This is a genomic window from Uliginosibacterium paludis, assembly GCF_039631355.1.
Classification (GTDB): domain Bacteria; phylum Pseudomonadota; class Gammaproteobacteria; order Burkholderiales; family Rhodocyclaceae; genus Uliginosibacterium; species Uliginosibacterium paludis.
Map to the genome: position 1 here is coordinate 56,046 of NZ_JBDIVF010000003.1, position 56,018 is coordinate 112,063.

The 56,018-nt window shown below is 59.9% G+C and carries 54 protein-coding genes, 1 tRNA gene and 1 pseudogene (2 of these 56 cut by a window edge); 23 read left to right on the plus strand and 33 right to left on the minus strand.

Annotated features, from left to right (window positions below):
- The 22 genes and pseudogenes from ABDB87_RS09070 to bioB form a co-directional block, all read right to left on the minus strand.
- On the minus strand, positions 1-37 hold the beginning of the coding sequence (locus ABDB87_RS09070; protein ID WP_345926170.1) for a DUF1841 family protein. 395 nt of this gene lie to the left of the window's left edge; the window shows 37 of its 432 coding nt (coding positions 1-37); the start codon lies at positions 35-37; its stop codon lies beyond the left edge, outside the window.
- A gap of 5 nt (positions 38-42) precedes the next feature.
- On the minus strand, positions 43-711 hold the full coding sequence (gene nth, locus ABDB87_RS09075) for an endonuclease III (protein WP_345926171.1): 669 nt from the start codon (positions 709-711) through the stop codon (positions 43-45).
- Positions 712-732: 21 nt separating this feature from the next.
- Positions 733-1,419, minus strand: coding sequence for an electron transport complex subunit RsxE (gene rsxE / locus ABDB87_RS09080; RefSeq protein ID WP_345926172.1), 687 nt, complete (start codon positions 1,417-1,419; stop codon positions 733-735).
- Positions 1,416-2,084, minus strand: a complete 669-nt coding sequence (gene rsxG / locus ABDB87_RS09085; protein ID WP_345926174.1) for an electron transport complex subunit RsxG — start codon at positions 2,082-2,084, stop codon at positions 1,416-1,418. Before rsxG ends, rsxE begins: the two co-directional genes overlap by 4 nt.
- Positions 2,081-2,797 (minus strand): riboflavin synthase subunit alpha, encoded by a 717-nt coding sequence (locus tag ABDB87_RS09090; RefSeq protein ID WP_345926176.1) that lies wholly within the window; start codon positions 2,795-2,797, stop codon positions 2,081-2,083. The genes rsxG and ABDB87_RS09090 overlap by 4 nt, the downstream gene beginning before the upstream one ends.
- Positions 2,798-2,808: 11 nt before the next feature.
- On the minus strand, positions 2,809-3,759 hold the full coding sequence (locus tag ABDB87_RS09095) for an RnfABCDGE type electron transport complex subunit D (RefSeq protein WP_345926178.1): 951 nt from the start codon (positions 3,757-3,759) through the stop codon (positions 2,809-2,811).
- A complete protein-coding gene (locus ABDB87_RS09100) occupies positions 3,759-4,730 on the minus strand; it encodes a Gfo/Idh/MocA family protein (protein ID WP_345926180.1) in 972 nt (323 codons plus the stop codon). Before ABDB87_RS09100 ends, ABDB87_RS09095 begins: the two co-directional genes overlap by 1 nt.
- A gap of 332 nt (positions 4,731-5,062) precedes the next feature.
- A pseudogene (gene rsxC, locus ABDB87_RS09105) lies at positions 5,063-6,808 on the minus strand (electron transport complex subunit RsxC); the annotation flags it as partial.
- Positions 6,805-7,371 carry an electron transport complex subunit RsxB gene (gene rsxB, locus ABDB87_RS09110; RefSeq protein ID WP_345926182.1) on the minus strand — a complete coding sequence of 189 codons (567 nt, stop codon included), beginning with the start codon at positions 7,369-7,371 and terminating at the stop codon, positions 6,805-6,807. The gene rsxB and the pseudogene rsxC, both read right to left, overlap by 4 nt.
- Positions 7,368-7,952: an electron transport complex subunit RsxA gene (gene rsxA, locus ABDB87_RS09115; protein WP_345926184.1), complete on the minus strand. Its 585-nt coding sequence runs from the start codon at positions 7,950-7,952 to the stop codon at positions 7,368-7,370. Before rsxA ends, rsxB begins: the two co-directional genes overlap by 4 nt.
- Before the next feature lie 213 nt (positions 7,953-8,165).
- Positions 8,166-9,200: a quinone-dependent dihydroorotate dehydrogenase gene (locus ABDB87_RS09120; protein ID WP_345926186.1), complete on the minus strand. Its 1,035-nt coding sequence runs from the start codon at positions 9,198-9,200 to the stop codon at positions 8,166-8,168.
- 3 nt (positions 9,201-9,203) lie between these two features.
- A complete protein-coding gene (locus ABDB87_RS09125; RefSeq protein WP_345926188.1) occupies positions 9,204-10,130 on the minus strand; it encodes a cation diffusion facilitator family transporter in 927 nt (308 codons plus the stop codon).
- A gap of 11 nt (positions 10,131-10,141) precedes the next feature.
- Positions 10,142-10,903, minus strand: coding sequence for a flagellar brake protein (locus tag ABDB87_RS09130; RefSeq protein ID WP_345926191.1), 762 nt, complete (start codon positions 10,901-10,903; stop codon positions 10,142-10,144).
- 30 nt (positions 10,904-10,933) lie between these two features.
- The gene (locus ABDB87_RS09135; protein WP_345926193.1) at positions 10,934-11,266 is read right to left on the minus strand and encodes an EscU/YscU/HrcU family type III secretion system export apparatus switch protein; all 333 of its coding nucleotides are present in this window, start codon (positions 11,264-11,266) and stop codon (positions 10,934-10,936) included.
- Positions 11,253-12,395, minus strand: coding sequence for a flagellar hook-length control protein FliK (gene fliK / locus ABDB87_RS09140; RefSeq protein WP_345926195.1), 1,143 nt, complete (start codon positions 12,393-12,395; stop codon positions 11,253-11,255). Before fliK ends, ABDB87_RS09135 begins: the two co-directional genes overlap by 14 nt.
- Before the next feature lie 25 nt (positions 12,396-12,420).
- Positions 12,421-12,759, minus strand: coding sequence for a flagellar protein FliT (locus tag ABDB87_RS09145; RefSeq protein ID WP_345926197.1), 339 nt, complete (start codon positions 12,757-12,759; stop codon positions 12,421-12,423).
- Positions 12,756-13,172 carry a flagellar export chaperone FliS gene (gene fliS / locus ABDB87_RS09150; protein ID WP_345926199.1) on the minus strand — a complete coding sequence of 139 codons (417 nt, stop codon included), beginning with the start codon at positions 13,170-13,172 and terminating at the stop codon, positions 12,756-12,758. Before fliS ends, ABDB87_RS09145 begins: the two co-directional genes overlap by 4 nt.
- Before the next feature lie 30 nt (positions 13,173-13,202).
- Positions 13,203-14,585 carry a flagellar filament capping protein FliD gene (fliD, locus tag ABDB87_RS09155; protein ID WP_345926202.1) on the minus strand — a complete coding sequence of 461 codons (1,383 nt, stop codon included), beginning with the start codon at positions 14,583-14,585 and terminating at the stop codon, positions 13,203-13,205.
- 43 nt (positions 14,586-14,628) lie between these two features.
- Positions 14,629-15,021 carry a flagellar protein FlaG gene (locus ABDB87_RS09160; protein ID WP_345926204.1) on the minus strand — a complete coding sequence of 131 codons (393 nt, stop codon included), beginning with the start codon at positions 15,019-15,021 and terminating at the stop codon, positions 14,629-14,631.
- 349 nt (positions 15,022-15,370) lie between these two features.
- Entirely contained in the window at positions 15,371-16,699 is a 1,329-nt protein-coding gene (locus ABDB87_RS09165) for a citrate transporter (protein ID WP_345926206.1), read from the minus strand.
- A gap of 232 nt (positions 16,700-16,931) precedes the next feature.
- Complete coding sequence (locus ABDB87_RS09170) at positions 16,932-18,242, minus strand: citrate transporter (RefSeq protein ID WP_345926208.1); 1,311 nt, start codon at positions 18,240-18,242, stop codon at positions 16,932-16,934.
- Positions 18,243-18,350: 108 nt separating this feature from the next.
- Positions 18,351-19,343 carry a biotin synthase BioB gene (gene bioB, locus ABDB87_RS09175; RefSeq protein WP_345926210.1) on the minus strand — a complete coding sequence of 331 codons (993 nt, stop codon included), beginning with the start codon at positions 19,341-19,343 and terminating at the stop codon, positions 18,351-18,353.
- 232 nt (positions 19,344-19,575) lie between these two features.
- Here bioB and ABDB87_RS09180 point away from each other — a divergent pair, with 232 nt between their 5' ends.
- The 3 genes from ABDB87_RS09180 to ABDB87_RS09190 all read left to right on the plus strand — a co-directional run bounded on the left by ABDB87_RS09180 (position 19,576) and on the right by ABDB87_RS09190 (position 21,748).
- The gene (locus tag ABDB87_RS09180) at positions 19,576-20,121 is read left to right on the plus strand and encodes a ComF family protein (protein ID WP_345926212.1); all 546 of its coding nucleotides are present in this window, start codon (positions 19,576-19,578) and stop codon (positions 20,119-20,121) included.
- 43 nt (positions 20,122-20,164) lie between these two features.
- Positions 20,165-20,629: a tRNA (cytidine(34)-2'-O)-methyltransferase gene (locus ABDB87_RS09185; RefSeq protein ID WP_345926214.1), complete on the plus strand. Its 465-nt coding sequence runs from the start codon at positions 20,165-20,167 to the stop codon at positions 20,627-20,629.
- A 174-nt stretch (positions 20,630-20,803) separates the two neighbouring features.
- Positions 20,804-21,748: a sugar kinase gene (locus ABDB87_RS09190; RefSeq protein WP_345926216.1), complete on the plus strand. Its 945-nt coding sequence runs from the start codon at positions 20,804-20,806 to the stop codon at positions 21,746-21,748.
- A gap of 180 nt (positions 21,749-21,928) precedes the next feature.
- Here ABDB87_RS09190 and ABDB87_RS09195 read toward each other — a convergent pair whose 3' ends face one another.
- Positions 21,929-22,054: a hypothetical protein gene (locus tag ABDB87_RS09195; protein WP_345926218.1), complete on the minus strand. Its 126-nt coding sequence runs from the start codon at positions 22,052-22,054 to the stop codon at positions 21,929-21,931.
- On the opposite strand from ABDB87_RS09195, the gene ABDB87_RS09200 reads away from it, so the two are divergent.
- From ABDB87_RS09200 to ABDB87_RS09210, 3 genes are all read left to right on the plus strand, one after another.
- A complete protein-coding gene (locus ABDB87_RS09200) occupies positions 22,053-23,564 on the plus strand; it encodes a tagaturonate reductase (protein WP_345926220.1) in 1,512 nt (503 codons plus the stop codon). The two genes, ABDB87_RS09195 and ABDB87_RS09200, sit on opposite strands and share 2 nt — an antisense overlap.
- Before the next feature lie 10 nt (positions 23,565-23,574).
- Positions 23,575-25,089 carry a UxaA family hydrolase gene (locus tag ABDB87_RS09205; protein WP_345926222.1) on the plus strand — a complete coding sequence of 505 codons (1,515 nt, stop codon included), beginning with the start codon at positions 23,575-23,577 and terminating at the stop codon, positions 25,087-25,089.
- A 168-nt stretch (positions 25,090-25,257) separates the two neighbouring features.
- Positions 25,258-27,501 (plus strand): UvrD-helicase domain-containing protein, encoded by a 2,244-nt coding sequence (locus ABDB87_RS09210; RefSeq protein ID WP_345926224.1) that lies wholly within the window; start codon positions 25,258-25,260, stop codon positions 27,499-27,501.
- 84 nt (positions 27,502-27,585) lie between these two features.
- Here ABDB87_RS09210 and aceB read toward each other — a convergent pair whose 3' ends face one another.
- The 7 genes from aceB to ABDB87_RS20555 all read right to left on the minus strand — a co-directional run bounded on the left by aceB (position 27,586) and on the right by ABDB87_RS20555 (position 36,625).
- Complete coding sequence (gene aceB, locus ABDB87_RS09215) at positions 27,586-29,187, minus strand: malate synthase A (RefSeq protein WP_345926226.1); 1,602 nt, start codon at positions 29,185-29,187, stop codon at positions 27,586-27,588.
- A 132-nt stretch (positions 29,188-29,319) separates the two neighbouring features.
- On the minus strand, positions 29,320-29,760 hold the full coding sequence (locus ABDB87_RS09220; protein WP_345926228.1) for a type IV pilin protein: 441 nt from the start codon (positions 29,758-29,760) through the stop codon (positions 29,320-29,322).
- Positions 29,757-34,076, minus strand: a complete 4,320-nt coding sequence (locus tag ABDB87_RS09225; protein ID WP_345926230.1) for a pilus assembly protein — start codon at positions 34,074-34,076, stop codon at positions 29,757-29,759. The genes ABDB87_RS09220 and ABDB87_RS09225 overlap by 4 nt, the downstream gene beginning before the upstream one ends.
- Positions 34,077-34,079: 3 nt before the next feature.
- Positions 34,080-34,628 carry a pilus assembly PilX family protein gene (locus ABDB87_RS09230; RefSeq protein ID WP_345926232.1) on the minus strand — a complete coding sequence of 183 codons (549 nt, stop codon included), beginning with the start codon at positions 34,626-34,628 and terminating at the stop codon, positions 34,080-34,082.
- A 1-nt stretch (position 34,629) separates the two neighbouring features.
- Positions 34,630-35,628, minus strand: coding sequence for a PilW family protein (locus ABDB87_RS09235; protein WP_345926234.1), 999 nt, complete (start codon positions 35,626-35,628; stop codon positions 34,630-34,632).
- Between the two features lie 11 nt (positions 35,629-35,639).
- Entirely contained in the window at positions 35,640-36,161 is a 522-nt protein-coding gene (gene pilV / locus ABDB87_RS09240) for a type IV pilus modification protein PilV (protein ID WP_345926236.1), read from the minus strand.
- Positions 36,077-36,625, minus strand: a complete 549-nt coding sequence (locus tag ABDB87_RS20555; protein WP_353978329.1) for a GspH/FimT family pseudopilin — start codon at positions 36,623-36,625, stop codon at positions 36,077-36,079. Before ABDB87_RS20555 ends, pilV begins: the two co-directional genes overlap by 85 nt.
- Positions 36,626-36,767: 142 nt before the next feature.
- Between ABDB87_RS20555 and ABDB87_RS09250 the strand changes: the two genes are divergently transcribed.
- The 9 genes from ABDB87_RS09250 (at position 36,768) to ABDB87_RS09290 (ending at position 45,186) form a co-directional block, all read left to right on the plus strand.
- Positions 36,768-36,843, plus strand: a tRNA-Thr gene (locus tag ABDB87_RS09250).
- A gap of 80 nt (positions 36,844-36,923) precedes the next feature.
- Complete coding sequence (locus ABDB87_RS09255; protein WP_345926240.1) at positions 36,924-39,422, plus strand: heavy metal translocating P-type ATPase; 2,499 nt, start codon at positions 36,924-36,926, stop codon at positions 39,420-39,422.
- Positions 39,398-39,598 carry a cbb3-type cytochrome oxidase assembly protein CcoS gene (gene ccoS / locus ABDB87_RS09260; protein WP_345926242.1) on the plus strand — a complete coding sequence of 67 codons (201 nt, stop codon included), beginning with the start codon at positions 39,398-39,400 and terminating at the stop codon, positions 39,596-39,598. The genes ABDB87_RS09255 and ccoS overlap by 25 nt, the downstream gene beginning before the upstream one ends.
- Before the next feature lie 418 nt (positions 39,599-40,016).
- The gene (ccoN, locus tag ABDB87_RS09265) at positions 40,017-41,438 is read left to right on the plus strand and encodes a cytochrome-c oxidase, cbb3-type subunit I (RefSeq protein WP_345926244.1); all 1,422 of its coding nucleotides are present in this window, start codon (positions 40,017-40,019) and stop codon (positions 41,436-41,438) included.
- Positions 41,439-41,450: 12 nt separating this feature from the next.
- Positions 41,451-42,071 carry a cytochrome-c oxidase, cbb3-type subunit II gene (gene ccoO, locus ABDB87_RS09270; protein ID WP_428715121.1) on the plus strand — a complete coding sequence of 207 codons (621 nt, stop codon included), beginning with the start codon at positions 41,451-41,453 and terminating at the stop codon, positions 42,069-42,071.
- 13 nt (positions 42,072-42,084) lie between these two features.
- On the plus strand, positions 42,085-42,276 hold the full coding sequence (locus ABDB87_RS09275; protein ID WP_345926246.1) for a cbb3-type cytochrome oxidase subunit 3: 192 nt from the start codon (positions 42,085-42,087) through the stop codon (positions 42,274-42,276).
- A complete protein-coding gene (gene ccoP / locus ABDB87_RS09280) occupies positions 42,273-43,178 on the plus strand; it encodes a cytochrome-c oxidase, cbb3-type subunit III (RefSeq protein ID WP_345926248.1) in 906 nt (301 codons plus the stop codon). Before ABDB87_RS09275 ends, ccoP begins: the two co-directional genes overlap by 4 nt.
- Before the next feature lie 93 nt (positions 43,179-43,271).
- A complete protein-coding gene (gene ccoG, locus ABDB87_RS09285) occupies positions 43,272-44,675 on the plus strand; it encodes a cytochrome c oxidase accessory protein CcoG (RefSeq protein ID WP_345926250.1) in 1,404 nt (467 codons plus the stop codon).
- A 13-nt stretch (positions 44,676-44,688) separates the two neighbouring features.
- Entirely contained in the window at positions 44,689-45,186 is a 498-nt protein-coding gene (locus ABDB87_RS09290) for a FixH family protein (protein ID WP_345926252.1), read from the plus strand.
- A 132-nt stretch (positions 45,187-45,318) separates the two neighbouring features.
- On the opposite strand, the gene ABDB87_RS09295 is transcribed toward ABDB87_RS09290, so the two are convergent.
- Both ABDB87_RS09295 and fnr read right to left on the minus strand, forming a co-directional pair.
- A complete protein-coding gene (locus tag ABDB87_RS09295) occupies positions 45,319-45,762 on the minus strand; it encodes a universal stress protein (RefSeq protein WP_345926254.1) in 444 nt (147 codons plus the stop codon).
- Positions 45,763-46,022: 260 nt separating this feature from the next.
- Positions 46,023-46,793: a fumarate/nitrate reduction transcriptional regulator Fnr gene (gene fnr, locus ABDB87_RS09300; RefSeq protein WP_345926256.1), complete on the minus strand. Its 771-nt coding sequence runs from the start codon at positions 46,791-46,793 to the stop codon at positions 46,023-46,025.
- A 59-nt stretch (positions 46,794-46,852) separates the two neighbouring features.
- Here fnr and hemN point away from each other — a divergent pair, with 59 nt between their 5' ends.
- The 3 genes from hemN (at position 46,853) to ppa (ending at position 49,709) form a co-directional block, all read left to right on the plus strand.
- Entirely contained in the window at positions 46,853-48,235 is a 1,383-nt protein-coding gene (gene hemN / locus ABDB87_RS09305; RefSeq protein WP_345926257.1) for an oxygen-independent coproporphyrinogen III oxidase, read from the plus strand.
- Positions 48,236-48,277: 42 nt separating this feature from the next.
- Entirely contained in the window at positions 48,278-48,994 is a 717-nt protein-coding gene (locus ABDB87_RS09310; RefSeq protein WP_345926259.1) for a sulfite exporter TauE/SafE family protein, read from the plus strand.
- A 169-nt stretch (positions 48,995-49,163) separates the two neighbouring features.
- Positions 49,164-49,709, plus strand: coding sequence for an inorganic diphosphatase (gene ppa, locus ABDB87_RS09315; RefSeq protein ID WP_345926261.1), 546 nt, complete (start codon positions 49,164-49,166; stop codon positions 49,707-49,709).
- Positions 49,710-49,765: 56 nt separating this feature from the next.
- Here the strand turns inward: ppa and ybiB are convergent, their stop codons facing one another.
- Positions 49,766-50,680, minus strand: coding sequence for a DNA-binding protein YbiB (ybiB, locus tag ABDB87_RS09320; RefSeq protein ID WP_345926263.1), 915 nt, complete (start codon positions 50,678-50,680; stop codon positions 49,766-49,768).
- 261 nt (positions 50,681-50,941) lie between these two features.
- Here ybiB and ABDB87_RS09325 point away from each other — a divergent pair, with 261 nt between their 5' ends.
- From ABDB87_RS09325 to ABDB87_RS09345, 5 genes are all read left to right on the plus strand, one after another.
- On the plus strand, positions 50,942-51,193 hold the full coding sequence (locus ABDB87_RS09325) for a PP0621 family protein (protein ID WP_345926265.1): 252 nt from the start codon (positions 50,942-50,944) through the stop codon (positions 51,191-51,193).
- Positions 51,190-52,740 (plus strand): sensor histidine kinase, encoded by a 1,551-nt coding sequence (locus tag ABDB87_RS09330; RefSeq protein ID WP_345926267.1) that lies wholly within the window; start codon positions 51,190-51,192, stop codon positions 52,738-52,740. The genes ABDB87_RS09325 and ABDB87_RS09330 overlap by 4 nt, the downstream gene beginning before the upstream one ends.
- Positions 52,737-54,119 carry a sigma-54-dependent transcriptional regulator gene (locus ABDB87_RS09335; RefSeq protein ID WP_345926270.1) on the plus strand — a complete coding sequence of 461 codons (1,383 nt, stop codon included), beginning with the start codon at positions 52,737-52,739 and terminating at the stop codon, positions 54,117-54,119. The genes ABDB87_RS09330 and ABDB87_RS09335 overlap by 4 nt, the downstream gene beginning before the upstream one ends.
- Positions 54,116-54,688: a 1,6-anhydro-N-acetylmuramyl-L-alanine amidase AmpD gene (gene ampD / locus ABDB87_RS09340; protein WP_345926272.1), complete on the plus strand. Its 573-nt coding sequence runs from the start codon at positions 54,116-54,118 to the stop codon at positions 54,686-54,688. The genes ABDB87_RS09335 and ampD overlap by 4 nt, the downstream gene beginning before the upstream one ends.
- A gap of 427 nt (positions 54,689-55,115) precedes the next feature.
- Positions 55,116-56,018: the 5' portion of a hypothetical protein gene (locus ABDB87_RS09345; RefSeq protein ID WP_345926274.1), read on the plus strand. It continues 123 nt past the right edge of the window; the window shows 903 of its 1,026 coding nt (coding positions 1-903); its start codon is at positions 55,116-55,118; the stop codon falls past the right edge of the window.

Here is a 56,018-nt window from a genome sequence, read left to right on the forward strand (position 1 = left end):
AGAACTGGCGAACCTGGTCTCGACTGGGATTGAACATGGCTTTCAGTGGGCGGAATCGGGCAGGGGCGGGGTGGCGTCAGCGCCAGTCTTGTCGGGGCTCTGGCAGAGATCGCGCACGATGCACTGGCTGCATCGGGGGCTGCGGGCGGTGCACACATAGCGACCGTGCAGGATCAGCCAGTGATGCGCATCGACCAGATATTCCTTCGGGATACGGCGCATGAGCGCGTCCTCGACCGCGCGCACATCCTTGCCTGCCGCCAGTCCCATGCGGTTGCCGACACGAAAGATGTGGGTGTCGACCGCCATCACCGGTTCGCGCCAGATGGCATTGAGCACCACATTCGCCGTTTTCCGGCCCACGCCTGGCAGCGCTTCGAGCGCCTCGCGCGAGCGGGGGACTTCGCCTGCATGGCGCTCGAGCAGCTGGCGGCACAGCATGGCGACATTCTTCGCCTTGTTGCGGAAGAGGCCGATGGTCTTGATGTATTCGGCGATACCGGCTTCGCCCAGCGTTGCCATGGCTTCGGGCGTGGGCGCTGCCGGAAACAGCCTGCGGGTGGCGAGATTCACCCCCTTGTCAGTGGCCTGGGCGGAGAGCACGACGGCCACCAGGAGCTGGAAGGGCGTTTCATATTCCAGCTCGGTCACCGGATGCGGATTGGCGGCCTGCCATCGCGAAAAAGCTTCGGCGACCGCCGCCTTGCTCATCGGCCGGGGCATCTCAGGGCCTTATCCGGAGTGGGTGGCCGGTGCGCAGCCGGCACCCTGCTGCGTACGCGCAATCGCCTGGCGGGCCTCCAGCCAGTTCTTGCCTGCGATCAGGCAGGCCAGAGCGAGGAAGGCGCCCGGGGGCAGCACGGCAAACAGGAAGCCCGGATAGTCTTCAGGCAGCACATGGATGGCGTGGGCGCCGGGAATGATCATCTCGATGCCGGCGAAGATGGCGCCGGTGCCGATGATCTCGCGGATGCTGCCGAGAATGCCCAGCACCAGCAGCAGACCGATGCCCATCGATGCTCCGTCAACGGCGGAGGGCAGCGGCGGGTTCTTGGCTGCATAGGCTTCGACCCGGGCCAGCACGATGCAGTTGGTCACGATCAGCGGCACGAAGATGCCCAGCACCACATAGAGCTGGTGCAGCCAGGCGTTCATGGCGAGATCCAGCACGGTCACGAGTGCGGCGATGATCAGGATGAAGACCGGAATCCGGATTTCATAGGGGATCAGGTTGCGCAGCGCGGAGACGGCAGCGTTCGATACGGCCATCACCAGCGTGGTGGCGAGCGCCAGACTGACGCCATTGACGAAGGAGGTCGACACGGCAAGGATCGGGCACATCCCCAGCAGCTGGGCGAGACCGGTGTTCTGGCGCCAGAATCCGTTCCAGAAGATCTCGCGGTAGTTGTAGCTGTTCATGGCTGTGCTCCTTGCGCGAACAGGCGGTCGCGGTTGGTCATGGCATAGGCTGCGGCCCGCGCCACGGCATTGCTGACGGCGCGCGGCGAGATGGTGGCGCCGGCGCGGTAGCTGATTTCACCACCATCCTTGCGCACCTTCCAGAGGGCGACGGGCGTGGTGGCCGGGTCCAGCCTGCCGAACTGGGCGATCCAGGGATTCGCCTTGTCCTTGTCCTTGTTCGGGTCGATGTAGTCGCCCAGCCCCGGGGTTTCGTGGTGATCCACCACCCGCACGCCGCCAAGCCGGCCGTCTGCTAGCACGGCAATGACCATGCGGATGCTGCCGGCATAGCCGTCCGGCGCCACGGCTTCCATGACCAGCGCGACCGGTTGCCCCGCCTTGCGTGCGCGCCAGATCTGGGCACCCTTGGGCAGACCCAGCTCCGGCGCGGCAGGCAGTGCGAGGGCGTCATTCAGCAGCGCGTTGTCATAACTTGCGGGAGGCAGGATCTCGTTGATCAGGCGCAGTTTTTCCTGCTGCACGCTTTCGGCGATGGTTTCATGGGTGGCCTGGTAGGTGCTGGCCATCAGACCGGTGAACACGATCGTGAAGGCCACCATGGTCAGCGCGGTGCGCAGCGAGAGGCCGAGGGCGGTCGGCTCGGGCAGGGTGGGTTCGCTCATGCTTTGTCCTGCGGGGAGTTCGGGTCGGGCAGCTGTCTGGCTGCCAGTTCGTCGAGTGCGCCGGCGCCAAGCAGGGCTTCCAGGCGGGGCAGCAGCGGGCCCAGGCGCTCGTCGAGGTAGCTGCGGATGGTGTCGACGGTGACCTGGGTGGCACGCTCGATCTCGATGTTGACTGCCTCACCGACCTGCTTGGCGTCAAACGTGGTGGCGCGCAGGGTTTCCGGGATGAACCAGACCGAGAAGCGGCCACTGGCGCGGTCCATGTCGCTCACGGTCAGGCTGCAGCCATTGACGGCGATGTAGCCCTTGGCGAACACGTAGCGTGCCCATTCCGCGGGCAGCTGGAAGCGCATGACCTTGTTGTTGTCCGGCGTATCGATGCTCACGATGTGCGCCGTGCAGTCGATGTGGCCCGACAGCGGATGCCCGCCGATTTCGGCGCCGTCACGGGCGGCACGCTCGACGTTCACCTGGCCACCGAGTTCGAGGTCCAGCAGGGTGGTGCGGGCAAGGCTCTCCTGCATCACATCGAAGACCGCACGACCGGCGCTGTGCCGTGTCACGGTCAGACAGCAACCGTCGACTGCCACGCTGGCGCCGATCTCGATCCCTTCGGCGAAGTCCTGCGGAAAGGCGAGTTCGACCGTCAGCAGCCCGGCCTTGCGCTCCAGCGCGACGACCTCTGCCACGCCCTTGACGATGCCTGTAAACATGCTTGCGCTCCTCAGTTCTTGTGTCCGAAGACCGGCGGCTGGGTCTTCATGTCGATCAGCGGGACGCAGATGTTCATCAGCAGCGTGGCGAAGGCAACGCCATCGGGGTAACTGCCGAATACGCGGATCAGATAGACCAGGATTGCGGCGCCGGCCGCATAGATGAGTTTGCCCCGCGGCGTGGTGCAGGCCGAGACCGGGTCGGTGAAAATGAAGAAGGCGCCGAGCATCGAGCCGCCTGCCATCAGGTGCAGGACGGGCGAAGCGTAGTGAGCGCTGTCGGCCAGCCAGAAGGCCCCTGAGAATAGCGAGAGCACGCCGAGGAAGGCGACCGGGATGTGCCAGGTGATGACGCGCTGCTGCATCAGCCACAGGCCGCCCAGCGCGAAACCGCCTGCGACCCACTCCCAGCCGCGCCCGGCCAGCGCGCCGAACACCTCGGCATTGCTCATGACGCCAGCGACCGTGGCGTCTGCCGCACGCAGCCCGGTACGCAGGGTGTCGAGCGGTGTTGCGCTGGTGATTGCGTCAGGCAGTGCAGAGGGCCACTGGCTCATCTGCGAAGGGAAGGCCACGATCATGATCGCGTAAGCCACCATCGCCGGATTGAATACGTTCTGCCCGAGGCCGCCGTACAGGTGCTTGGCGACGACGATGGCCAGCGCCGTGGCGGTGATGATCAGCCAGAGCGGGGCGATGGAGGGGAAGGCCAGTGCAACGAGCCAGGCGGTGACCACGGCGGAGAGGTCGCTCAGGAAAAGCTTCACCGGCTTGCCGCGTGCGCGCAGCATCAGCGCTTCGCAAGCGAGCGCAGTCAGCGTGGCGGCGAACAGGCGGACGAGGATGTCCGGCCCGAACTGCCACACGAAGGCGGCGATGCCCGGCAGGAGGGCGAGCAGGACCTTGAGCATCACGGTGGTGACGCTGGCAGGTTTGCGGACGTAAGGTGAGTTGTGGAGCATCAGGCAGTCCTGACCTTCATCTGTGCGCGGATCATATCCAGCACTTCGAGGTTGCGAATGGATTCATCAAGCGTCAGCAGCGGGGCATGGCCAGCCAGGATGGCGGCCGAGAATTCCCGCACCTGGGCGGTATAGCGGTCGGTCGCCGCGACCTCGATCTGCCGCGCGCCCTGGGCGGTGTGGAGCGTGAGCGCGCCGGCCTCGCCCAGAAACGGGTCCGGTATCACCAGCCGGCCGCGTGTGCCGACGATCTCCGCTCCCATCTGGCCAAACGCGTCGAACCCGCAATGCAGCGTGGCGAGCAGGCCGGAGGCGAAGCGCATGAGCACCGAGGCGTTTACATCCACGCCATCGCGGAATCCGGCTTCGACGTGCACGGCCAGCGGCAGTTCGCCGCCTGTTACCAGCCCCAGCAGGTTGAGCGGATACACGCCAACGTCATACAGCGCGCCACCCCCGAGTTCCGGCTTCATCTTGATCGTGCCTTCACGATCCAGGAAGAAGCGGAAGCTCGCGTTCAGATGCCGGATCTCGCCCAGTTCGCCCGAGGCCAGCACTTCGCGCACGCGTGCCGTGCGGTCCGAGTAGCGGTACATGAAGGCTTCCATCAGCACGCGATCATTGCGCGCCGCAGCCGCTGCCATCTCGCGCGCCTGCGCGGCATCAAGGGCCAGCGGTTTTTCGCAGAGCACATGCTTGCCTGCGTCCAGCGCCCGGATCACCCATTCGTGATGCATCGAGTTGGGCAGGGGAACGTAGACCGCCTGCACGGCCGGGTCGGCGAGCACATCTTCATAGCGTGTGCTGCAGATCACGCCCGGACTCTGCGCTTCGATTTCAGACTGTTTTGCAGCGTCGCGCGTGGCCAGCCGGTGCAGGCGGCTCTTGCCGCTCGCCTGCAGCGCCGGGATCAGTTGCAGCCGGGCAATGCGGGCATAGCCCAGGATGCCCCAGTTCAGTTGCTGCGTCATGAGGGCTCCTGATCCGTGCTGTCGGCGGCCGCAGCCTTGCGTGCTCTGGCGCGTTCAAGGGCAGCGTCGATCAGGGCCTGCTTTTCTTCGGCGGAGAGCACTTTCTTTTCCGGCTTCGGGGTGTCGGCGCCCGCCACTGCGGCTTCCGCCTTGCGCGCCTTGGCGCGCGCAATGGCCGCTGCGACCGGATCGTCTTCCGCGCTGGCGGTTTGTTGCGCTGCGACCTCTTCCGGCGCTGCAGGCGCTGCCGCCGCCTCTTTCTTTGCCTTTGCCTTGGCCAGCGCCGCTTCGATCTTCGCCTGTTTCTCTTCTTCGGTCAGGGGCGCGCTGGCGGGCTTCTCGGTCTGCGATGCCGCTTCACCCGAGGCGGCTTCCTTCTTCGCGCGGGCCTTGGCCAATGCAGCTTCGACCATCGCCTTCTTGTCGTCTTCCGACAGCGCGGGTCTGGCAGGCTTGTCTTCAGTCGGGGCGCTATCCATGCCGGCAGCGGCCGCTTCCTTCTTCGCCTTGGCGCGCGCCATGGCGGCTTCGATCAAGGCCTTCTTGCCGTCTTCGGTGCTGCTGCCTGCTGCATCGCTTGCCGGATCGGCTGCGGGGGCGTCCTTGGTCTTGGCTTCCGCTGCCGCGCGGCTCGCGGCGGTGCGGGCGGCCAGCTTTTCGGCTTTCTCGCGTTTTTCGCGCTCGATGCGGTCATTGCGGGCTTCGAAGCGCACGCGGGCTTCGTCTGCCGCATCCTTCTTGCGCTCGCGGTCCCAGATTTCAGTCTTGGAGAAGCGGAAATAGTCGACCAGCGGAATGTGAGAGGGGCATACGAAGCTGCAGCAACCGCACTCGATGCAGTCAAAGAGACTGTATTCCTGGACCTTGCCGAAATTCTTCGAGCGGCTGTGCCAGTACATCTCGAAAGGCTGCAGGTCGGTCGGGCAGGCGCGTGCGCACTCACCACAGCGGATGCAGGGCATCTCGGGCGGCGGCGGCGGGAAGAGCGCCGGGCTGGAGGCGATCACGCAGTTGGTCGCCTTGACCACCGGTACATCGAAGGTCGGCATGCGGAAGCCCATCATCGGGCCACCCATCACGAAGGCATCGGTGTCGTCCTTCCAGCCGGCCTGCTCCACCAGAAATGCCATCGGCGTACCGAAGAGCACTTCATGGTTGCGTGGCGAGCCGACATTGCCGGCGACCGTCACGATGCGTGAGATCAGGGGCCGGCCCAGTTCGATGGCTTGCTGGATGGCGTAGGCCGTGCCCACGTTGAAGCACTGCACGCCGTAGTCGGTGGAGCGCTGGCCGTGCGGCACCTCGATGCCGGTGAGCACGCGGATGAGCTGCTTGGCGCCTCCCGCCGGGTAGCGCGTTGGCACCGGCACGGTCTGGATGCTGCGGTCGCCCTGGGCGGCACATGCCGACTGCATGGCGGCAATGGCTTCGGGCTTGTTGTCCTCGATGCCGATGAGCACTTCTTCGGCACCGAGCAACTCGCGCATGATCACGATGCCGCGCAGGATGTCGCTGCTGCGCTCACGCATCAGCAGGTCATCACAGGTAATGAAGGGCTCGCACTCCGCACCGTTGATGACCAGCGTTTTCATCGGCGTGTTGCGGCCTGCCCTGAGCTTCATGTGGCTGGGGAAGACCGCGCCGCCCAGGCCGACCACGCCGGCGTCCCTTAGCCAGTCGCGTACCGCATCGGCACTCTGGCTTCGCCAGTCGAGCGGCGTGAGTTCGGTCCATTGATCGAGACCATCCGGTTCGATGACGACGCTGAGCATCGAGAGGCCGGAGGTGTGCGCCATGATGCGCGGCTCGACTGCGATCACCTTGCCGGAAGTCGGTGCATGGACGGCTGCCGAGAAGTTGCCGTCGGCCGCGCCGATGCGCTGCCCCTTGAGCACGCGCTCGCCCGCAGAGACGAGCGGTTGCGGAATGCCGCCCACACTCTGGTGCAAGGGCACGACGAACTGCGCCGGCAGCGGCATGCTGGCCAGCGGTACGATCGGATCACGCGAGGATTCGGTCTTGTGGGTGGCCGGCTTCACGCCACCGTTGAATGAGAAAAGCTTGCGCAAGGCGTTCATGCGGTACTCCCCGGCGAAACCTGCCTGAGCTGGAAGGTGGGATAGCGCCACTTCCAGGTATCCACGGTTTCTTCAACGGGTTTCATGGTGATGCAGTCCACCGGGCAGGGCGCGATGCACAGTTCGCAGCCGGTGCAGAGCGGCGCAATGATGGTGTGCATCTGCTTGGCCGCGCCCGAGATCGCGTCGACCGGGCAGGCCTGCAGGCAGAGCGTGCAGCCGATACAGGTCTGCTCGTCGATGAAGGCGACAGCCTTCGGTTTCTCGACACCGTTTTCGGCGTTGAGGGGTTTGAATTCGCGGCCGAGCAGATCGGCAAGCTTGTGGATGCCATCTTCTCCGCCGGGCGGGCAGCAGTTGATGTCCGCCTCGCCATTGGCGATGGCGGTGGCATAGGGCTTGCAGCCGGGAAAGCCGCACTGACCGCATTGCGTCTGCGGCAGGATGGCATCGATCTTTTCAACCAGCGGGTCGCCTTCGACCTTGAACTTCAGGGAGGCGTAACCGAGCACGGCACCGATCAGGATGGCGAGCCCGGTCATGACGAGCAGTGCGGAAATCATCTGAGCTTGTCCAGTCCGGCAAATCCGAGGAAGGCGAGGCTCATCAGCCCGGCCGTCACCAGTGCGATCGGCGTGCCCTTGAATGGCAAGGGGATTTCGGCGCCTTCAAGCCGCTCGCGCAGACCGGCGAAGAGCACCAGCGCCAGCGAGAAGCCCGATGCGCTGCCCAGACCGAACAGCAGGGCTTCGATGAATCCGTGCTGGAAATTGACCGAGAGCAGCGGGATGCCGAGCACGGCACAGTTGGTCGTGATCAGCGGCAGGTAGATGCCGAGCACCTGATGCAGTTCGGGGCTGGTCTTCTGGATCACCAGTTCGGTGAATTGAACGATGGCCGCGATCATCACGATGAAGGCGAGCGTGCGCAGATAGGCCAGATCGAAGGGTTGCAGCAGGTAGTGCTCGATCAGGTAGCTGCTGCCGCAGGCGAGCGTCAGCACGAAAGTGGTGGCCGCACCCATGCCGATGGCGGTTTCCAGTTTCTTGGAAACGCCAAGGAAGGGGCAGAGCCCCAGGATACGGACGAACACGACGTTGTTGACGAGAACAGCGCCGATCAGCAGGAAAATGTATTGAGCCATGGTCTCAAGCTCCGGGAACAGCCGCGATTATCCGCGCAGGGGGCCATTCGCCCAAGCGCAGGGATGTTATAGGGGTATGTGCTCGCGGCATAAAGCCGCCCGGAGCGTTCAAAGCGAGGTCTCGGTCGCTTGAGCGTGTCCGCCGGCCTCTTGCGACGGCGAGCCGTCAGGTCGCCGGGGCGGGCTGATGGGTGACCGCCCGAGCTGATCCGCTTACTCGGTTTCCGCTGCGTCCCGCTGGTACTTGCGGGTGGCTGCCACGCAGTCCGCGACCATGCCCGGCCCGCCATAGATGAAGCCGGTGTAGACCTGGACCAGCGAAGCGCCGGCCTGCAGCTTCTCCAGTGCATCGGTGCCGTTCATGACGCCGCCGACCGCGATCACGGGCAGCTCGCCGGCGAGCTTGGCCGAGAGCGAGCGGACGACTTCGGTGGCTTGCTCCCGCAGGGGGGCGCCGGAGAGTCCGCCGGCCTCCTGGGCGTGCGCGAGTCCCTGCACCGCATCCCGCGAGAGGGTGGTGTTGGTGGCGATGACGCCATCGATGCGGTGGCGTCGCAGCGCGTCCGCGATGTTGGTCAGCTGTGCCTCGTCCACATCCGGGGCGATTTTCAGTGCGATCGGCACATAGCGGCCGTGCTGTTCGGCCAGCTCGGTCTGACGCTGCTTGAGACGGCCGAGCAGGCTGTCGAGCTCGGATTCCCCCTGAAGGGCCCGCAGGTTCCTGGTGTTCGGCGACGAGATGTTGGCGGCGACATAGCTGGCGTAGCCATAGACCTTGTCCAGGCAGGCGAGGTAATCATCCGCGGCGTTTTCGATCGGGGTGTCGAAATTCTTGCCGATCGAGATACCGAGCACGCCCTTGAAGCGGGAGGCTCGCACATTGGCCAGGAGCGTGTCGACGCCGTGATTGTTGAAGCCCATGCGGTTGATGATGGCCTGACGCTCCGGAATGCGGAACATGCGCGGCTTGGGGTTGCCCGGCTGCGGGCGCGGAGTGACGGTGCCGACTTCGATGTGACCGAAGCCGAAACTTGCCAGTCCGTCGATGGCCTCACCGTTCTTGTCGAGCCCGGCCGCCAGTCCGATCCGGTTCGGGAAGCGCACGCCCATGATCTCGATGCTTTCGCTCGCCACGACATGACGCGCAGGCATCATGCCGCCGAGGTTGCGCAGGCTCCAGATCGAGAGTTCATGGGCGCATTCGGGATCCAGCGAGAACAGCAACGGGCGGGCAAGTGAATAGATCATCGATCAGTCCTGACGGGAGGCGAGGCCGTGCTCCGGCCTGAGCAGGCAGGAGACGGGTTCCAGGTGAGTGGTGGCGTGCGTGCCGGCGACTTCGGCCGCGATGCGCGCTTCGATTTCGTCCAGCAATTCGTGGGCGTTTTCCACGCTCCAGTGTCCGGGGACCAGGATGTCGACATGTGCGAAGCGTAGCGTGCCGGAGCGGCGGGTGCGCAGATTCTTGAAGCTGACCTCGCGGGCCTCATAGCCGGCAAGCAGGCGCTGGATCTTCTCGATTTCCTCGGGGTCGAGGGCCTTGTCCATCAGTCCGTTGATCGAGCCGCTCATCAGCTTCCAGCCTTCGCTGAGGATGTGCAGGGCTACCAGGATCGCGATGACCGCATCGAGCCAGAGCCAGCCGGTCAGCATCACGCCGATCAGGCCGGCAACGACCCCCACCGAGGTCCAGACATCCGTCATCAGGTGTGCGGCATCCGCTTCAAGCACGACGGAGTGGAGCCGCCTGCCCGCGCGGCGGAGTACGAGTGCGACGCCGAGGTTGATCAGGGTGCTGGCGGCTGAAAACCACAGACCGATGCCCAGTGATTCAAGCGGCTGCGGGCTGAAGAGGCGCGGAATGGCGGCCCAGAGAATGCAGGCTGCGGCAATGAAGATCAATCCGCCTTCGAAGCCGCTGGAGAAGTATTCGGCCTTGTTGTGGCCCCAGGGGTGCTCTTCGTCCGGCGGCTCGGCGGCGATCTTGAGCATGGTCAGCGCGAAGCAGGCGCCTGCCAGGTTCACGAAGGACTCCATCGCATCGGAGAGCAGACTCACCGAGCCGGACAGCCACCAGGCAATGAACTTGAGTGCGATGGTCGCGACTGCGGCGGCTACGGACAGGCGGATGTAGCGGAGGGCCTCGTGGTTGGCCGTTCCGGATGCAGGTGTATTCATGTCGGACCGCTTCAGTTGCGGTATTGGTTGCGTTCGCGCTCGGCTTTGAGGATGTAGCGCTGGATCTGGTTGGACGCAGCGGCGGGCAGATTCAGAAGCTGACAGCCCACGCGCATGACTTCCTGACCGCCGCGAGTCTTCATGCGGAAGATGTTGCGCACATGGAGGCTCACGATGACCGGGGCGGAGTCTGGCAGATCAAGGCGGCAGTTGTCGAATACCTTGTCCGCTTCGAGGCTGTTTCCCTCCGGTGGCGCAATGATCGCGATGCCGCCGCCAGAGATGTCGAGTACCCGGGCGTTGATCATGCGACCGCCGGGAAGGGGGATGTGGCAATTGAGCGAATCAAGGGTGCCGGCCGCCAGGCGGTAATACTCGCGCCGCTGCAGGCGCAGCAGCAGTCCGGGCAAGGGCGCGCGAATAGCCGGAAAGCCCTCGTGATCGGTGAGTTCGATCTGCTCGAGCACGAACTGGATCTTCACCTTTTCGATCTGGGTAGCACAGAGCAGTTGTCCCTCGCTCATGGCCTTGCCGATCAGCTCGCTGTCCTTGCCGAGGTCGAGCAGGATGTGGCGGTTGTCGGCCGTGATTTCCAGAACGCTGGTGAGGAGGAATTCGCCGGTCTTGCCGAAGTATGCCGTGATCATGGCCCGGTGACTCGCGACCTGGCGCAGCACATAGGCGATCTCCCGCGTTTCACGGATCAGGTATTGGCTGTAATGGTCTGCAGCAAGCAGTTCGAGCGCGGGAGCCTGGCCGGGAGAGGTTGTCATGCGGGGAATGTCCGGAAAGATTGGCCGGCTTCAAGAGACTTCCGGCCCTGCGGCAAATATATCATTGGCCAGACTGGCCGGGGGTTGAGCACCCGGGTCCTGCTCGAGGCGGTAGATCCAGGCCAGCAGTTCGGCAATGGCGACATAAAGCCCGGGCGGGATACGGTCATCAAGGTCCACCTGCATCAGCAGGGACACGAGCTCGCGGGATTCATGTACGTAGACGCCGGCCTCGCGCGCGCGCTCGATGATCTGCTGTGCGATGAGTCCCTGACCCTTGGCTACCACACGCGGTGCGGCTTCGCCCTCCTGGTAGGCGAGGGCGACTGCGGTGGCACGATCGTGCGTCTCAGGCGATGACATCTTCGCGCACCTGGAAACGGGTCAGCGGCAAGCCGGCTGCGGCAAAGGCGGCCTGCAGGCTGCCCTGATCCTCGCGGAGGCGCGCCGCGCTGGCCGCGTCCGTCGCGCTGATCTGGATGCCGACCCCCTGTGGCCCCAGCGTCAGACTGGCGTTGAGCGCGCCCAGCCTGGGCAGCTCCAGGCGAAGCTGGCTGCGCCATACCGGCGCTTCGGTGTCTGCGCTGCCCTCCTGCCGCTCGGATCCGCTGTCCGGATCCACGATGCTCCATTGCACGCGTGCGCCGGGCCACAACTGGCCCTGCCAGCTCGCCTGCTGGCTGGAAAGTGTTTCGAGCTGCTGCAGGATCAAGGGTGTCAGATGCTCGGGCAGGCGCAGGCTGTTCTGCGGGGCGGAGGCGAGCGGTTCGCCGGACAGGCTGCGGTATTCCGCCGATCCCTCCACGGGCCGCTGGCGGATGTCCGGCTCGACCCCGGATCGTGCGGATGGCTCTGCCCGGGACGGAGCCGCCGCTTGCTGACCTTCCTGCCGGGGCGGAAGCAGTTCGCTGGTGGTGGCGGCCGATTGGGGTTCCGCGAGCAGGCTGGCGAGAGGCCGACTGCCTTCTGTCCATTGTCGCAGATGGGATTCATAGAACATGCCGCTCTGGCTGATGGCTTCCTTCAGCATCGGTGCGAGTCGGCCGGCATCCAGACTGCCCTGTGTTGCAGGCCATTCGATTGCGGGCAGGTTCAGCGGTTTTGCTTCGCCATGGCGGCCGGTCAGCAGCTGTGAGATGAGCTGGCCGGTCTGGCTCAGCGTGGATCGCGCATCGCTTGTTTTCGCGTTTGCCTGGGGTTCATCAGGCGTCGTCAGCCGGGCGAGGAGGGTGTTGCCCCTGGAGCCCGTGACCGTGAGTTCGACTACATCGCCCGCACTGGCACTGCTTTCAGACATTGCGAGGGTGATCGTCTTGCCGGCCACCAGCGCCCGGAAGCTGCCGTCGGGGAGCGCGCTCTGGATCTTCGCGCTGAAGCGTTCGCCCTGCACGAGGCGGGGCAGCTGTTCATCGATCTCGCGCGAGATGGATACGGGCTGAATGCTCGCTTCGAGGATGTTGCGGAGCCGGGAGGCCAGGTCGCCAGGAATCACGGTCGAGAGGCCCTCATGTCAGACCTCAGCCCGAGGGCATGCCATAGGCGGAATTGAGGGCGCGCTGGCGGGAGCCGCTCGACAGAAGGACGCGAACGTTGTCGAGCCAGGGCTCCGCATGCGCGCGGATTTCACGATCATCAGCCAGCATCTTCCGGATCAGCGCCATCTTGCGCTGCCGGTCGGCTTCACCCAGCTGGCTCTGGCGCTGGGGCGGGTCCTGCAGGGCCAGCAGATCGCGGAGGCCTGCCACCTCCGTTTCAAGGCGGCAAAGCTCATCCCAGTCATTCGCGCGGGCGGCCTCCGTCATGGCGCTCGACAGCGAACTCATCGATTCGTAGAAAGAGATCGTGGCGTCCATCATGCCTCCTGCAGACGGGCCTCGTTCAGGCCTGCATCCGAGATCTGTGCCCAGGCGTCGCGCAGTTCGCGCAGCAGGCCGGCGACTTCGGTCAGCGGGGCGGTGCTGTTCTGGGCGTTGGCCAGCGTGAGTCGCAGGCACATGTAGTCATAGAGCGCGCCCAGGCGGTCGGCGAGCTCGCCTCCGGCGTTCTGGTCGAGGCTGGCCTTGAGCCCCATCGAGATGATTTCGATGGCCTTGGTGACATGCCTGATCTTGCCCGACATGTCGTTTTCCTCGATGGCCGCGGCGGCGGTGTTGATCGACAGCAGCGCGCCGTCGAACAGCATCAGCACCAGTTGATGCGGGTTGGCGCTGGCCACATTGGTTTCGATGCCGACTCGTGCGTAGGCTGCTGCAGATTGGCGTGCGAACATGGTCTTTCATCCCCTCCGGGTCAAGTGCGTTCAGCTCGAAGACGAGCTCAGGGCAGCCAGTTGCTGCGTGAGGAAAGTACTGGTGCTGTTGAGGCTGGCGACCTTGGTGTCGAGTGCGGTGAATTGCGCCCGGTAGCGTTTTTCGATCGACGTGAGCCGGTCTGTCAGCGTGTCGATCTGCTTGTCCATCGACTTGATCGTGGCGTTGATGCCGTCGGTTCGTGCCGTGACCATGCCGCCGGTGCCCAGCATGGTCGCGATGCTCGAGCCGAGCTTGCTCGCGATGCCGGTACCACTGCTGTCCTTGACGAAAATCGCCGCGACATCGACGTCCGGGTTGTCCAGCGCTTTCTGCAGCTTCGAGCTGTCGAGCGCCATCGAGCCGTCTTTCTGGAAACTGATGCCGACCGAGGACAGCGTGCTGTAGCTGCCGCTGCCCGATACGCCACCCAGGATGGAGCGGATCTGAAGTTGCAGGTTGCGCGCGGTGCCATCGCCATTGAGCGTGCCTGCCGTGCCGGTCGTGGCGTTGTAGGCCGTCTGCACCTTGATGATCGAGTTCAGGTCGTTGTAGGCCTTCACCAGTGCGGCGGCCTTGGTCTGCAGTGCCGCGGTGTCATTGGTGACGGTGACCTTGGTGGCCGACCCCGAGTTGGTGGCCGTCAGGTTCAGGGTGACGCCCTGGATGGCATCCGTGACGGTATTGCTGGCTTTCGAGATCGAAATCCCGTCCACCGTGAATTCAGCGTTCTGAGCCGCCTGGACCTTGGTGAGTCCGGTGCCGGTGCCCGTGCTCGCGTTGTAGTTCAGTTCGCTCAGCCCGGTGAGCGAGAAGGCATTCGAGGTTCCGGTTTCCTTGCCCGTGATGACCAGGCGATAGGGGGCGCTCGCATCGCCGTCATTGACCAGCGTGGCAGTGACCGACGCGCCGGATTTGTTGATTGCGTCGCGCAGGCCTTCGAGCGTGTTGTTGGTCGAATCGACGGTGATGTTGGTCGTGGTACCGCCAACTGCCAGCGAGAGGGTCTTGCTGCCGCCGCTCACGTCAACCACGGTCGAGCTCGCCGAGGCGTAGCCCGCTGACTTGATCTTCTGGACTTCCGCGAGTTTCGAGACTTCCAGCGAATAGCTGCCGGCAACGGCCGAGGTGCCGGCCGAGACCGTAGCGACCGTGCTGGTTCCGATGGACGCCTTGAAGGTCGTGAATTCGGATCGGGTATCCATCGCCTGCGCAGCGTTTTGCAGGCTGGAGAGCGCGCTCTTGATCTGTCCCCAGGACGAGAGCTTGGTGGTTTCCTTCGATTCGCGTGTCTTGATCTGGGTGATCGGCGCCTGTTCGGCCGTCATCAGCTTGGTGACGAGACCTTCAATGTCCAGCCCCGATCCCAGACCTGCCGATGTGATGCTTGCCATGATTCAACCTCGCTCGCGGTTCCCCGTCTGCGGAAACCGCTTCTCAGGCCTTCTGCTTGAGCAGCAGGCCGGAAAACATGTCCAGAGCCTTCGAGATCGCCAGAAGTTCCTCGCTCGGAATCTGCCGGATGACCTCGTTGGTGCCTGAGTCCACCACCTTCACCACGGTGCGGCCGGTGTCCTCGTCGAGCGAGAATTGCAGGTTCTGTGCCACCGCAGGCAAAGCGCCCTTGACCTGGGCCATGGCCTGGTCGATCTGCTCCTTGCTGGGCAGCCCGCTGGGCTGCAGGGTGCTCTCTGCAGGGCTTTCCGTCGCGCTGGCCTGGCTGGTCGCCGGCAGGGGCTTTGCCGGCGCAACCCGGCCAGTCTGGCCGGTGGCGGCAGTTGTTGCCGGATAGGCGGCAGGAATCAAGCCGGATATGGAAGTAATTGCCATGATCGTCTCTCCTGTTTTTCAGGAATATTCCGGTGTGCGGCCCGGACCGTTCATTTCGGAACGACGGAGCTGATTCCGGATTGCGTGCGTTTCTCTGTTCTTCCTGCAGGGAGGGCGGTCCGGCACACCTTCTGCCCTCTCCGAGTCGCCCTGCATGAGTCCTTAACGGTGAGGCAGGGCAGGTCCACAGGGTTAGCAGAGCTGCAAGGCCGCCTCCCTCTGCACCGCGGCGACGGACGGCAGGTCGCCGCTTTCAGGGCCTCCGTAGAAAAGAAAAAAGGGAACGTGTCGGACACGTTCCCTTTTCCCTGTTCCGGCCTGGAAGGCCGGCATCGGCCGCCGAGAGCGGTCAGCCTTGCTGCGTGCTGGGGGCCGGAGCCTGAGGTGCCTTGTGCGGCGGATGCGGATGCCAGCCCACAACAGCCATCATCACCGCAAAGCCGATCACATAGGCGAGGGCCACATGCCAGCCATGGCGCAGCCACTGGGCAGCGGATTTTGCCTGCGGGAACATGCTGGCCAGCGCAACGCCAGCGGATGAGCCGAACCACAGCATCGAGCCGCCAAAGCCCACGCAATAGGCCAGCACACCCCAGTCGAAGCCGCCTTGCCTGAGTGCCAGTGCCGTGAGCGGGATATTGTCGAACACTGCCGAGACGAAGCCCAGACCCAGGGCCGTCGCCCAGGAAGCAGGCGGGAGCGCTTCGACCGGCATCATCGAGGCGATGGTGACCAGCGAGAGCAGGAAGATCGAGCCCTTGAAGGTTTCCGGCAGCACTTCCCAATCGTGACGGCGAACCGGAATGCTGAGGAGGATGGCGACCCACACGGCGACGCCGAGGAAGGGGAAGCGATCCGAGATGTCTTCGAAATGGGTGTTGACGGTGATGTTGGTGATCATCGCCAGCGCCAGGATCAGGCCCACGATGCCGACCCGCGCCCAGTCGATCCGGGTGCCGGCGTGGGCGTTGCGGATGATGGGGGAAAACGCCTGCTGCTGCCGGGCCGCGATCACGCCGAAAATCGCCAGGGCGACTGCTGCGGCAATGAAGGCGTGGGATACATTCAGCGGGCTGACGCCATCAATCCACATCATGGTGGTGGTGGTGTCACCCACGACCGAGAAGGAACCACCGGCGTTGGACGCCGCCACGATGGCGGCCAGGTAGCCCACGTGCACCTTGCCGCGGAACAGCTGATGGGCCATGGCGCCGCCGATCAGTGCAGCGGCGATGTTGTCGAGGAAGCTGGAGATGACGAACACCATCGCCAGCATCGCGAAGCCGCCTTTCCAGTCGTCCGGCAGGTATTTCGGCAGCACGACGGGGATGTGGCTCTTCTCGAAATGCCGGGCCAGGATGGCAAACCCCATCAGCAGACAGAGCAGGTTCGCCAGGGTGACCCATTCATGCCCGAGGTGGGAGACGAAGCCTGCGACGCCGGGGCCGGTCTTGAATCCGGTAACCAGCACCTTGTAGAGCGTGACCGCTACCAGACCGGTGAGCGCCACCTGCAGGGTCTTGCCGTGAAAAAGCGCGACGCCGAGCAGGGTCAGCGCAAACAGGATGAATTCAATCGGAATCCCGGCAACACCGGGGGCGTCGGCCGCCATGGCCAGCGTAGGCAGCAAGAGGAAGGGAATCGTGAGAAGGGTGCGCATGGCAATTGAGAGAGGCATGGTCCAGAAAATATGCGGGAAGGGTATCAGGATTCAGCAAAAACGATACCCGTGCAGTCTGAAGGCGCTCGGGCCCTGCCACAGCAAAGGGGGCGGCCGGATGAGCACGCACGCAAGTCTGTCCGGATCGTGACAAAGCTGTCTGCTGGGGATTGTTGCGATGTCGGAAATGTCGCGATTCCGGCAGTGGTGCCGGAGCAGGCGGGAGGAGGCCGGCCGGTCGGTCGGGCGCTCAGCGCGGGGTGCTGGAGGCGGGGAGCACGGGGGCAGGTCCGACTGCCGGGGCAGGATGCCAGCCCAGCACGGCCATGACCACCGCAAACCCCGCCAGGTACGCGAGCGGCACATGCCATCCCTGCCGCAGCCAGGTACCGGCCGAGCGCGCTTCCGGATACATGTTTGACAGCGCCACGCCGGCCGATGATCCGAACCACAGCATCGATCCGCCAAAGCCCACGCAGTAGGCCAGCAAGCCCCAGTCGAAACCACCTTGCCGGAGTGCCAGTGCCGTCAGTGGAATGTTGTCGAACAGGGATGAGACAAAGCCCAGTCCGAGCGCGGTGCTCCATGAAGCGGTCGGCAGGGCTTCTACCGGCATCATCGACGCGCACAGCACCAGGGCGAGCAGGAAGAGGGCGCCCTTGAAAGCCTGGGGCAGCAGCGCCCAGTCGTGCCGACGGACCCCGGCAGTGAGCAGCAGGGCGCTCCAGACCGCAGCGGCAAGGAAGGGGAAGCGTTCCGAAATCTCCGGAAAGCGCGTGTTAACGACGATGTTGGTGGCGACTGCCATGAGCAGCATGAGCCCGACGATGCCGACGCGCGCCCAGTCGATCCGGATGTCCGGGCGCGTGCTGCGGAGGATGGGCGAATAGGCGTGCTGCTGGCGGGCGCCGAACCAGGCCACGATCAGCAGCGCCGTGAAAGACGGCAGATAGGCGTGGACGACGTCAAAGGGCGAGATGCCGGAAATCCACATCATGGTGGTCGTGGTGTCGCCCACCACACTGCCCGCGCCGCCTGCGTTGGAGGCCGCGACGATGGCAGCCAGGTAGCCTACATGCACCCGTGCCCGGAAAAGCTGGTGAGCCATGGCGCCACCGATCAGTGCCGCAGCGATGTTGTCGAGGAATCCCGACAGCACATAGACCATGATCAGCAGCATGAAGCCGCCCTTCCAGTCGTCCGGCAGATAACGTGGCAGTACCAGGGGGATGTGGCTCTTCTCGAAATGCCGTGCCAGGAGAGCGAAACCCATCAGCAGTCCGAGCAGGTTGACCAGCGTGACCCATTCATGGCCGAGGTGCAGCGCAAGCCCGGCGAGTCCAGCGCCGGTCTTGAATCCTGTCAGGCAGAGCTTGTAGTGCGTGACGCAGCCCAGTCCGGCCAGTGCCACGCCGAGGGTGTGGCGATGGAACAGTGCAACGCCGAGCAGCGTTGCGCCAAACAGGATGAATTCGACCGGCACGCCGGTGGCGGGAGTGCCTGCCGCCAGTGCAGCGGGTGAGGCGAGGCTGAGCAGGAGCAGGAAGAAGGTGCGGGGCATGGCGACATTCCGAGTTGGCGCGGCTCGCTCGGGCGAGCCGATTCTGCCCCGATCATGCGGCCGGCACTGTGTCACACCGTGACACCGGGCGGCCGCAGGCGTGCGCGATCAAACGGTCCGGATGCCGAGCCGTGCGAAAAGCGCGCTGTCCCGATCTGCGTCGGGGTTGTCAGTCGTCAGCAGGCGATCACCCGAGAAGATCGAATTGGCGCCGGCCAGATAGCACAGGGCCTGGACTTCGTCGCTCATCTGCTGGCGGCCGGCCGAGAGCCTGACGTGGCTGGTCGGCATGGTGATGCGCGCCACGGCGATGGTGCGCACGAACTCGAGCGGGTCGAGTGTCGGCACGGACTCCAGCGGCGTGCCCTTGATCGGCACCAGGCCGTTGATCGGCACGGATTCCGGCGCGGGGTTCAGATTGGCGAGCTGGGCGATCAGTACGGCGCGCGCGCGGCGGTTTTCCCCCAGACCCACGATGCCGCCTGCGCAGACCTTGATGCCCTGGCCGCGTACCTTGTCGATGGTTTCCAGGCGGTCGTCGATCGTGTGGGTGGTGACGATCTCGCCATAGAACTCGCGTGCGGTGTCGAGATTGTGGTTGTAGTAGTCCAGACCGGCTTCCTTCAGGCGCTCGGCCTGGCCGTCCTTGAGCATGCCCAGCGTCACGCAGGTCTCAAGGCCCAGCTTCTTCACCTCGCGCACCATCTCAAGCACCGGCTCAAGATCCTTTTCCTTCGGGCTGCGCCAGGCGGCGCCCATGCAGAAGCGCGAGGCGCCCTTGTCCTTGGCTTGCTGCGCCATGTTCAGGACTTCGTCGAGACTCATCAGCGGCTCGGCTTCGAGCCCGGTGTTGTAGCGCTTCGATTGCGAGCAGTAGCTGCAGTCTTCCGAGCAGCCGCCGGTCTTGATGGACAGAAGGGTCGAGCGCTGAACCTCGTTCGGATCGAAGTGCTTACGATGCACCTCCTGCGCCCGGAAGATCAGGTCAGCAAACGGAAGTTCGAAGAGTGCAGCCACCGCATCGGTGCTCCATTCTCCAACCGGCTCGGCGGCAGGGCGGTGAAAGGCGATTTTGTGTTCGGCGGTGGAACAGGAATTCATGGAACGACCCTTCGTGAAAACAGCCGGCAATCATCCGGGAAAGCCCGAAAGCTTGTCAAACCGCTTCTTCCATGCGTCTGCGTACGTTTGCCGGCGTGCGCTCGACGCGCTCTGGGTGCCCTCCTGCTTTCTGTGTGGCGCCCGTTGCCGGGCTACGCTGTGCGTCGCCTGTGCGTCCGGTTTGCCCCGGGCCGGGGCCTGTCTGTGTCCCTGCTGTGCCCTGCCTGTGCCGGTGGCCGGTCTGCCTTGCGGCCCTTGCCAGCGCAAGCCCCGTGCGTTCGACGCGACCCGTGCGGTGTGGCAGTACGCGCATCCGGTGCGCGAGATGATTCTGGCCTTCAAGCATGGCCAGGGCTTCGGTCTCGCGGGTTTTTTCGTCGAGGCGCTGATCGAGGAAGCGCGACGGATTGAGGCAGACTGCATCCTGCCTGTGCCGCTGCACGCCTTGCGGATACGGGAGCGGGGATTCAATCCCGCCTGCGAGCTTTCGCGGCCGCTCGCCCGCATCCTCGGCCTCGAGCACCTGCCGCAGGCGCTGGTGCGCGAGCGGCACACCCCGCGACTGGCGGGGCTGCGCGGCCGCGAGCGCTTGCAGACGGTGCGCGGCGCCTTTCGCTGCGAGGCGGATTTCCAGGGACGCAGCGTGATGCTTGTCGATGACGTGATGACCAGCGGCGCCACGCTGGACGAAGTTGCCCGCTGTTTGCGGCAGCGCGGCGCAAGCCGTGTCAGCAATCTGGTGCTGGCACGTACGCTGAAGCATTCGGGGCCGGACTGATACTGCGGGTCACGAAGGGCGGCGGGTACGCGATAATGCTGCCATGATCGATATCGTCCTTTTCGAGCCGGAGATTCCGCCCAACACGGGCAACGCGATCCGGCTCTGCGCCAATACCGGTGCGCGCCTTCATCTGGTCGAGCCGCTGGGTTTCGACCTTTCCGACAAGCAGCTCAAGCGCGCCGGCATGGATTACAGCGAGTTGTCTGTCGTCACCCGCTATCCGGACTGGGCGGCGCTGCGCGAAAAACTCGCTGGACGCAGGTTTTTCGCGATGACAACCAAGGCCGCCGTCAGCTTTCATTCGGTGGCTCTCCAGCCCGACGATGTTTTCGTGTTCGGCCCCGAGTCGCGCGGCCTGCCGGCCGGGCTGCTGGCAGAGTTTCCGGATGGGCACCGCTTGCGCCTGCCAATGCAGCCGGGCGTGCGCAGTCTGAATCTCTCCAACAGCGTGGCGGTGGTGGCCTATGAGGCCTGGCGCCAGTCCGGTTTTCCGGGGAGTGTGTGACACCTGCGCGGATGCGTCGTGCATGATTGCAATCGGCAAGGCCTTGTCCGATTGATTTATGTCATCGTGTGTCGGGTTCTGCCGGCAGAGCCGGCTTGGGCGCGATGAACTTGTTTAGAATCTCACGCGGTCGGCGACCCCCCGTCGAACCCGGTAATCCTGCAGGAACTACACATGGAAAAGAAATGTCGGATCGCCCTTTTCGGCGAGTGCATGATCGAGCTGCGCGGCGAGATGTTTGGCACCATGCAGCAGACCTTCGGTGGTGACACGCTCAATACAGCCGTTTATCTGGCCCGCCTTGGCGCGGACAGCGGCATCCAGGTTTCCTATGCCACCCAGCTGGGCACGGATGCCTTCAGCGACATGATGGTCAAGGCCTGGACCAAGGAAGGCATCGACACCCGCATGGTGCGCCGTGTCGAAGGCAAGATGCCGGGGCTCTACACCATTCAGGTCGACGACAGCGGGGAGCGTACGTTCTACTACTGGCGTGACATGTCTGCCGCGAAGGATTTCTTCGTCGGCCAGGAGCACAACAGCCTGCTCGAACAGAACATCGACAACCTTGATGTGCTCTATTACAGCGGCATCTCGCTGGCCGTGCTGCCCGATTCGGGCCGCGAGACCCTGTTCGAATTGGGTGACCGTCTGCGCAAGCGCGGCGGCAAGGTGTTCTTTGACAACAACTACCGCCCGCGCGTGTGGCGCGGGGATCCGCGTACCAAGGAATGGTACGACCGCGCCTTCGCCAGCAGCGATCTGACGCTCATCACGCTGGAAGACAACGCCGCGCTCTACGGTCTGGATGAGGAGTCCGCCCTGGCGCACGCCTATTCCCTGCCGTGTGATGAAGTCGTGGTCAAGCGTGGCGCGGATCCGACGCTGATCCGCATTCGGGGTCAGGAGCCGATCATGGTGCCGACCTTCCGTGTCGACAAGGTGGTGGATACCACCGGGGCGGGGGATTCCTTCGCCGGTGGCTACCTGGCCGCCCGCCTGGCCGGACAGCCGCCGGAGGTGGCGGGGCGTTATGGCAACAAGCTTGCCTCGATCGTGGTCCAGTACCCTGGCGCGATCATTCCGCAGGCAGCGATGCCGGTATTCTTCTTCGGTTGATCATCCCCGGGGCCGCTTTGTCGGCCCCGTTGTTTTCAGGCGCCTCCAGCCTGCATCTTCGGGCTTTCTGCCCGGCCTCAGCATTTTTCAGGCGGAAAATTCCCGATTCTTTCCGGCAGCACTACGGGTTTTTCCTGCTTGAGTTGTAAGACAACTTCGTCTAGTATTTCGTAAAAATCTTCAATTTGTCAGGCGAATTGACCCTGCAGCATGGCCGATCGCGTGGCATCCAACCACCAGGTCCGGGCAAGGAAAGGCCGCCTCAGGCGGGCTTTGCATCTTCCGGGCGAACAGGAGTTCGTTCATGGCCGTTCTCAATCGCACGACACTCGCCACCACCAAGGTGCGCGCCGATTTCAAGCTCGAACCCGCTGCCGACAAGGCTCCGGTTCGCATTCTGCAGATCGGGGACGGCAACTTCCTGCGCGGTTTTGCAGACTGGCTCATCGACATTGCCAACGGTGAAGGCCACTTCAATGGTCGTGTCACCATCGCCCAGCCGCTGGCCCGCGGCATTGCCGACCTCATCAATGCCCAGGACGGCCTCTTCACCGTGCTGCTGCGGGGCGTGCAGGGTGGCAAGGCAGTGGATTCGCGCCGTATCGTGAGCTGCGTTGATCGCTGCCTGAATCCCTACGCACAGTGGGATGAGATGGTGGCGCTGGCTGAAGATCCGACCCTGCGCTTCGTGATCTCCAATACCACCGAAGCCGGCATTGCCTATGTGGCCGAGGCACAGTCGGCAAGTTGTCCTGACAACTTCCCGGCCAAGGTCGCCTCGCTGCTGTGGGCCCGTTTCCAGAAGCTGGGTGCTACGGCTGCCAGCGGTCTGGTCTTCCTGCCCTGCGAGCTGATCGAAGCCAATGGCACGAAGCTGCGCGCAACCGTGCTGCAGCACGCTCAAGCCTGGGGGCTGCCGGCCGCCTTCGTGGAGTGGGTCAATGCCCACAACCATTTCTGCAACACGCTGGTGGACCGTATCGTTCCGGGCTACCCGGCGGCTGAAGCCGAGAACCTCTGCAACGAACTGGGCTACACCGACAAGCTGCTGGTTGCGGCCGAGCCCTTCCTGCTGTGGGTGATCGAAGGTCCTGCTCATCTCGCAAACGAGATTCCGCTGCATCGCGCCGGGCTGGACGTGGTCTGGACCGACGATCTGCAACCCTACCGCACCCGCAAGGTCCGCATCCTCAACGGCGCGCATACTGCCTCGTCGCTGGCTTCCTATTGCGCCGGGCTGGACACCGTGCAGCAGATGACCGAAGACCCGGTGGTGTCGAAGTATCTGCACAAGGTGATGTTCGACGAGATCGTGCCCTTCGTGCCGCTGCCCGACGCTGAACGCCGTGCCTACGCTGACACGATCATGGAGCGCTTTGCCAACCCGAGCATCCGCCATGAGCTGATTTCGATTGCGTTGAACTCGGTTTCGAAGTGGCAAGTGCGTGTGTTGCCGACGGTGAAGGATTTCGTGGCCAAGCATGGCAAGGCGCCTGCAGGTCTGGCCTTCTCGCTGGCTGCGCTGCTGAACTTCTACCACGGCCAGTTCGACACCAAGGGTGAATTCACCGGTCAGCGCGACGCCGGCGCCTATCCGATCCGTGACAACGCCGAGGTGCTGGCCGCTCTGGGCGAAGCCTGGCGCGGCTGGCAGGCAGGCGAGGACCTGTCCGCTCGCGTTCGCTCCATGCTGGGTGACGCCCGTCTGTGGGGCGAGGATCTCAATTCGGTTGCCGGTCTGAGCGAACAGGTGCTCGCCGCGCTGACTGCGATCAAGGCTCGCGGCGTGAAGGCTGCAATGGCCGAACTGGTCTGAGGAGAACATCATGGATGCTTCCATTGCGATTCGCCTGCATGCCAATGACGACGTGGTGATTGCCACGCGTCAGCTGATGCCGGGCAACACGATTCCGGGCGAAACCTGTACGGTGCGCGACCTTGTTCCGCCGGGACACAAGGTCGCTGCGCACGACATCAAGGCGGGTGAAGCCGTCCGCCGTTACAACCAGATCATTGGCTTTGCCAAGGTCGATATCGCCGCAGGTCAGCACGTCCACGTGCAGAACCTTGCCGTAGGCGAGTTCGAGCGGAATTACGCGATCGGTACGGCGCGCTTCGATCCGCCCAAGCTGGAAACGCCTGCAAGCTTCATGGGTTACAAGCGCCCGAACGGCAAGGTCGGCACGCGCAACTACATCGGCGTGATTGCCTCGGTGAACTGCTCGGCAACGGTGGTTCGCGCCATCGCGAATCATTTTTCGCGCAATGTGCTGGTGAACTTTCCGAACATCGACGGCGTGGTGCCGATGCCGCATCCGCTCGGTTGCGGCATGAACAGCGCGGGCGAGGGCATGCTGGCACTCAGGCGCACGATGCTGGGGTATGCGCAGCATCCGAACTTCGCCGGCATCCTGTTTGTGGGCCTGGGCTGCGAGATGAACCAGATCCAGCCGCTGGTGGAGCAGATCGGTGCTTACGAGCCGGGCATGCTCGAGAGCGTGAACATCCAGGAGCTCGGCGGCACCTCGAAAGCGATTGCCAAGGGGATTTCGCTGGTCGAGGCGATGCTGCCCAAGGCCAATGAGTACAAGCGCGAACCGGCCCCGATCAGCCACCTCACGGTGGGTCTGAACTGCGGCGGCTCGGACGGCTACTCCGGCATCACGGCCAACCCCGCACTGGGCGGCGCGGTCGACATGCTGGTCGCCAACGGTGCAACGGCGATCCTGTCTGAAACGCCCGAAATCTATGGTGCGGAACACCTGCTGACCTGTCGTGCCGCCACGCCGGCGATTGCCGAAAAGCTGATTGGCCGGATCGCCTGGTGGAAGGACTACACCAGTCGCAATGGCGGTGAGATGGACAACAACCCGTCGGTGGGCAACAAGGCAGGTGGCCTGACGACCATTCTTGAAAAGTCGCTGGGTGCCGTGGCCAAGGGTGGTACGACCACGCTGCAGGGTGTGTACGAATATGCCGAGCAGATCGATGCCAAGGGTTTCGTGTACATGGATACCCCGGGATATGACCCGGTCTCCGCGACCGGTCAGGCAGCAGGCGGCGCGCAGATCATCTGCTTCACCACCGGGCGTGGCTCTGCTTTCGGTTGTGCCGGTGTGCCGACGATCAAGCTCGCCACCAACAATGCACTGTGGAATCGCCAGCGCGAAGACATGGATGTGAATTGTGGCGACCTGCTCGATGGCGTGCCGATGCAAGAGATCAGCCAGCGTATTTTCGACGCCATCATCCGCTACGCCTCGGGCGAGAAGGCCCAGAGCGAGAAGATGGGCTATGGCAACGACGAGTTTCTGCCCTGGCAGATTGGCGCCGTGATGTAAGGCCTGAAGAATCCTCCCCCCGGCCAGTCCCTGGCCGTTTTGAAGCGCCGGAGTGCCCTGGAGGGCCTCCGGCCTTTTTTTGTCTGCTGCGTGCTCGACTCGTTCGATCAAGGGCGGGGCCGCGTGCTCTCCTATAAAATGCGCCCTTCGTCCGAAGTCAGCCCGCTCATGTCCAAGCTTCTTGAAAACCTCAATACCGAGCAGCACGCTGCCGTGACCCTGCCACCCCAGGCGGCCCTGATCCTGGCGGGTGCCGGCTCGGGCAAGACGCGGGTGCTGACTACCCGCATCGCCTGGTTGCTGCAGACGGGGCAGGCAAGTCCGGCAAGCATTCTGGGTGTGACCTTCACCAACAAGGCTGCCAAGGAAATGCTCACGCGCCTTGGCGCGATGCTGCCGATCAACACGCGTGGCATGTGGATCGGAACCTTCCACGGCCTGTGCAATCGCATGCTGCGCGCGCATTACCGGGAAGCCGCCTTGCCGCAGACCTTCCAGATTCTGGATACGGCAGACCAGCTGGCCGCGATCAAGCGTTTGCTCAAGGCGCTCAATGTGGATGACGAAAAATTCCCGCCACGTGAGCTGCAGCATTTCATCAATGCCAACAAGGAGGCCGGCTACCGGCCACAGCAGGTCGAGGCCTGGGATGAATACACCCGCAAACGCGTCGAGCTCTATCACGAGTACGACGCGCAATGCCAGAAGGAAGGCGTGGTCGATTTCCCCGAGTTGCTGCTGCGATCCTACGAACTGCTCTCACGCAACGAGCCGATCCGTCGCCACTACCAGCTGCGCTTCCGGCACATTCTGGTCGATGAGTTCCAGGATACGAACCGTCTGCAGTACCTGTGGCTGAAGATCCTGGCGGCGCATGGTGCCGAGCAGCCGGCTGCGATCTTCGCGGTGGGAGATGATGACCAGAGCATTTACGGCTTTCGCGGTGCGGAGGTCGGCAACATGCGCGATTTCGAACGCGAGTTCCATGTTGCGAGCGTGATCCGGCTCGAGCAGAACTACCGCTCGCACGGCAACATCCTTGACGCGGCCAACGCGATCATTGCGAACAACTCCAAGCGCCTGGGCAAGAATCTCTGGACCGATCAGGGCAGCGGCGAACCGATCCGCGTCTATGAAGCGCCAACCGACATCGATGAAGGGCGCTGGATCGTCGAGGAGATCCAGCAACTGGTGCGCGATGGCGCATCGCGTTCGGATGTGGCGCTGCTCTATCGCAGCAATGCGCAGTCGCGCGTGCTGGAGCAGCAACTGTTTTCCAGTGGTGTGCCCTACAAGGTCTACGGGGGGCTGCGCTTTTTCGAGCGGCAGGAAATCAAGCATGCGCTGGCCTATCTGCGGCTGCTCGCCAACCCGGACGACGACACGGCCTTTCTGCGGGTGGTCAATTTCCCGACCCGCGGCATCGGTGCGCGATCCCTTGAGCTGCTTCAGGATTCGGCCCGGACTTTCAATACCAGTCTGTATGCGACCGTTCCGCACCTCTCGGGCAAACCGGCCTCGGCCATTGGCGGCTTCGTACGCCTGATCGAGGAAATGCGGCATGCCACGGAAGAGTTGCCGCTGTACGAGATCGTCGACCACATCCTGGACACTTCAGGCTTGCGCGCTCATTACCGGGCCGAGCGGGAAGGGCAGGAGCGACTGGAGAACCTCGATGAACTTGTCAGTGCCGCGCGCTACTTCATGAACGAAGCCGATGCTCCGGTTGCCGAAGGCGAAGAGGCGCAGCATGGCGACCCGCTGTCGCGCTTTCTCGCGCACGCTTCGCTGGAGGCCGGTGACCATCAGGCCGAGGCCGGGCAGGACGCCGTGCAGCTGATGACGGTCCATGCGGCAAAAGGCCTGGAGTTTGACGCAGTCTTCATCACCGGCGTGGAGGACGGGCTGTTTCCGCATGAACAGAGCATGAACGACATTGCCAGTCTCGAAGAGGAGCGCCGGCTGATGTATGTCGCCGTCACGCGGGCACGCAAACGCCTCTACCTGACGCTTGCCCAAAGCCGCATGCTGCACGGTCAGACGCGCTATGCGATCAAGAGCCGCTTCTTCGAGGAAATTCCCGAAGGCTTGCTGAAGTGGCTCACGCCACGGGTGCAGGCCGGCTTTGGCGCGTCCGCCTCTTACGGGCAACGCTCAGGGGGCAGCAGCAGCTACGGCGGCTGGAACAAATCGCCTGTTTCACCCAAACCGCGTGAAGCCATGCCGCAGCAGCCCAGTCGGGATCTTGGCGGACTGCGTATCGGCCAGCTTGTCCGGCATGCGAAGTTCGGTGACGGTGTCATTCTGGCTGCAGAAGGCAGCGGTGCTGACGCCAAGGTCCAGATCAACTTCGGTTCTGCCGGCGTGAAGTGGTTATTGCTGAGCCTTGCCAAGCTCGAAGCAATCGGCTGAAAGCAGGCGGTTCGGCATGAATGAGAAGGGCTGCCCGCATGACAGGGGCCGCCCCTTTTCAATGAGCAGCCAGAGCCTCGGAGCTCAGTCCATCGTTTCGTAGAGTGGCAGCGTGAGGAACTCCGGATAGGCTTCCGAGAGCGACATTTCCGCGAAGATGCCAGCCGCCTTTTCGTAGCTCGCCACATCTTCCCCCTGGGCAGAGACGCTGGCCTTGATCTTGGCGAGTTCTTCCGGAATCAGTCCACGGACCAGCGCGGCGTCCACCTTGCGACCGTCATCCAGTACCCCCTTGGGTGAGCGAACCCACTGCCAGACCTGCGAGCGGCTGATTTCGGCCGTCGCTGCGTCTTCCATCAGGTTGTGGATCGGCACACAACCGTTGCCAGCCAGCCAGGCGCCCAGATAGTGAATGCCGACGTTGATGTTGTTGCGCAGGCCTGCCTCGGTGATCGGAGCTTCCGGCTGGAAGTTCAGGAGATCCGAAGCCGTGAAACTCACGTCATCGCGTTGTTTGTTCCATTGATTCGGCGCGTCTCCGAGCACCTTCACGAACTCTTCATGCGCGATCGGAACGAGCCCCGGATGCGCTACCCAGCCGCCATCGAAACCGTCGGCAGCGTCCCGCGCCTTGTCGGCCCTCACGCCGGCAAGTGCCTTCTCGTTCGCTTCCGGATCATTCTTGATCGGGATGAGTGCCGCCATACCGCCGATGGCGGGGGCGCCGCGTCTGTGGCAGGTTTTGACCAGCGTCAGCGCATAGGCGCGCATGAATGGCACCGTCATCGTGATGGCTGAGCGGTTGGCCAGGCAGAAATTCCTGTTGGTCTTGAACTTCTTGATGCAGGAAAAGATGTAATCCCAACGCCCGGCGTTGAGGCCCGCGCTGTGCTCGCGCAGTTCATACAGAATCTCGTCCATCTCGAACGCAGCGAGAATGGTTTCGATCAGCACGGTGGCCTTGATGGTGCCTCGCGGAATGCCGAGCTCATCCTGCGCCATGCAGAAGATGTCATTCCAGAGGCGGGCCTCCAGATGACTCTCCATCTTGGGCAGGTAGAAGAAAGGCCCGGCGCCGCGCGCGATCTGCTCCTTCGCGTTATGGAAGAAGACCAGAGCGAAGTCGAAAATGCCGCCGGATACGCGCTCTCCGTCGATGAGGACGTGCTTCTCATCCAGATGCCAACCGCGAGGCCGGATCTGCAGCGTGGCAACCTTGTCCTTGAGCCGGTATTCCTTGCCGGCTTCGTTCGTGTAGCTGATCTCGCCCCGGATCGCGTCCCGCAGGTTGATCTGCCCCTGGATCTGGTTGAACCAGTTCGGCGAATTCGAGTCCTCGAAGTCCGTCATGTAGGAGTCGGCCCCCGAGTTCAGCGCATTGATGATCATCTTTCGCTCGACCGGCCCCGTGATCTCCGTCCGCCGGCAGGCGAGGGCAGAGGGAAGCGGCCCAATGCGCCAGTCTCCTTCGCGCACCGCGCGTGTTTCCGGCAGAAAGTCCGGCATCTCGCCGGCGTCGATACGGGCCTGTCGCTGTACACGAGCCGCCAGCAGTGTTTTTCGGCGAGGCTCAAAAGCCCGATGGAGGCGGGCGACAAAACCGAGAGCCTCGGGCGTCAGGACGTTTTCGAAGCCAGGGTGAAGTGGCGCTTGGATGATGATGCCGGTCGGCGCGGTCTGTGACATGCGGAGTCTCCGTTGCAGGCAAAATGGTGCGCTGCAGTGTAGGGGCTCGGCATAAGGTCACACAAGGGAGGATTTGCCTGATGTATAGCCAAAAGAGCCGCCCAAAGGCGGCTCTATCCATGCAAGGGGCGATCAGCGTTGCCAGCAGTTGGCAATTTCCGTCGCCCCGCTTACTCCTGTAGCACCCTGTTGTCCGAGATTGTTGAGTGTCAGGGTACCGCAACTGTCATTTGCCTGTGCCCCTTGTGGCACTGCCTGCACCGTGAAGCTTGACGAGGTTGGAGAGCCGGCTGCAAAGGAAATCAGATACTTGGCAGTCCCTTGTTTTGGGGACTGCGAGAACGGAACGGTCATAGTGGCTCCCGCTGCGTTTTTGTCGTAGCGGTTGGCTTCCGTGTAGTTGCGCTCCATGGCTTGCGAAATTTCCAATAGAACGGTTTTGGCGTCGCCACGCCCGGCACGCAACACATATTCCCTGTAATTTGGAACAGCTATTGCGGCGAGGATTGCGACGATAGCAACGACAATCATCAACTCGATGAGCGTGAAACCTGAGGAACGAAAAGCTCTCACTTAATCTGCCTCCAAGAGGACATTAAACGGCGGCTCTTAATCGCGATAGGCTCCACATCGCCATCGCTGGGCTTAAGAATTACCTTACCACCGCCGCTTTGGCTGGCAATTGCAGGGGCTCCGCCGAAACCAAATCTCACGCCGTCAGGCGATCCGTCTGCACTATTGAAAGTGCCACTGGCATTCATGTCAAAGAACGGAGTGTCTTGGCCTTGGCCGGTCAGATACCCAACCGCTATAAGCCAGCTTGAGCCGCCGGCGGCACATTCATCTGCGGATGGAACGTAAGTGGTGAAAATTGCGTTGGAACCCGAAACGGAAGGAGTTGAGATAACTCTCTCCCCTTCGGCTACTGCCGAACCCGAAGTCATATTTACAAGATCCAAATACCAGCCTGACTTGGATGAGTAATCCACTGTGTTCCGCGAAACCTCCCTGATTTCCTTGGTGTAGGTCGATTTGCCATCATCAGACGTATAAGTTTCTGTTTTTTGGACAGTGAAAGTTTGTTGGGTCAGATTGCTTCGAGTCAAAGCCGTGGGCGATGCCGCAAGCTTGTCCAGAATGCCGTAGAGACTTTGAATGCTCTTGTCGGTCGGGTCTGTCGTTTCGTAATGCTTTCCTGTGCCGAAGAAAACCATCAGTCCGTTTTGGGCTCCTACCTCAACTTGAGGTGCTGACATGATGGGTTGAGCCGTGTTTGCTGCGTTCGTTGCCGTGAAAATCTTGTTGGCTGTCCATCCAGTCGGGCAGTTTCCTGTTGCTGCCGCCATGTTAAAACGCCACATTCTGCCCTTCAGATCTCCTGCGTAAATATACTGAGCTGTTCCAGAAGCTGACAGCACAACCGTTACGGATCCCAGTCCATTGGCTGTGGTTGTATCCGTCGAAATCGTGCAGTAGTCCTGGCCAGAGTCCCAGCCATTTGCGTCGTTTAGTGCAGCATCTAGATACACAATAAACAGTTTCGCTGTGCCGCTCGAAGAGTCAGGGCCATTGCCAGTAATAACTGCCCAGCGACCGTTCGCCATCTTTGCTATGACTGGTCTGTTGAGCGTGTAGCCAAGTTCTGAGTTCGTAAACTCCCATTTAATGGAAGTCGCTGAAAAAGAATCAGGGTTAGTGACGTCCAATGCGAAGATGGATTTTCCACCAGCTCCGGTAGAGCCGATCAGATAAGACTTCCACGCTGAATTGACATACGCATCAGCGTAATGCAAAGGACCATCAACGTAGTAAAGGTGACTCGTCGCATAATCTGTAGAAGCCAGATTTCTCAGGTTTCCGATCACACCGTCGGGAACAAAGGCAAACTTCTCTACGCCAGTTTCGGCATTCAGGGCGTGCAACATCCCGTCGTTTGCACCGACGTAAACCATTTGCGTGCCGGCACGCTTGTTTGCCAAGTAGGTCAGATAAGTGGTGCCTCCTCCTGCGGATGACGGAAGTCTGTCATAACCGAAATCAACACCGCCGCCGTAGGTGGGGTCGGAGTTGACTATATCTCCCATCAAACTAGTTCGGGCACGATATGCTGGTTCCCCGGTTCGATCACCCGAAAGGTAAGCTATCAGTCCTCTCTGGTTCGCTGCTGTTACGGTGGTTCCCAAGTGTGCTGCCTGACCCAGTCGCGTCAGTTGATTGTTTGATAAACCGTCATAAGAGAAGGAAATGCCTGTTGCCGCATAGACGGTGTCCGTGGCACCCTTTTCCATTTTCCACGAGTAAATTTTTCGATTGGCGTATTCAGGAATTTTTCCCGAAGCTTCCCATACTTGGTCTCCCAGCGTCCCATTTGCTGCTATTTTGAAAGCACGCAACTCTCCTGACCAGTTCTCTGCATTGAAGCTGGCTTGGTAGACTCTGGTCTCCGAATTTAGCCTCGTTGTATTCAGAGCAAGAAGGGTTGACGAACTAGAACGGCTGATTACGTCATTGAACGCCTTGTCCAGTTGCTCGTACAGCTTGGCTGGATTCGTAACAAGGTAATAGTTGTCCGGAGTGCCATCCCCGTCCGAGTCCCACTCATTGGTTGCGTCAAGCGAATTCGAATTGTTCAGGTCTTTGTATCCCCCCCATTTTGCCGCGTACCAAAGGGGATCGTGAGGAATGAATGATGCTGCGGTCGTTCCTGCAGTAAATGTACGGGAGCTCGTTAGAGCACTCAGTTTTCCGGCTGGATAGTTGAGAAAATAATCGATGGTGCCATTTCCGTCACCACCGTCTTGGTCTTTGACAACCAGGAATGTGCCGTCAGCTGTCGTTCCAGAGATGACGTAACCCATATGCTGTCGCATGCCACCATACGCGTAGTCTGAGCTGACGGATACAGTCACAGTGCCATCAGCATTTTTGCTGACCGTATATGTAGCAATCGCGTCCATGTCATGGTCCGCGCCCTGCTCGACGTCCTCAAAATTGATCCGGAACTTGTAGTATGGCCGACCGCCGTTCACGGAACTGTCCGCATTGCTGCTGTCCGTATTTTTGATGTCGTCGATATAGAAGTCTACTAATTGGTTTGTTGGCTGGAAGCTTGTTTTTGATTGGCTAATTCCCGAGCCAGCTACGGACTTGGCGAATGGAATTACGGTTATGAAATTTCCGTTTGATACGGGAATCCTCACGGTTGGCAGCGGCGACGCCATAGCCACTGCAAATGTCTGTACTTTCTGGTCGCCGGTGACCGTGTTTACGTCAGTCATCCTGGCCCACTTTGCCACAGCCGCTGAGTAGTAGGATCCTTGTTTTGTAGGCTCTTCAGGTGCCAGTCCTCTTATTGAGCCGAGGCCTGAAATTGACTTGGCGGTAGGTGCTCCGTCGGTAGAGTTTCCAGATTGACCAATAAAATAACTGCCAGATATGCCTTCGTCATTTCCAATCTGGTCAAGCACCTTCTTTGCATTGAAGGTACTGAATGAGTCGTTGTAGCTGCTGCTTTTGAAATTGCTGTCAACGCCAGGAAGTTCGTCAGAGTCATAAGACGGGTAGATGTCGCTGATGGCAAGTATGAAGGGCTTGGCGCAGGTTTTTGCTCCTCCCCCCGCTGGCGCTGCCGCATAAGGGTTTTTCCATGATGCTACCGGAAGCTTTAATGTGCTTTCCTCTCCAGAGTTCTGGGAAACGCTATAAACAGAGGTTACTGAGCCGCCTGCAAAGTATTTGACCGTCTCAAACATCATTTCGGCAAGTGGATTTCCCCACATTTGACAATTTCCGCTAGTCAGTGCCTGTGTTGTGATCCAGCCGCAGGAGTACTCGTAACTTCCTCCGAAGCCCGTAACCTTGAGACGGTTAAGCGTGTTGATGATGCTCTGGTCATTGTCTGCCTGAAGAAGGAATTGTCCTGTTCCGGCGTCTATTTCATCGGTGAACTTTCCTACGTTTTTTCTCAGGACTCCCCCGGAAAGATTCTTCTGGTAGCTACCTGACAGAAGACCGAAATGCATGCTTTCATTTTCGCCGTATTTTTGAAGCAGACCAGTTGGTTTGTAATATCCGGATGCGTATTTTGTGCAGACAGAGTCGAGTAAGCCGGAAACGCAAACTTGAACCCGTACAGCGTAATCGGTAAGCGTGCCAGTGCACGCACTCCCGCTATTGCTGTTTGCGATGCTTGCGCAATCGTTTCCAGCTACGGGGCGCTCTTTTGACAGCCACTCCCAGATTCTGTTTGTTGAATCTACTCGCACCCTAAGAAGAGGGTCCGCCGTATTTAATAGTGTTGTGTTTGCGAAGAGGTGTCTCTTTCCCGAAGCGGGGAGGGCGAGTGGTGTGTATTTTGTAATGTCGTACCCGTTGACGGCGATGCTGGTATATTCTTTTCCCCATGAGTGAGCATCTTGCGGAATAAACGCGCGTTGAAGTACCGTTTCTGTTTTAGTGTCTAGGTAACGGGCTCCGCCGTAAAGAACTCGACGCAGTGCATCCATGCGTGATGTCGTCAGATAATTCAGAAAGTCGCCACTCCATTGTTTGGAGCATTGTTTGCTGGTGGCGCTAGATTTCGGTTCGAATCGCTTATTGGTTGCGCTGTATTCGTAACAGATGTTGGAGTCGAAATACCCAAGGTAGTCGATTTTTGATGGCTTGTAGCCAATGTCAGGAACGCCATCTCCGGTTAGGTCGGAAGCGTCGTTATAAGCTTCGTAATACAATTTGTGATCGCGCTGCATCACCAGCATCATTAATGGCGGGGCACTGGTGCCAAGGAAAAGCGGTTTTTGAGATGGAGCAGATATGACTGGCGAAGACAGAAGGAGGGCCATCAAAAAGCCGAGTGGAGCCAGTGTTTTCTTTGTTGAGCTGGGGATCATGCTTCAGTCCTCGAGCAAAATAGTGCTTTGTAAGATAGCTTCTGAACGATCTGAATAGCCGTTTGCGCGAGCGGTGATGCGATAGGCTCGTTTTGCTCTTTCGCCAGCCTTCCAGATTCCAGTGTTTGCAGGAATATTTTCGACAAAATACTGGGGGGCGGATTCTGTTTTCTCGGGTTGCTGTGCTGTGACAGATTTTCCGGTCCAGTCAAATTGACCTGCCCAGAATTCACCTTCACTTACATTGGCCCCGTCACTATTAGTGAAGGATGAAATCTGTTGTCCGTACCCTTTTGTTGATCCATTATAATTTTTACTTGCCAAGTCATCTGTGCGCACTGCCTCGCGTATAGCTGCTTCGGCTGACTGAAAGGCGGCATTCGCGTCTCCTAAGTTGCCGGCCATGCGTTCTTGCATGGCTGCGTCTTTAAATGCCGTGACTCCCAAGAGCGTCAGGAGAAGAAGAATTACGAGCCCGACTATCAAAGCGGAGCCTTTCTGCTTTGATGTTTTTTGGGTTTTTATTAAATTCCCTTTGCGTCCCGGTTTCATTCTAGCCAGCCCTGTTTCTCAGTGCGATGGTTGTGGTCATTTCTTTTCTGAGCCGTTTGTCTGTTGCGGAGTTTGTTGCGTTGCTCTGTGCAACAGATGTGACCGAATCATCTTTAGACACAGCTGTAAGTGTGACTCTTACGCTGATAACGTTGCCCCATGCGTTGTTCGTCTCAACTTGGGATGCTGTTTGATATGCGTCGACGAAATAGTCGGAGTTTGTATCTACTCCGTATAGGATTTGCATGCCATCGATGCCCTCTACAACTTCTTGAGGTGTGGCGACATTTCCTCTCCGAACATACAGCGAAGGGATGCTGTTTGAGTTGTTGGAGATATAGTAGATTTTTGTGCTTACCGGCCGCACTTCTCCGGAGGAGAATAATTGGCCCAAATCGGCAGTGGTATTGCCAGGTGTTCCTGAACCCGAAACATGGGCAAGAACATCCCGGTCTCCGGATGTTGTCACCGCGGTTACTTGAAGTAACGTCGAATTGGCGCAGTTGGAGACGGCTACGATATCTCCTGCTTTGATATTGCTGTTGGTTGGGATCTCCAAAGCATCAGTGGCTGCCGCATGAGCTATTACCGGCCCCCCGCCATCATCAATGCTGCGGGTAATTAGCACATCTCGTCCTCCCAGTGCCGTGCTGGTTATCTCGGTTGGTAGTGCTATATTCCAACTGGTGCCGGTGCTTGCTTCATAGCCATAGATGGGGACTAGAAAATTCCAAAAAACGTCGGTGCTGTTTTGAAGAACAGTGGCTATTTTTCCGTCTTGCCCTGCGCAGCCAAAAAAAGCAGTACCTCTGATGTCTCTCGACATTACATCAAAAGCAATTCGAACATTTTCCTGTACTCTGGATAGGTTGTCGGCCGTTCGAAATGTTCTTTGCGATGAGAGGTAAATTGAGCTTAGTGCCAAGAGCAGAATTAGCCCAATGGTCATGGCCACCATCAGTTCAATCAGCGTGAGTCCAAACTGTTTCTTTTTTTTCATGATTGCATTGGTTACAGGCGGCTGTTTATTTTGAGATTCCTAGCTGACTGCGCACCTTTGCTGTCATCCCACGATACCGTTATGCTCACTTCGCCAGTGCTTGAGGTGACGCTGATCGCTCCGCTCCCTGATGGCAGCCTGCTTTCCAAATTGCTGAGCCAAGTCGATACATCTGTTTCGGCGATAGTCGTTCCTGTGGGAGGCGCGGCTGTAAGTGTCCGGTCATACCCCCCTTTAAGTGCAGCAGTTCTGTTAGAGCGCATCGCGTCAACGATGTCATATGCCAAGATGGAGGCCTGAGATCGATCAAATGCAGATTTGTTGCTGCTTAGTCCTGTTATTTGTAGCGCTGCAAAACCGAGAGCTCCAAGCGACATGACGACGATTGCCACGAGAACCTCCACCAAGCTGAATCCAATTTGCCGCTGTAGTCGTGGCTTAGTTGTTGCTAGCATGCAGAAATCCTTTGTGTTGTTGCTCTTCCTGTTGCATTGAAGCTTGTTATTCTTCCTTGTACCGATGAGCCCCCGCATATTGAGAAGGTGGCTCCCGCGGTTGTCGTACCTGCGCCATCAATTCCAAGTGCACCACCGGTCCGGCTGAAGGCCATTGCTCGGGCGTTCGCCGCAGAAGGGGTCAGGGTGATTCCCGCTTGCGGCCCTGGCCATACCCGCAACACGGTTTCCGAAACTCCTTTGCTTCCGTTGCCGTCAGTATCGATGTAAACGATCCACCCGCCTGCCCACGAGTCAGTCGCTGCACAGGTCGGTGAGGAGGCGCTGGTGTCCGTTGTGCTGCAAAGCACCACTTGGGCGCCACGCAAGATTGCTTCCGAACGAGCGTACATCGCGGCTGACACCAAGTCGTTCGTCACTGATGTGATGCGATTCTGTCTGATCAGACTGGACATCGAAGGCGCAGCGATGCCTGCCAATATGGCTGCGACAGCCAAAGTAACCATCAGTTCGACGAGGGTAAAACCGGAAATTTTTCTCATAGTGAAGTATTTTTGCTGTTTTTAATATTTTCAACCATTTTTTGATCGATGGGAGAGACTGTCTGATAGAAGGGAGAAGGGTGGTCGTATGCTGCTAGCTGGTTGCGAAGGTTTCGTCACTGTGCTACATTCCTGCCTCCCCGCTGCTGTAGCTCAGTTGGTAGAGCAACTGATTCGTAATCAGTAGGTCACCAGTTCGATTCCGGTCAGCAGCACCAGCTTCAGGAAAAGGCCGCCCCGCAATGGGCGGCCTTTTTTCTTGTCGCCTCATCCCGCGTAAGATGGCTTCTAACCCTCGATGAATGTTTCCGGTGTGGAGTCGAATCCGTTGAGTTGCGAAGCCTTGTCTTCCGATTGTTTCCATTGTGGCCTGCCTGTCCCTGAAGACGCGACGCTATTGGTTCGTGTGGAGGGAATCTCAAGACGGATGTGCTGCGCCGGTTGCCAGGCGGTGTGTGAGGCGATCGTGGCGAATGGCCTTGAGGACTACTACCGGCACCGCAAGTCGCTTCCCTCTCCCGAGATGGCTGTGCCGTCCGACCTGCTTGCTCTTGATGTCTTTGATCACGAGGAGTTCCAGAAGGGGTTTGTACGGCCGCTTGAGGGAGATGAACGGGAGGCGGATCTGATCCTTGAGGGGATTAGCTGTGCTGCGTGTGTATGGCTGAATGAACGTCATATTGCTCAGTTGCATGGAGTTTGCGGTATTGAGGTCAATTACGCGACCCGGCGTGCGCGCGTGCGATGGCGGGGTGAGCAGATCCGCCTGTCTGCAATTCTGAAGGCCGTCAGATCCATAGGTTACAGCGCTCACCCTTACGATCCGGCTACTTCTGAGTCCCTGGCTCGCGACGAGCGACGTACTGCACTTTGGCGGGTGTTTGTGGCGGGTTTCGGCATGATGCAAGTGATGATGTATGCCTACCCTGCGTATATAGCTCATGAGGGAGATATGAGTCCGGTGGCTGCTTCCCTCATGCGATGGGCAAGCATGGTGCTGACTTTTCCGGTTGTGCTTTATTCGGCTGCGCCTTTCTTTCGTAGGGCCTGGCGGGATCTGCGCGCGCGGTATCTCGGGATGGATGTTCCTGTGGCCCTCGGTGTCGGTGCGGCATTTCTGGCAAGCGTGACAGCGACGATAAGCGGTAAGGGGGAGGTCTACTTTGACTCTGTCACGATGTTCGTCTTCTTTCTTTTGTCAGCCCGTTATCTCGAGATGCTGGCCCGGCAACGTGCCACTCGCGGAGCGGAGACGCTTGCGCGCCTGATTCCGGCTTTTGCACGAAGGATTGGTGAAGGTGGAATTATTGAAGAGGGGGTTCCGGTCAGTGCTTTGAAAGAGGGGGATGTCCTGCTCGTCAGACCTGGTGAAGTGATCGTTGCCGATGGCCATGTCAGACGCGGTGGAAGCGAGGTTGATGAGTCGTGGCTGACTGGTGAAAGTCTTCCTGTTCCCAAGGCTGAGGGGAGTGAAGTATTGGGCGGGAGCGTCAATGGATCTGGCGTCCTCGAGTATTCGGCCGAACGTCTGGGGGATGCGACGCGGCTTGCCACGATCCGGCGACTCGTGGAGCGTGCACGTAGTGAGCGGCCGAGGATTGTTGTCGCTGCGGACAAGGTAGCGCTCTGGTTTACGGCGGCGCTGCTGTTGCTGGCTGCTATTACGGGATTGGTCTGGTGGCAGTTCGATCCCGATCGTGCTCTGTCGGTCTTTGTGGCAGTTCTGGTAGTCAGTTGTCCGTGTGCGCTGTCACTAGCCACGCCAATAGCCTTGACTGTCGCGGCGGACACTCTTGGACGGGCTGGCTTGCTGGTAACCCGCACACCGGCTATTGAAGCGCTGGCTGAAGTCACACATTTTGCGTTCGACAAGACGGGAACATTGACGCTCGGAAATCTCCAGTTAGAAGAGGTTCGTCTGGCTGAGGGCGTGACGCGTGAAAGCGCCCTGGTGCTGGCCGCGGCGCTGGAGCTCAATTCCGAGCACTTGATCGGCCGGGCTTTGCTGGAAGCTGTCGGTGATCCTCGTATTCAGCCTGCTGAGCAGGTCGAGGTCGTAGCAGGTTTCGGAATTTCTGGCGAGGTGAAGGGGAAGGCTTGCGCAATCGGTCGTCCCGAATATGTCGAGGGAGTCGTCGGACTGACCTTGCCTGCCACGCTTCGAGGGGAGACTCGGGCTACTTGGGTCTATCTGGGGGAGCCGGGGCGCTGGATCGCTGCATTCGGTCTGAGTGATGGTGTTCGTCCTTCGGCGCGTGCGGCGATTGGTGATTTGCGTGAGGCTGGGGCCTCGGTAAGTATTCTGAGCGGTGATTCACAGTTGGCCGTGGACGGCGTTGCTGGATTGCTGTCCGTGACGGATGCCAAGGGGGGCTTGTCTCCTGAGGGCAAGTATTCGGCGCTCAAGGAGATGCAAATCTCCGGTGCTGTGGTGGCCATGGTTGGTGATGGCATCAACGATGCGCCGGTGTTGGCGCAGGCGCAGGTTTCGATCGCCATGGCAGGAGGGACTGATATGGCTCGTCATCAGGCGGATGTGATTCTGCTGGGAGACGACTTGTCCAAACTGGTTCTGGGGGTCCGGGTCGCGAAACTGACGCGCCGTATTGTGCGTGAGAATCTCTTCTGGGCCTTCGGGTACAACATTCTTGCGATTCCCGCTGCAGCGACTGGCTTGGTAAGTGCCTGGATGGCTGGGCTGGGGATGGGGTTGAGCTCGCTGCTCGTTGTCTTGAATGCGATGAGGATTGCCCGTGGAGGCGTCAGGAAAACATGGAAGCCAGTCTCTACATCCTGATCCCGCTCTCCGTGCTGCTAGTGTTTGCCATCGCATGGCTGTTCTGGTGGTCGGTCAGGAGTGGGCAGTTTGATGACATGGAGGGGCCGGGTTTTCGTCTGCTGATGGACGACGATGCGCCCCCTTCACATCCAGCCGAGAGTCCGGTTGATACTCAAAGTACCAAGCTCGAGTGAGGGCTGGCGTGCATATGGATTGACTTCCATCAATGCGGGAAATCCTGAGCCGCTCATAATGCTTCACATGCCGGCGGGGGCGCCGGCAATAACAACCAGATTCAGTCCGCAATGGTTTGTTTCTGGTTGTTTGTAAGTCTCTCTGTTGGGGTTGGGGGTGCGCTAGTCGCACCCTTTTTTTATGTGTCGCGTTTTTGCCACCTCGGCGAAAAACCACGTTGCCTGTGCTAGGATTTGCGCCAGCGCAAAAGCTCGGTTTGACGGTTGTCAAATACGGGTTGAGAGGCAAGGTGAGCCTCCTGCAACGTGCTGACGCTCCGGCTTGAACAAACAACTGTGTTCAGGTTGTGCCAAGGTTTCGACAGGGCGTAACGCACGGCATAAGGCGCTGGGTAGATTCTCCAATACGAGGTGGCTTATGCAAACCCAAGCGACATACGACTATTCGGTCGTAAGGAAGTTCGCGTTCATGTCCGTTGTCTGGGGCATAGTCGGAATGCTGGTTGGCGTGATCATCGCAGCCCAACTGGTGTGGCCCGAACTCAACGTCAGTGAATACCTGCATTTCGGACGCCTGCGTCCTCTTCACACCAATGCGGTCATATTCGCTTTTGGCGGATGTGCGTTGTTTGCGACATCGTATTTTGTCGTGCAGCGAACCGGACATACCAATCTGTTTCTGCCCAAACTCGCAGAGTTTACGTTCTGGGGTTGGCAGCTAATTATCGTATTGGCCGCCATCACGTTGCCCCTGGGTATTACATCCGGCAAGGAATATGCGGAGCTTGAGTGGCCGATCGACATTCTGATCGCGGTTGTCTGGGTCGCTTACGCCGTCGTCTTCTTCGGGACAATAGTGAAGCGCAAGACGCCGCACATTTATGTCGCGAACTGGTTCTACGGTGCGTTCATTCTCGCGGTGGCTCTGCTGCACATCGTGAACTCGGCCGAGATCCCGGTCAGTCTGGTGAAGTCCTATTCGGCCTATGCCGGGGTTCAGGACGCGATGATCCAGTGGTGGTACGGCCACAATGCGGTCGGTTTTTTCCTGACGGCGGGCTTTCTCGGCATGATGTACTACTTCGTGCCGAAGCAGGCCGGGCGCCCGGTTTATTCCTATCGCCTTTCCGTTGTGCACTTCTGGGCCCTGATCTTTACCTACATGTGGGCGGGACCGCACCATCTTCACTATACAGCGCTGCCTGACTGGACTCAGTCGTTGGGTATGGTGTTTTCGCTGATCCTCTTGGCGCCATCCTGGGGCGGAATGATCAACGGGATCATGACGCTGTCTGGAGCCTGGGAAAAGCTTCGTGATGATCCGATCCTCAAGTTCCTGATTACTTCGCTGTCTTTTTACGGCATGTCGACCTTTGAGGGGCCGATGATGTCAATCAAAACCGTTAATGCCCTGTCGCACTACACCGACTGGACGATCGGCCATGTCCATTCCGGCGCTCTGGGATGGGTCGGAATGATCACCATCGGCTCGATCTATTACCTGCTTCCCCGGTTGTACGGTCAGACCGAAATGTATTCCAAGAGGCTGATCACTTGGCACTTCTGGGTCGCGACCATCGGCATCGTGCTGTATATCGCGTCGCTGTGGATTGCTGGCGTGATGCAAGGTCTGATGTGGCGGGACACGAACGTGGATGGAACGCTCAAGTGGGCTTTCGTCGAGAGCGTAAAGGCGAGCTATCCCTACTGGGTGATTCGCCTTGCCGGTGGTGCGCTTTATCTCGGCGGCATGTTCCTGATGCTCTATAACGTCGTGCGCACCATTGCGGTTGGTCGCCCGGTGGATGCGCCGATCGTGGCTCCTGCAGCTGCACACTGATGGAGAACGAGAATGAAACTGAATAACGAGATTGTCGAAAAAAGTGTTCCGTGGCTCGTAGTGCTGACCCTGCTCGTGATCAGCGTTGGGGGGCTGGTGGAAATCGTTCCCCTGTTTTTTCAGCACTCCACGACTGAGCCGGTCGAGGGGGTTAAGCCCTATGATCCTCTGCGTTTGACGGGGCGCGATATCTACATTCGCGAAGGCTGTTATCTGTGCCACTCCCAGATGATCCGTCCGTTCAGGGCTGAGACTGAACGTTACGGCCATTATTCGGTCGCTGGTGAGTTCGTCTATGACCACCCCTTCCAGTGGGGCTCAAAGCGGACTGGCCCCGATCTGGCACGAGTTGGAGGACGGTACTCCGACGTATGGCAGCGTGCCCACCTGCTGAATCCGCGGGACGTCGTACCCGAATCCAATATGCCGGCATTTTTCTGGCTGGATCGCCCGGTGAAAGAGGCAGACAAGGCCACGATTCAAGCCAAGATGAGGGCGCTTCGGGTGGTGGGGGTTCCCTATACCGATACCGAAATTTCGGAGGCTCCCGCAGCACTCGAAGGCAAATCCGAACTTGATGCGCTTGTTGCCTACCTTCAGGGACTCGGTACCGCCATCAAGAGTGCCAAGTAAGGGGTGAGTTGATATGGATATCAATCTGGTTCGCTCGCTTGTTACGGCTGCTGGTTTCTGCTGTTTCCTGGGAATCATTTTCTGGGCCTACAGCAAGGCTGCAAGAAAGGGCTTTGAAGAAGCCGCCATGCTGCCGTTCATGGACGGAGAAGAGATGGGTTCAGTGCCTGTCACGGGACAGAAATCAGGGGGAGACGCGTCATGAGCGATTTTGTCAGCGATACCTGGCATTACTATGTGGCAGGTCTTGTTGTTCTCAGTCTGCTGTTCTGCATCTGGGTGCTGGCATCCAACATGACCCGCCGGGTCAAAGGGCCTGTGCAACTGCATGACCACATCTGGGATGAAGACCTGCAGGAGTACAACAATCCCTTGCCTCGCTGGTGGATGTGGCTGTTCTGGCTGACGCTGATCTTCGGCATTGCCTACTTCACGCTTTACCCAGGCCTCGGACGCTGGCAAGGCAAATTCGGCTGGAGTGCCGTTGGGCAGTACAAGGCAGAAGTTGCGGCTGAGGACGCCGTCGTCAAGCCCATCTACGACAAGTACATGAAGCAGGATCTGCTCGCAGTTGCTGCAGACCCTGAAGCCCAAGCGATGGGGCAGCGCCTCTTTCTCACCTACTGTGCCCAGTGTCATGGCGCCGACGCTCGCGGGGCCAAGGGCTTTCCGAACCTGACGGACGCGGACTGGTTGCACGGTGGCGAGCCGGAGACTGTCAGGACTACCATCAAGGGCGGGCGCATGGGAGCCATGCCGCCGTTCGGGCCAGCACTCGGTGCAGACGGCGTAAAGGATGTTGCAAACTACGTGCGCTCACTCTCGGGTCTTGCTCATGATTCGCTGCGTGCCCAGCGTGGCAAGCAAACCTTCATGACGACCTGCGTGGCCTGTCATGGCCCGGAAGGAAAGGGCAATCAGGCTCTTGGTGCGCCAAACCTGACGGACCGTGTGTGGCTCTGGGGCTCGACCGAGGCGACTATCATTGAGACTGTCACCAATGGTAGAACCAACCAGATGCCGGCGTTTGCCGAGCGACTGGGAGACGAAAAGGTGCATTTGCTTGCCGCATATGTACTGGGACTGTCCAAAGCGCAAGCAAAGTAAGGCGTTGAAGCAGAATGGGGCGCTTCGGCGCCCCTTTTTATTTTTGAAAGAACCGTTGCCGCCTCGCGGCTCCGGGCGATCGGAGATGATTGGATGACAGAGACCGCTGAGCAACCGTCGAAAGACAAGGACTCACTGTACGAGGTCCGTCAGAAGGTTTATCCGCGAGCCGTGTCGGGGGTTTTTGCGCGTTGGCGCTGGGGCATGGTGTGGCTGACACAGTTGGTCTTCTATGGCATGTGCTGGCTGCCCTGGAACGGACGGCAAGCCTTCCTGCTGCACCTTGCCGAGAGAAAATTCTATATTTTCGGTTGGGTGTTCTGGCCTCAGGATGTTTTTTACCTCTCGGTCATCCTGATCATTTCCGCCTATTCGCTATTCCTTTTTACCGCTGCCGCAGGGCGACTCTGGTGTGGCTACGCGTGTCCTCAGACGGTCTATACCGAAATTTTTCTCTGGATTGAGCAGAAATTCGAAGGCGATCGCGGCAAGCGGATGAAGCTTGATGGCCAGAAGTTTTCTCTGCAGAAACTCTGGAGGAAGGGGGGGAAATATGTCGCATGGATTGCCTTGTCTGCGTGGACAGGCATAAGTTTCGTCGGATATTTCACCCCGATTCGCGAATTGCTGGCTGATCTGATCCAGTTTTCTGTGAGTGGCTGGGCATTGTTCTGGATCCTGTTTTACAGCGCATTCACCTATCTGATGGCCGGGGTGATGCGTGAGCAGGTATGCAAGTACATGTGTCCCTACGCCCGGTTCCAAGGGGTGATGTTCGATCCCGATACGCTGGTGATCACCTACGATGAGGCAAGAGGCGAGCCGAGGGGGTCGCGCCGGAAGGGGAGTGACCCTAAAGCCCAGGGTCTTGGTGATTGCGTGGATTGCGGCATCTGCGTGCAGGTTTGTCCGACGGGAATCGATATCCGTAAAGGATTGCAGTACGAATGTATTGGGTGTGCTGCGTGTATTGATGCCTGTGATCAGGTAATGGACAAGGTTGGGAGCCCCAGAGGTTTGATTCGGTATTCCACGGAAAACGCAATCAAACAGCATTGGGGAAGGGCTGATATCGTCCGGCACGTCTTGCGGCCGCGGATTCTCATCTACAGCGCTGCGCTCTGCGTGATCTGCATTGCTTTCGTGTGGGCGCTGGCTACCCGCACACCGCTGCGTCTTGATGTCATCAAGGATCGGTCAATCATTACGCGCGAAATCGAAGGCGGGCTGATTGAGAACGTTTACGTGCTGAACCTCATGAACATGAGTGAGGCCCCAAGAGTCTTGACGATCGGTGTTTCGGGACCCGAGGGCGTGCGTCTGGATGGGGCGGGAACTCTTCAGGTCGAAGCCGCTCAGAACAGGTCAGTGCCCGTACGGGTTCGTGTTCCCGCGGATGGCTTGAGCAAAGGTTCCCATTCCGTGTTTTTCATCGTGACGGCAGCTGACGATCCATCGCTGGAAATTCGGGAAAAAGCCGTTTTCATCGCACCTTGAAGAGGAGTTCTCCATGACACGGTTGATGGCGGCTGGAGCGCCATGGTATCGCCAAGGCTGGCCCTGGTTTTTGATGAGTCTGCCTGCCGCGGCGGTCATTGCGGGATTGGCGACCTGGTATGTCGCCTGGAAGTCCAACGACGGTCTGGTTGCGGAGGACTATTACAAGCAGGGTCTGGAGATCAATCGCTCTCTGGAAAGCCAGCAGATGGCCAAGCAGTTGGGGGTTTCCGGACTGTTGTCTTACGAAAATGGCGTAATCCGGCTGCGTGTCAGTGCTGCACGCGAGATCAGCTTTCCGGATGTTCTGGAATTGAACATTCTGAGTCCTGTCAGAGCAGGGAATGATCGGAACCTGAAGTTGACGCGTAACGGTGATCATTACGAGGCAAGGATGCCACCCTTGCCGGATGGGCACTGGAATCTGGCACTGGCAGATGGTGCGGGAACCTGGAGAATCCTTGGTGCCGAGCTTTTCCCCTTGAAGGGTGAGGCGGCCTTGCACCCCTGAGGTTTTATATCTGAAAGAGGCTGGGGCAAATTCTTGGCGGATCTCGAGTCTGTGTCAGTCAAGGCCGGGGCTCCTGGGAGTCCAGGCCTTGCTGCCAGATTCAATTGCGGTGTGGAGGAGTTGGGCCTTCCTCTAGCGATAGACGAGGACAGGGATCTTGCAGTGGGTAAGAACCTTGTGGGTTTCAGAGCCGATCAAGAGTCCGGCCAGTCCTTTTCTTCCATGCGAAGCCATGAACACGAGATCGCAGTGTTCCTGCTGAGCGCTTTCGATGATTACCTCGTAAGGCACGTCGCTGATCGCGGTTTTCGCATTCGCTTCCACGCCCGATCGCTTTGCGACTTCGGAGGCTTCGTTCAGTATCTTGCGGGCCTGCTCTTCGGTGCCCCGGGCAAAGTCTTCCCTGCTTTCCGGGGCGAGCATCGTGCCTTCGCCCGCAATGGGTAGAGGAAAGTCAGGTTGTATGTAGAGGAATGTGATCTGTGCATCGAGCGTTTTGGCCAGCGCGACAGCGCTATCAACCGCTTTCGACGACAGTTCGGTTCCGTCGGTTGGAACGAGCAAGTGCTTGTACATATGCAGTCTCCTTTTACAAAAAAGGCTACGGCGGGCGTGAGGCGTGGAGCGGGGCGTGTGTTCTGTTTCGCCTCTCCATTCCGCCGCATGTCACACGCGTGACGGGGCTCTCTGTTCAATGAGATTGTATGCCTCGAGCAGCATGGAGGTGCCCCGTACAATCCCTCATGCTATGAGGCTTGCCTTGTCCAAGGATAGGGGGCAGAAACGATTCGCGCGCCGGGAGGCGCGCGAAGAAGCAGGGCTCAAGCGTTCAGTGTTTAACTGGGCGCGTGATTGAGCAGCGCCTTGAGGCCGTCGGCGTCCAGAATGCGGATGTACTTCTGCTGTACGCCGATCAGCCCTTCGTCATGGAACTTGGAGAAGGCGCGGCTAACGGTCTCCAGTTTGAGACCCAGATAGGATCCGATTTCCTCGCGGGTCATTCGCAGGTGGAACTCCGAGGCGGAGTAGCCGCGGATGCGCATCCGCTGCGAGAGGTTCAGCAGGAATGCCGCGATGCGTTCCTCGGCTCTCATCGAACCCAGCAGGATCATGAGGCTCTGATCGCGAACGATCTCCCGGCTCATGAACTTGTGGAACTGCTGCTGCAGAGACTTGATATGACGGGACAAGTCTTCAAGCTGATCGTACGGCATGATGCAGACTTCGCTGTCTTCCAGGGCCGTGGCATTGCAGACGTGGCGATCATTGCTGATCCCGTCCATGCCGAGAATTTCCCCAGCCATCTGGAAGCCGGTCACTTGTTCCAAGCCTTCTTCCGTCAGGATGTCAGTCTTGAAGAAGCCGGTACGAATCGCATAAATCGCTTCAAAAGCGTCTCCAGCGCGGTACAACTGCTGTCCACGCTTGAGTTTGCGTTTGACGACCAACTCATCCAGCTTGTGAAGGTCGCTATCCTCCAGACCAACGGCGAGGCAAAGCTCTCGCAGGTTGCACTGGCTGCAAGCGATCCGGATGTTGTTGGGTGTCAGGGTAATGTTCACTTTCTGGTCCACGTCGGTGAGTGTACCTTGGGACTTGATCGGCATCAACGTTTTTGCAGTATAAGTCTGAGATTGTGATCTGCTTGATGAAATGAGCTTGAATCGTGCAACAGACGATAATTTTCGATCCTGACCTTATCCGTCGCTTCGATATACCAGGTCCCAGATACACTTCTTATCCGACGGCGGACAGGTTTCTGCAGGAGTTCGAGCAGCATGCGAAGGCTGACAGCCTGAAGACGGTTGTGGCAGGTGTGAAGTCCCCGCTTTCCCTCTATTTCCACATCCCGTTCTGCAACACCATCTGTTACTACTGCGCCTGTAACAAGATCATCACCAAGGATCGCTCTCTGTCAGAGCGCTACATTTCCTATCTGGAGAAGGAAATGGCGCTGCAGGCAGCCTTGCTGCCACAGCGTGGGGTCGTAACGCAGATGCACTGGGGAGGGGGGACGCCCACCTTTCTCAGTCAGGCAGAGATCCGGCGTTTGATGGCTTCCATTCGTAGCCATTTTGAACTGGCCGAGGAGGGGGAGTTTTCCATTGAAGTGGATCCACGCAAGGTGACATCGGAGGTGGTGGCGCAGCTTGCTTCCGAAGGGTTCAACCGTATGAGCGTCGGTGTGCAGGACTTTGATCCCAGGGTGCAAGCTGCGGTTAACCGGATTCAGAGCGTGGATGAGACGCACGCGGTCATCGCTGCCGCCCGTGCCGAGGGTTTCCAGTCGATCAGTGTCGATCTGATCTATGGTTTGCCGCACCAGAACGTGGAGCGCTTTGCGACGACCCTGAACACTGTGCTCGGGATGCGGCCTGACCGGATTGCGCTCTACAACTATGCACATTTGCCGACGCGTTTCATGCCTCAGAGGCGGATCAATGAGGCGGATCTCCCTCCGCCCGACGAGAAGCTCCGCATCCTTGCGCTGGCCATTGAACGGCTTGACAAGGCTGGCTACGTCTATATCGGCATGGATCACTTTGCGCGACCCGATGACGAACTTGCCGTTGCGCAACGCAGTGGTCGATTGCAACGCAATTTTCAGGGCTATTCCACTCACGCTGAGTGCGATTTGCTGGCGTTCGGGGTTTCCTCTATAGGCAAGGCGGGGGGGGCATTCAGCCAGAATCACCGTGATCTGGAGCCCTATTACGCAGCACTTGATCGCAACGAACTGCCTGTGCTCAGAGGCTGGGCCCTTTCAGAGGATGACAATCTGAGAAATGCGGTCATTCAGACGCTGATGTGCGATTTCGAGCTGACGTATGAGATTTTCAATCGTCGGTACGGCATTGATTTTGTCGGCAGATTCGAGCCGGAGCTTCAGGAACTGGCTGAGCTTGCTGCGGCAGGTCTGCTTGACATGGACAAGCAGGGGATCCGAGTTACGGACGCCGGCAGGATGCTCGTCCGGATCGTGGCCATGGTATTTGATCGCTATCTCCGCAGTGACCGGGAAAAGCGACGTTACTCCCGGGTCATCTGACACAGCCGCTACAATGGGCCATGACATGTCTTCAGGTGCACCGTGGCTGATTTTTCCTCGAGTGGTTTTGTTTCGGTTTTTCTGATCGGCTTGCTGGGCGGCGCGCATTGCATCGGGATGTGCGGCGGCATTGTCGGGGCGCTTTCAGCGAGTGGCTCCGGCAATGGACAAGGTTTCTGGGGGCGAAATCTGGCCTATAACGGCGGCCGGATCGTCAGCTATGGGCTGACCGGCTTGATCGTCGGGGCCGTTGGTTCCGCAACCATGCTCTTCAATCATGTCCTGCCTGTCCAGCTGACTCTGTATGTGTTGGCCAACCTTCTTCTGATTGCGATGGGCGTGTATCTGATGGGCTACACGCACGTACTGGCAGGGGTAGAAAAGGGCGGGCAGTTCCTTTGGCGAAGATTGCAGCCACTGACTAGGCGTTTCATGCCTGTCCGAACCTGGAAACAGGCGCTGCCGGTGGGATTCTTGTGGGGTTTTCTGCCTTGTGGCATGACCTACAGCGTATTGTCTCTGGCACTGGTCAGCGGTTCTGCTGCTCGTGGTGCAGGCCTGATGCTGGCTTTCGGTGCCGGAACGCTGCCGAATCTGCTGCTTGCGGGGGTTTTGCTCGCGCGCTATCGAAATGTCGTCAGGGGACGGTGGTTCAGGCTCCTTGCCGGTCTGATCGTGATCTGTTTCGGTGTTTACGGATTGATCAGAGCCCCGCAACTCGGAGGGGCCTTGTGGGCAGGCGCCATCTGCGAAGTTTGACTTGCCGGCATGCACCGCTCCCGCCCTGGTGCGGCGCACAAAATTGGGGGGCTCCGGTAGTCCGTGTGATTACTGATACCCGGCCGATACGAAAGCCTCCAGAATGACGGGGTTTCAGCTCGTCTGGCACGCAACGGCCAGCGAGAGATGACATCAACAAGGGGATCTCATGGGTTTCAACAATGTTCCGCCAGGAAACGTTCCGGATGACGTCAATGTCATTATTGAAATTCCTGCGCACGCGGATCCGATCAAGTATGAGATCGACAAGGATACCGGGGCTGTCTACGTGGATCGTTTCATGGGGACGTCGATGTCCTATCCATGCAATTACGGCTACGTTCCGCGATCCATCTCCGGCGACGGAGATCCGGTGGATGTCCTCGTCATGGCGCCGTTTTCCCTGATTCCCGGGGTTGTGATCCGGTGCAGGCCGGTTGGCGTATTGCGAATGATCGATGAGGCTGGGGAAGACGCCAAGGTTCTCGCCGTGCCGGTGTCGAAAATCACCTCTCTTTACGACAACATCCGGACTTATCAGGATCTGCCCTACATGCTGTTACGGCAGATCGAGCACTTTTTCCAGCACTACAAGGATCTGGAGCAGGGCAAGTGGGCGAAGGTGCTCGGCTGGGATGGCCCTGACGCAGCACGGCAGGAAATCTATGCGGGCGTCGCCGCGTTCAACGCCAAGGCGGGGGACGAGACGGACTGAGTGTTTGGGAGCGCGATTGGTCGAGCGCTCTCTTGGCTGGACTTGCCGATTCGGCGTCAATTTGCGCTGGCAAGTCTGCGGAGCGCCGATACCTGATCAAGGATCGCTTGTGGGACCGGCGTGGCGCCGCTCAGCATGCTCCGGATCAGGCTTGCGTTTTCTTCGACAGAGCAGCTACTGCCATCGATTTCGCTGCCTTCGAACTCGCAAGCGGGAAACAGCTCTTCCGCTACGCCGTTCCGGAAACCCAGAAGGCGCGGGCGTCGCCTTGGCGCGGCATAAGATTCGCCTTCCGTGCCGCGCATCAGCAGCGCTGTCGCGGACTCCGCGGCAAGCAGCGCCTCCATTGATTCCAGGTAAGGGGGGTGCGTTACAGCGACGACACGCACGCTTTTGCCTCTGCAAGGATCAAGCAGTTTTGCCAGGGTGTGGCCGCTGTTTCTCACGCCAAGCGCGAGACGCAGCCCGAGCAGCCAGTCCAGTCCGCGCGCAATCATGTCAACCCGCAGGCAGGCCAGACGGCGGCTCTCAAGCATGGCGCCTGCTGCTTGAAGTGTTGTTTCAGGGTCGACCCCGAGCGCTCCGAGCAATTCGAACGGGCTGACTCTCGACTCGAAGTCGTGCCGTCCCTGGATCAGCACAGGAACACCTTCACGCGCGAGCAGCATTGCGACCAGTGGCATGAGATTGGGCTGTTTTCTGGCACCGTTATAGGTCGGCAGAATTACGCAGCGCTGTCCTGCAGGAACCTCGATCTGCCGGGTTCTTTCATTGAGCGCGTCAAGAAAGCCACGCATTTCCTCAGGGCTTTCCCCCTTGATTCTTAGGGACAGCAGAATTGCACCAAGCTCCAGATCCGGAACCTTCCCATCCAGGATTTCGGCAAACACCCGCGCTGCCTGTTCGCGTGTCATGTGCCGTGCGCCTTTTGCGCCGCGGCCGATTTCCTTGATGATCGGTGCGTAGTTCATGATTCGATTATCGCGCGTCGCTCCGGATTGACAAAGTGAACTCCGCGCCAAACAGGGCGCGATCGATGCCGGGGGCGCGCAAGTGTGTCCGGTGATTCATCCATGACGTTGAGCGCTGGCAGCAGGAGGCGGATGCGAGGTTCAGGTTGCGTCTCTCCGATGGGCATTGGGCGATACTGCCTCGAGAAAGAACTCGCCTTCCGGGGCGGCAGTGAAGTCATGACAGGATAGAATTCCCCAACAGTCTGATGCGGAGTGTTCATGCAGAAATTGCTGTTGTTCGTTCTGGTGTTGTGCGGGATTTTCTATTTCCGGCGGTGGCTGGAAAAAAAAGGCGATACGTCCGGCGCTCAGACAGGCGCGCCCGTTGCGCCCGGGAAGCGTGTCGAGCATGTGCGCGAATGCCGTGAGTGCGGAATCCTGGTGCCCGAGAGTGAGGCGGTAAAAGTCGAGGACGACTATTACTGTGGCGACGAGCATGCGCGTCGGCATGCAGGCAGCAGGCACGGATGATCGAAGTCATTCATTCCAGTGAGCCGGTGCAGGACAGTCGCTCTGTCTCCGTTCGCTACTTCAATCTTTACCGCCTGATCGTTGCCAGTACGTTTGCGATTTTTGGCGGTGTCATGCGGTTCGGGCAGAACGATCCCGAGATTTTTTCGGTGGTGGTCGTTGCCTACTGGGTGGTTGCGGCCCTGCTCGTGTTTCTGCATTCGGTGCGTCCGCGTCTGAGTGAGCGTTTCCTTGGTGTTCAGGTCGCGACTGATATCGGGCTGCTTGCACTGCTCATGTATGCCAGCGGCGGTTATCGCAGCGGGATTCCCTTCCTGATGATGATCGCGATTGCCGGTGCCGGTCTTGTCGGCTATGGCCGGATGGTTCTTGGTGTTTCAGCACTCGCGACGATCTCGGTGCTGCTCGAGCAGGCGCTTCGCACGCTGGTGGAAGCGCGTGGCATTGAAGAGTTCTCGCAAGTTGCAATCATCTGCACCGGTTTCTTTGCGGTGGCTATCGTGGCCCGGATGCTTTCCAGGCGGGCGCTTGCCAACGAAGCGCTTGCGCGGGAGCGTGGCGCAAACCTTGCCAGACAGATGAGTATCAATGAGCGGGTCATTGCCGACATGCAGGAAGGCGTGATCGTCGTCGATGGTGAGGGCGTCATGATTCAGGCGAATCCTAGAGCGGAGATGCTTCTTGGATGCGCTCTGCCAGGCGGGATTCCCCTCGCGGTCAGTGCTCCGGCTTTCGCTGCAAGGATCAGTCTGGGTGATGACTCGGTGACCGAGGTAGTGGCCGAAGAGTCGGCTCGTCGCCTAAGTGTGCGCAAGCTCCTCGCAGGTGATTCCGGCGACACGATTCTGTATGTCGAGGATATGGATCATGCGGTTGAACGGGCGAGGCAGATCAAGCTCGCGGCGTTGGGGCGCCTGACGGCGAACATCGCGCATGAAATCAGAAATCCTTTGTCATCCGTCTCTCATGCGGGAGAGCTCCTGCTCGAAGAGAAGCGAAGTGATGTCCAGCAGCGGCTCGTCAGAATCATTCATGACAACACGGCCCGTATCGAGCGCATCGTGCGCGACGTTCTGGAGGTCGGGCGTCGCGATCGGGTCAGTGCCGAAGAGTTCGAGCTCGGCTTTTTTTGCCGGGGATTGGTCGAGGAGTTTCTTGTACGCTCCCGGGTGGCAGAGGGGGTTGTAAGTGTGGTCTGCGATGGAGAATGCCTGATCCGCTTTGATCGGGTGCACCTCTATCGCATCCTGACCAACCTGCTGGACAACGCCTGCAGGTACGCATCGGGTGCACCAGGGTGCGTGAGGATCCAGGTCAGTCTGATCGACGAGGGGCGTTGTTGTCTCAGTGTCCAGGATGATGGACCCGGGATTCCCGAGAGTGATCAGGCCAAGGTCTTCGAGCCTTTCTTTACTTCACATGCCAGCGGCACCGGATTGGGGCTCTACATGGCCCGTGAACTGGCCGACGCAAACGGAGCCAGTCTCGAACTGGCCCGGTCGCTTACAGGGGCGGAATTCCGTCTCGGTTTCAGGAGGATAGGATGAGTGAATCTGCCGAACGCCGTACCAAGGGGCGTGGTGCTGATGTATTGATCGTCGACGATGAGGCGGATATTCGTGAGTTGATCGAGCTGTCTCTGGTCCGCATGGGACTGGGTGTGGATGCAGCCGGTTCTGTGGCCGAGGCCAGGAAGCTCATTGACGAGAGAACTTATCGCCTGTGTTTGACTGACATGCGCTTGCCGGACGGCGAAGGCATTGAAATCGTCCGGCATATTGCGGCGACTGCCGTCGATGTGCCGGTCGCAGTCATTACCGCATACGGAAGTACCGATAACGCGATTGCAGCGCTGAAGGCCGGCGCATTTGATTACCTGGCCAAGCCGGTCGCACTCGATCAGTTGCGCACCTTGGTGAAGTCCGCGCTCGAGATCTCGCCGCCGGCGGCGGGAGCATCTGCCGGAGTGACTCAGCTGATGGGCGAGTCTTCTGCCATGCAACAGGTTCGAGGCATGATCGAGCGTCTCTCGAAAAGCCTGGCGCCCGTCTATATCTCGGGAGAGTCGGGGAGCGGCAAGGAGCGGGCTGCTCGGCTCATTCATGCCTCCGGAGCGCGTGCCGCAAAATCCTTCGTGGGCGTCAACTGCGGTGCCATTCCTGAGAACCTCATGGAGAGCGAGTTTTTCGGCTATCGCAAAGGCGCTTTCACTGGCGCGGAGTCCGATCGCGAAGGCTTCTTCCAGGCGGCTGATGGCGGGACGCTGTTTCTGGATGAGGTTGCCGACTTGCCGCTGGCCATGCAGGTGAAGCTTCTGCGTGCCATTCAGGAGAAGCGTGTCCGCAGGATCGGGGATACGCAGGAACAGTCGGTTGACGTGCGCATCATTTGCGCGACTCACCAGAATCTCAAGGAGCGTGTCGAGCAGGGCAAGTTTCGTCAGGATCTCTTCTATCGTCTGAATGTCATTGAGCTCAAAATGCCTTCCCTGCGTGAGCGCCCGGATGACATCCTGGCGCTTGCCGGGTACATCCTCAAGAGACTCGCTTCGGAGGCGGGTATCCGCGTTCCGCGCATGACTCCTGCCGCGGAGCGCGCGCTGCTGGGGTATTCGTTTCCGGGAAATGTGCGTGAGCTCGAAAATATTCTTGAACGCGCACTCGCGCTCTCCATCGGAGACGAGATCGAGGTGGAAGACCTTCACCTGGATCCGGCAGATTGCGCCAATGTGCCGGGGCAAAGTGAAGGGGACTCCTTGCAGGACTATCTCGATGCGGTCGAGAAGCAGGCGATCAACGAAGCGCTTGGCAAGACTTCCGGAAACAGGACCGCTGCAGCACGCGTGCTGGGCGTGACCTTTCGGTCACTGCGTTACCGGATGGAGCGACTGGGTATGAAAGGGGAGCGCGGGGGCGAGTCAGAATGAGTGAAGCGCCGATCTCTTCTGATGGGTGGCTCTCGGGCGTGCGCCGAGTTCTTTCACCGAACTGTGATGACTGGCCGGAGCATGGAGGGCCGGAGCTGCTGGTCATTCATGCCATCAGTCTTCCTCCTGATGAGTTCGGAGGGCCCGGCGTAGAGCAGTTGTTCACGAATACGCTGGATCCTGCGCAGCATCAGTACTACGCCAGCATTGCGCACCTTCGCGTGTCTGCGCATTTCTTCATTCGCAGAACGGGCGAGATCATTCAGTTCGTACCGCTTACCCGTCGGGCCTGGCACGCCGGGGTCTCCGTCTGGGCGGGGCGCGAACGCTGCAATGATTTCTCTCTCGGCATCGAGCTGGAGGGCTGTGATACGAAGCCCTTTGACGACGAACAGTACACAAGTCTTTCCTGGCTCGTGGCGACGCTCGCCGGCCAATTGCCATTGACCGGGATGTGCGGTCACAGCGATATCGCTCCAGGGCGCAAAACAGATCCGGGTCCCTTTTTCGACTGGAGTCGTGTTCCGGAACTGACCTTGTCAGACGCTTTTCCGGACGCCGAAGCCTGAGCGGATCGTCGTTTCGGTCTATGGCATTTGCATCTTCCGGCGCGTTCGCGAAAAATCCGGCAAGCGCGGTCTTGTGTTGGAGTCAGCTCACGCGCAACGGATAAGTGCAACCAACTCTCAAGAAATATCTTGATTCATCCGTTCTTTTGCATTACACGGTAATCACGAGGTCATGAAGTTTTCTGATTCGCTGGAAGCGCAGGCGTTCGAACGGATGACCCCGGTACTTGAAACTGTTTGTAATGTGGTCCGAATAGTGACCTGAGATGGCGCGGCATGACCGGTCTTCTGACTGGTGCGAATATCTCAATGTCATTGTCGGGCCTCATCGCCGCGTAATCGCGTGGCTTCATCACCATCCGTGTCGAGTTCGGAATGGTGCGTGTGTGGTGACCAACCTGATCGGTGCAAACAAGGAGGTGTGAAGATGGCGACAGCCGAAAAAGTGAAGAAGGCGGCGGCAAAGCCTGCGGCCAAAGTGGCAACCAAGGTCGCGGCAAAACCCGCGGCAAAATCCGTTGCAAAGCCTGCTGAAAAAAAACCGGCAGTGAAGGCTGCTGCCAAAAAAGTTGCGGCTAAGGTCGCTGCTCCTGCCAAGGCCGCCCCGGTAGCCAAGGCTGTTGAGAAGAAGCCGGCCGCCGCCAAGAAGGCAGCGCCTGCCAAGGTCGCGAGCAAGGCAGTCCCCGCATCCAAAACGGTTGCCAAGCCTGCTGCCAAGAAAGCAGCAACGCCCGCAGCCAAGAAGGCCGTTGCCGTGAAGGCCGCTCCGGCAGCCAAGGCACCGGCGAAGAAGTCCGTTGCAAGCAAGCCGGTCGCGAAGGCTGCGAGCAAGGCGGCTGCGGCAAAACCGGCAGCCAAAAAAGCTGTCGCAAAGCCTGCTGAAAAGAAAGTTGCACCCAAGACTGTTGCAGCCAAACCTGCCGCAAAGGTTAAAGCTGCTGCCAAGCCCGCTGCTGTGAAAGCTGCGGTGACGAAGGCTGCAGTGAAGCCTGCTGCCAAGACTGCTGTGGCCAAGGCAGGGGCGCCCGCCAAGACCGCAGCCAAAAAGGCTGCGGCACCCAAGGCGGCTGCAAAGCCTGCGGCAGAGAAGGTTGTCAAGGCTCCTGCCGTGAAAGCGGTGAAGAAGGTTGCTGCGGTCAAGGCCGAGAAGGTCAAGCCCGCCAAGGCAGCCAAGTCTGTCGCAGCAAAACCGGCCGCAACAGCCAAGGCCCCGGCGAAGCCCGTGAAGAAGGCTGCTGCAGCGAAGGCCGCACCAAAAAAAGCTAAGCCGGTAGTTGCCCTCGCTGCGGCGACTCCGGCTTCTGTTTCAGCAGCGCCTGGAAAGTCTGGG

Excerpts from the sequence above, each read along its gene's own strand:
- nth (WP_345926171.1), bottom strand. The coding sequence starts at position 711 with ATGAGCAAGGCGGCGGTCGCCGAAGCTTTTTCGCGATGGCAGGCCGCC.
- rsxE (WP_345926172.1), bottom strand. The coding sequence starts at position 1,419 with ATGAACAGCTACAACTACCGCGAGATCTTCTGGAACGGATTCTGGCGC.
- rsxG (WP_345926174.1), bottom strand. The coding sequence starts at position 2,084 with ATGAGCGAACCCACCCTGCCCGAGCCGACCGCCCTCGGCCTCTCGCTG.
- ABDB87_RS09090 (WP_345926176.1), bottom strand. The coding sequence starts at position 2,797 with ATGTTTACAGGCATCGTCAAGGGCGTGGCAGAGGTCGTCGCGCTGGAG.
- ABDB87_RS09095 (WP_345926178.1), bottom strand. The coding sequence starts at position 3,759 with ATGCTCCACAACTCACCTTACGTCCGCAAACCTGCCAGCGTCACCACC.
- ABDB87_RS09100 (WP_345926180.1), bottom strand. The coding sequence starts at position 4,730 with ATGACGCAGCAACTGAACTGGGGCATCCTGGGCTATGCCCGCATTGCC.
- rsxB (WP_345926182.1), bottom strand. The coding sequence starts at position 7,371 with ATGATTTCCGCACTGCTCGTCATGACCGGGCTCGCCATCCTGATCGGT.
- rsxA (WP_345926184.1), bottom strand. The coding sequence starts at position 7,952 with ATGGCTCAATACATTTTCCTGCTGATCGGCGCTGTTCTCGTCAACAAC.
- ABDB87_RS09120 (WP_345926186.1), bottom strand. The coding sequence starts at position 9,200 with ATGATCTATTCACTTGCCCGCCCGTTGCTGTTCTCGCTGGATCCCGAA.
- ABDB87_RS09125 (WP_345926188.1), bottom strand. The coding sequence starts at position 10,130 with ATGAATACACCTGCATCCGGAACGGCCAACCACGAGGCCCTCCGCTAC.
- ABDB87_RS09130 (WP_345926191.1), bottom strand. The coding sequence starts at position 10,903 with ATGACAACCTCTCCCGGCCAGGCTCCCGCGCTCGAACTGCTTGCTGCA.
- ABDB87_RS09135 (WP_345926193.1), bottom strand. The coding sequence starts at position 11,266 with ATGTCATCGCCTGAGACGCACGATCGTGCCACCGCAGTCGCCCTCGCC.
- ABDB87_RS09145 (WP_345926197.1), bottom strand. The coding sequence starts at position 12,759 with ATGATGGACGCCACGATCTCTTTCTACGAATCGATGAGTTCGCTGTCG.
- fliS (WP_345926199.1), bottom strand. The coding sequence starts at position 13,172 with ATGTTCGCACGCCAATCTGCAGCAGCCTACGCACGAGTCGGCATCGAA.
- fliD (WP_345926202.1), bottom strand. The coding sequence starts at position 14,585 with ATGGCAAGCATCACATCGGCAGGTCTGGGATCGGGGCTGGACATTGAA.
- ABDB87_RS09160 (WP_345926204.1), bottom strand. The coding sequence starts at position 15,021 with ATGGCAATTACTTCCATATCCGGCTTGATTCCTGCCGCCTATCCGGCA.
- ABDB87_RS09165 (WP_345926206.1), bottom strand. The coding sequence starts at position 16,699 with ATGCCTCTCTCAATTGCCATGCGCACCCTTCTCACGATTCCCTTCCTC.
- ABDB87_RS09170 (WP_345926208.1), bottom strand. The coding sequence starts at position 18,242 with ATGCCCCGCACCTTCTTCCTGCTCCTGCTCAGCCTCGCCTCACCCGCT.
- bioB (WP_345926210.1), bottom strand. The coding sequence starts at position 19,343 with ATGAATTCCTGTTCCACCGCCGAACACAAAATCGCCTTTCACCGCCCT.
- ABDB87_RS09185 (WP_345926214.1), top strand. The coding sequence starts at position 20,165 with ATGATCGATATCGTCCTTTTCGAGCCGGAGATTCCGCCCAACACGGGC.
- ABDB87_RS09190 (WP_345926216.1), top strand. The coding sequence starts at position 20,804 with ATGGAAAAGAAATGTCGGATCGCCCTTTTCGGCGAGTGCATGATCGAG.
- ABDB87_RS09200 (WP_345926220.1), top strand. The coding sequence starts at position 22,053 with ATGGCCGTTCTCAATCGCACGACACTCGCCACCACCAAGGTGCGCGCC.
- ABDB87_RS09195 (WP_345926218.1), bottom strand. The coding sequence starts at position 22,054 with ATGAACGAACTCCTGTTCGCCCGGAAGATGCAAAGCCCGCCTGAGGCG.
- ABDB87_RS09205 (WP_345926222.1), top strand. The coding sequence starts at position 23,575 with ATGGATGCTTCCATTGCGATTCGCCTGCATGCCAATGACGACGTGGTG.
- ABDB87_RS09210 (WP_345926224.1), top strand. The coding sequence starts at position 25,258 with ATGTCCAAGCTTCTTGAAAACCTCAATACCGAGCAGCACGCTGCCGTG.
- aceB (WP_345926226.1), bottom strand. The coding sequence starts at position 29,187 with ATGTCACAGACCGCGCCGACCGGCATCATCATCCAAGCGCCACTTCAC.
- ABDB87_RS09225 (WP_345926230.1), bottom strand. The coding sequence starts at position 34,076 with ATGATCCCCAGCTCAACAAAGAAAACACTGGCTCCACTCGGCTTTTTG.
- ABDB87_RS09230 (WP_345926232.1), bottom strand. The coding sequence starts at position 34,628 with ATGAAACCGGGACGCAAAGGGAATTTAATAAAAACCCAAAAAACATCA.
- ABDB87_RS09235 (WP_345926234.1), bottom strand. The coding sequence starts at position 35,628 with ATGAAAAAAAAGAAACAGTTTGGACTCACGCTGATTGAACTGATGGTG.
- pilV (WP_345926236.1), bottom strand. The coding sequence starts at position 36,161 with ATGCGGGGGCTCATCGGTACAAGGAAGAATAACAAGCTTCAATGCAAC.
- ABDB87_RS20555 (WP_353978329.1), bottom strand. The coding sequence starts at position 36,625 with ATGAGAAAAATTTCCGGTTTTACCCTCGTCGAACTGATGGTTACTTTG.
- ABDB87_RS09255 (WP_345926240.1), top strand. The coding sequence starts at position 36,924 with ATGAATGTTTCCGGTGTGGAGTCGAATCCGTTGAGTTGCGAAGCCTTG.
- ccoS (WP_345926242.1), top strand. The coding sequence starts at position 39,398 with ATGGAAGCCAGTCTCTACATCCTGATCCCGCTCTCCGTGCTGCTAGTG.
- ccoN (WP_345926244.1), top strand. The coding sequence starts at position 40,017 with ATGCAAACCCAAGCGACATACGACTATTCGGTCGTAAGGAAGTTCGCG.
- ccoO (WP_428715121.1), top strand. The coding sequence starts at position 41,451 with ATGAAACTGAATAACGAGATTGTCGAAAAAAGTGTTCCGTGGCTCGTA.
- ABDB87_RS09275 (WP_345926246.1), top strand. The coding sequence starts at position 42,085 with ATGGATATCAATCTGGTTCGCTCGCTTGTTACGGCTGCTGGTTTCTGC.
- ccoP (WP_345926248.1), top strand. The coding sequence starts at position 42,273 with ATGAGCGATTTTGTCAGCGATACCTGGCATTACTATGTGGCAGGTCTT.
- ccoG (WP_345926250.1), top strand. The coding sequence starts at position 43,272 with ATGACAGAGACCGCTGAGCAACCGTCGAAAGACAAGGACTCACTGTAC.
- ABDB87_RS09290 (WP_345926252.1), top strand. The coding sequence starts at position 44,689 with ATGACACGGTTGATGGCGGCTGGAGCGCCATGGTATCGCCAAGGCTGG.
- ABDB87_RS09295 (WP_345926254.1), bottom strand. The coding sequence starts at position 45,762 with ATGTACAAGCACTTGCTCGTTCCAACCGACGGAACCGAACTGTCGTCG.
- fnr (WP_345926256.1), bottom strand. The coding sequence starts at position 46,793 with ATGCCGATCAAGTCCCAAGGTACACTCACCGACGTGGACCAGAAAGTG.
- ppa (WP_345926261.1), top strand. The coding sequence starts at position 49,164 with ATGGGTTTCAACAATGTTCCGCCAGGAAACGTTCCGGATGACGTCAAT.
- ybiB (WP_345926263.1), bottom strand. The coding sequence starts at position 50,680 with ATGAACTACGCACCGATCATCAAGGAAATCGGCCGCGGCGCAAAAGGC.
- ABDB87_RS09325 (WP_345926265.1), top strand. The coding sequence starts at position 50,942 with ATGCAGAAATTGCTGTTGTTCGTTCTGGTGTTGTGCGGGATTTTCTAT.
- ABDB87_RS09330 (WP_345926267.1), top strand. The coding sequence starts at position 51,190 with ATGATCGAAGTCATTCATTCCAGTGAGCCGGTGCAGGACAGTCGCTCT.
- ABDB87_RS09335 (WP_345926270.1), top strand. The coding sequence starts at position 52,737 with ATGAGTGAATCTGCCGAACGCCGTACCAAGGGGCGTGGTGCTGATGTA.
- ampD (WP_345926272.1), top strand. The coding sequence starts at position 54,116 with ATGAGTGAAGCGCCGATCTCTTCTGATGGGTGGCTCTCGGGCGTGCGC.